We start from the raw sequence: 56,948 nt of genomic DNA on the forward strand, positions 1-56,948 counted from the left end.
TCGTATGATACGTTTCCCAAATTGCTGCTGCGAAACACGGCACAATTTGGCACGCGGCCAGCGTTCCGGCACAAGGATCTTGGCATCTGGCAGAGCTGGACCTGGGCTGAGGTTGCCGAGATCATACGTAGCTACGCTGCCGGCTTGCATCGCCTCGGCTTGCGGCCTGGCGAGACAATCGCGGTCGTCGGCTCCAATCGGCCCAAGCTTTACTGGACCATGATGGCAGCGCAGACGCTGCGCGCAATCCCCGTTCCGGTCTACTCCGATGCAGTGGCTGATGAGCTTGCTTTTGTTCTCGCTCACGCCGAGGTGACGCTGGTCGCGGCGCAGGACCAGGAGCAGGTCGACAAGGTCCTGTCGGTGTCCGACCGACTGCCGCAACTCAACAGGATTATCTACGACGAACCGCGCGGAATCGACGGCTACGACCACGGTCGACTGATCGCAATCGGCGATATCATCAATGACGGCCGCGCCGCGCTTGCAGCCGACCCGGCGCTTGGCGAACGGATCGATGAATCCATTCGGGCCGGCAACGGTTCGGACATCGCGATCATCCTCTACACCTCGGGAACGACCGGCGCGCCCAAGGGCGTCATGCTGTCGGCGCGAGGCTGCATCGATGCTGCAACCGACACCACGCGGTTCGACAAGTTGACCGACAAGGACGTGGTGCTGGCCTATCTGCCGCTGGCTTGGGCGGGCGATCATTACGTCAGCTACGCGCAGGGCCTGGTTGCCGGATTCTGCATGGCGTGCCCCGAGAGCAGCAACACAATCGAACAGGATCGGCATGAGATAGGACCAACCTTCTACCTCGCCCCGCCACGCGGTTACGAGGCCATGCTGACGCGGCTGATGGTCCGGATGGAGGACGCGGCGCCGATCAAGCGGCGATTGTTCAGCTACTTTCTGGACGTCGCGCGGCGGTATGGCGAGCAAGTCTTGACGGGACGTCCGGTGCCGCTGTCAGGCCGATTGCTCTATGCGCTCGGACGCTGGCTGGTCTACGAGCCTCTCAAGAACGTTCTTGGCCTGTCTCAGGTGCGCGTCGCATACACCGGAGGCGAAGCTATCGGTCCGGATCTGTTCGCGTTCTACCGCGCGATCGGACTGAACCTGAAACAGCTCTACGGCCAGACCGAGGCGTTCCTCTATGTAACGTGTCAGCCCGATGGCGAGATCTATCCGGATACGGTTGGTCCGCCGGCGCCCAACGTCGACATCCGCATCGCGGACTCGGGCGAAGTGCAGTTTCGCTCGCCCGGCATGTTCCTCGGATATTTCAAGGATCAGGCAAAGACCGCGGAAGCGATGACGTCCAACGGATATGTCAGGACCGGCGATGCGGGCTTTTTCGACGAGAAAACCGGGCATCTGAAGATCATCGATCGTGCGAAGGACGTCGGTCGATTGGCTGACGGCACGATGTTTGCTCCCAAGTACCTTGAGAACAAGCTGAAGTTCTATCCCAATATCAAGGAAGCGATCACGTTCGGTGACTCCAGAGAGTTCGTATGCGCCATGCTCAACATCGACCCGGTCGCGGTCGCGAATTGGGCGGAACGCAACAACGTCGCCTACGGGTCCTATCAGGAGCTTGCCGGGCATCCGCTGGTCTACGACATGGTCGCCAGAGACGTTGCCGCGGTGAACCGCTCCCTGGCAGGGGAAACGGTGCTTGCGGGCGCCCAGATTCGCCGCTTCCTCATTCTGCACAAGGAGCTCGACGCGGATGACGGCGAGCTGACCCGCACGCAGAAAGTGCGCCGCCGCTTCATTGCCGAACGCTATGCGTCGCTGGTCACGGCACTCTACAACGGAGCGCATGACGCCGACATTTCCACGGAAGTGACGTTTGAGGATGGCCGGAAGGGCACGATCGCTGCACGAGTCGAGATTCGCGACATGCAAATCATCGGTCCGGCAGAATCGCTGGGAAGAGCGGCATGAGAGCCCCAAACACCAACGAAATCCTGCTGCAGGTCGAGGGCGTGGCACTGGCCTTCGGCGGCGTCAAGGCGCTGCGGGACGTCTCGTTCACCGTCAAAAAAGGCGAAATTCGCGCCATCATCGGCCCCAATGGCGCCGGCAAAACCTCAATGCTGAACGTCGTCAACGGGTTCTATCACCCCAACCATGGCGCCATCACCTTCAAGGGAAGCACCCGGTCCAAAATGCAGCCGTTCGAGGCGGCGCGCGGCGGCATCGCGCGCACCTTTCAGAATGTCGCCTTGTTCAAGGGCATGAGCGCGCTCGACAACATCATGGCAGGCCGCACCTTGAAGGTGCGCCGGGGGCTGTTGTGGCAGCTGCTGCGTTATGGCCCTGCCCTCGCAGAGGAGATCGAGCATCGGCGCAAGGTCGAGGAGATCATCGACTTCCTGGAGATCGAGACAATCCGCAAGGTACCCGTCGGGCGTCTGCCATACGGCTTGCAGAAGCGTGTCGAACTCGGTCGCGCCCTGGCGATGGAGCCCGACCTTCTGCTCCTGGACGAGCCGATGGCAGGCATGAACCTCGAGGAGAAGGAGGACATGTCGCGGTTCATCATTGATGTGAACAACCATTACGGCACGACCATTGCCCTGATCGAGCACGACATGGCCGTGGTCATGGATCTGTCGGACCGCGTAGCGGTGCTTGATCACGGCGTGAAGATCGCCGACGGCACGCCTGATGAAGTGAAGAGAAGTCAAGCCGTCATCGACGCGTATCTTGGCGTCGCGCATTGAGGTGCGTCCATGATCGCACTGGGTCAGTTTCTCGAGGTCCTGATCGGCGGATTGATGTCCGGCGTGCTCTATTCGCTGGTCGCGCTCGGCTTCGTGCTGATCTTCAAGGCATCCGGCGTATTCAACTATGCGCAGGGAGCAATGGTGTTGCTCGCGGGATTGGCGCTGGTTCGCGCCCTCGACCTCCTGGTCGCCAACGGCCTTCCGCTTTGGGTCGCGGTCATCCTCGCTATCGGCTTTGCCGCCGTGATCATGGCAGCAACCGCCTGGCTCATCGAGCGGTTCGTGATCGGACCTCTCGTCAATCAGGATGGCTTGACGCTGTTCATGTCGACGATCGGCGTGACATTCGTTATCGAGGGCGCCGCGGAGATGATCTTCGGATCGGATGTCTACCCGCTGCGGCTGTTCCCGACCGACGCCTGGTTCTTGTTTGAAGGCCTGTTCCCGGGCGGGATTCTGGTCAACAAGCTGGATGTCTGGGGCGCATTGATCGCGGGCGTCCTGGTCGCCGGCCTCGCGGTCTTCTTTCAGCGCACCAAGACCGGTCGCGCGCTCAGAGCCGTGGCCGACGACCATTTGGCCGCGCACTCGATCGGGATTCCAATCAGTTGGATTTGGTTCGTGGTCTGGCTCGTTGCCGGACTCGTTGCACTCGTCGCGGCGACCGTGTGGGGAACCAAGCTTGGCGTGCAGTTCTCCATCACGTTTCTCGCGCTGAAGGCTTTGCCGGTCCTGATCATCGGCGGCCTCACCTCCATTCCCGGAGCGATCGTCGGCGGGCTGATTGTCGGGTCCGGTGAGAAGCTCGCAGAGGTATATCTCGGGCCATCCATCGGCGGCGGCATCGAATATTGGTTTGCCTATGTGCTGGCGTTGGCGGTGCTGCTCTTGCGGCCGCAGGGCCTGTTCGGCGAACGCATCATCGAACGTGTCTGAGGCAGGGAGGTCGTTGTGCTCTATCGCGAAGCTGGCCAGTTCAAGGCGACCTATGCGGAGGATATGGCGATCTTCCCGATCCGGCAGGATCGTATCGCCCTCGCCGTCTTGCTCGCGATTGCTTTCATTGGCGTGCCGCTGTTGGCCACCTTCCGGATCTGGCCGTTCGGCACCGACTATCTGTTGTGGGCCATCCTGCTGCCCTTCCTCATCCTGGCGCTCGCCGCCATCGGGACGAACATTCTCGTCGGCTATTGCGGCCAGATTTCGCTCGGCAGCGGCGCGTTCATGGCCATCGGCGCCTATTCCGCCTACAAGCTGGCGACCGGCGTTCATATCCCGCTTGCCTGGCTTGGCTTCGCGATCGCGATCCCACCGTTGCCCGTGCTGGCATCCATTCTGCTTGGCGGGCTCATGGCGGCGGGTGCCGGAATCCTGTTCGGCATTCCCAGTCTCCGGATCAAGGGTCTCTACCTGGCGGTCGCAACGCTCGCCGCGCAGTTCTTCTTCGATTGGGCGTTCCTGCGGCTCCCGTGGTTCACCAACTACGCCCCGTCGGGATCAGTGAATGCGCCGGAACTGGATTTCTTCGGTATGGTCGTTCGCTCGCCGGTCGAGCGTTACCTGCTGTGCCTGCTCTTCGTGACCGTGATGGCGGTGTTGGCGAAAAATCTCGTGCGCGGCAATCTCGGCAGGCAGTGGATGGCGATCCGCGACATGGATATCGCCGCCGAGCTGATCGGCATCAGGCCGCTTTATGCAAAACTGACGGCTTTCGCGGTCTCTTCGTTCATCATCGGGGTGGCGGGTGCGCTCTGGGCGTTCGTCTACCTCGGTTCATGGGAGCCGCTCGCGTTCTCGATCGACCGCTCGCTTGAGCTTCTGTTCATGGTCATCATCGGCGGGCTCGGCTCGATCATGGGTTCGTTCATCGGAGCAGCGTTCATCCTCATCGTGCCGATCACGCTGAATGTGATTCCGACCAAGCTCGGCCTGCCACTGTCGACGCAAACGATCACTCACCTCCAGTTCATCATCTTCGGATCCTTGATCTGCTATCTGCTCATCAAGGAACCCCATGGCTTCGCCCGGCTGATCTCGATCGGCAAGGAGAAGCTCAGGCTTTGGCCGTTTCCCTATTGAGGCAGTGATCGTGCCTTGATCGCAATCGGGTGACGGCCGCCGACAACGGAGAGGAAGGAAGTACCGCAAGGAGGATATCAATATGGCAAGTATTGCACGCAGGTTACTGATACTCGCGATCGCCTTGGCCGGCGCGGCGCTTAGCGCACCGGCCGCAGCGCAAAACGAACAGTTCATCCCAATTCTGTCCTACCGGACCGGACCGTACGCTGTGAACGGCGCGCCCTACGCAAACGGCGTGGTAGACTACTACAACCTGATCAATGAACGTGACGGCGGCATCAACGGCGTCAGGATTCTGATCGAGGAATGCGAGACGGGCTACGCGACCGACAAGGGAGTGGAGTGTTACGAGCGTCTCAAGAGCAAAGGACCAACCGGCGCGGCCTTCATCAATCCGCTGTCGACCGGGATCACCTTCGCACTCACCGAAAAGACCGCGGCTGACAAGATCCCGATCATTACGATGGGGTATGGCCGTGCCGATTCCAAGAACGGCGCGGTGTTCGCATATAATTTTCCATTGCTCGGCACGTATTGGTCCGCGGCCGACATCGCGATCCAGCACGTCGCTAAGGAACTCGGCGGCTTCGACAAGCTGAAAGGCAGGAAGATTTCGCTGCTGTACCATGACAGCCCCTATGGCAAAGAGCCAATCCCGATGCTGCAAGTGCTGGCGCAGAAGTACGGCTTTGAGTTCACGCCGATTCCCGTCACGCATCCCGGCGTCGAGCAGAAGTCGCAATGGCTGGCGATCCGCCAGCACCGGCCGGACTATGTCCTGGTCTGGGGCTGGGGCGTCATGAACAGCACGGCAATCAAGGAAGCGGCCGCCGTCGCCTATCCGCGTGACAAGATGATCGGTGTTTGGTGGTCAGGCGCAGAGCCGGATGTGACGCCGGCGGGCGATCAGGCCAGCGGCTACAAATCGTTGATGCTTCAGCATGGCGCAGGAAAATTCCCCGCGCACGCCGACATAGAGAAGTACGTCTACGCCAAGGGAAAGGGTTCGACAGAACCCGGCAAGATCGGCGAAGTTCTCTACAACCGCGGCATCACGAATGCCATGCTCGGCGTAGAGGCGATCCGCAAGGCGCAAGAAAAATTCGGCAAGCAACCGCTGACGGGCGAGCAGGTCCGTTGGGGGCTTGAGAACCTCATACTCACCGATGCACGAATCAAGGAGCTCGGCTTTGAGGGTATGTTGAAGCCGGTCAGCATTTCCTGCTCCGACCACGAAGGCGCGCGCTACGGGCGCGTCCAGCAATGGGATGGCAAGGGTTGGAAAGTGATCTCCGACTGGTACACGGCTGACGAATCGCTGATCGAACCACTCGTCGCCGATGTGTCCGCGAAGTATGCCGCGGAGAAGAAGATCAAGCCGCGCGACTGCGCGAAGGAAACCTGACCCGTGCGAGTGATCCGGGAGGCAGGATTGCCTGCTCCCGGATCCCAGCCCCTGCTCAGTTTGGAGGTCTGCGCATGTCAATCGCCAAGGTCGTCACCGCTGCGACGGAAGCGGCAGCGCTGATTTTATCGGTCAACAATATCGAGGTTGTCTACGATCACGTCATTCTCGTGTTGAAGGGCGTCTCGCTGGAGGTCCCGCGAGGCGGCATTGTTGCGCTTCTCGGCGCCAACGGCGCCGGCAAGACGACGACGCTGAAGGCGGTCTCCAATCTGCTGCACGCAGAGCGCGGCGAGGTCACCAAGGGCTCGATCCTGTTCAACGGCGTCGAGGTGAAGTCCCTGTCGCCAAACGAGGTGGTGCGACGCGGCTGCATCCAGGTGATGGAGGGGCGGCGCGCCTTCCCTCATCTGACGGTCGAGGAGAACATCCTGACCGGCGCCTTTACACGGACGGACGGCAAGCTCGCGATCGCGCAGGACCTTGAACGTGTCTACGCTTATTTCCCCCGCCTCAAAGAGCGACGCAGTTCCACCGCCGGCTATACGTCGGGCGGCGAACAGCAGATGTGCGTGATTGGCCGCGCGCTGATGTCACGCCCGAAGATGATCCTGCTCGACGAACCATCGATGGGCCTCGCGCCGCAGATCGTCGAAGAGATCTTCGAGATCGTGAAGGATCTCAACGCCAGGGAAGGTGTGTCGTTTCTTCTCGCCGAGCAGAACACCAATATGGCGCTCAGATATGCAAGCCACGGCTACATCCTCGAAAACGGCCGCGTGGTGATGGACGGCGAAGCGCACGCCCTTGCCGCGAACGAGGACGTCAAGGAGTTCTATCTTGGCGTCGCCGGAGAGAAGCGAAAATCATACCGCGATGTGAAGCACTACAAGCGACGCAAGCGCTGGCTCGCCTAGCGGATGACGGCATCCCGGGCTCCCGGGACTCCGGGTTCGGCCCTTCGGACCGCCCCGGAATGACGGTGCTTGGGCTTACACCCCGCCCGGATAGTTCGGGGCTTCGCGCGTGATGGTGACGTCATGGACGTGGCTCTCGCGCAGGCCGGCGCCGGTGATGCGGACGAATTCGGCCTTGTCGTGGAAATCCCTGATGTCCTTGGCGCCGACATAGCCCATCGCCGCCCTGAGACCGCCGGCGAGCTGGTGCATCACATTGCCGACCGGGCCCTTGTAGGGCACCTGGCCCTCGATGCCTTCGGGGACGAGCTTCAGCGTGTCCTTGATGTCCTGCTGGAAGTAGCGGTCGGCCGAGCCGCGCGCCATCGCGCCGACCGAGCCCATGCCGCGATAGGCCTTGTAGGAGCGGCCCTGCCACAGGAAGACTTCGCCCGGCGTCTCGTCGGTGCCGGCGAGCAGCGAGCCGACCATGGCGATGTCGGCACCGGCGGCGAGCGCCTTGGCGAGGTCGCCGGAATATTTGATGCCGCCGTCGGCGATCACAGGCACGTCGGCCTTCTTCGCCGCCGCCACCGCGTCCATGATCGCGGTGAGCTGCGGCACGCCGACGCCGGCGACGATGCGCGTGGTGCAGATCGAGCCCGGGCCGATGCCGACCTTGATGCAGTCCGCGCCGGCATCGATCAGCGCCTGCGCGCCGCCCTCGGTCGCGACGTTGCCGGCCACCACCTGCACCGCGTTGGAGAGCCGCTTGATGCGGTTGACGGCATTGAGCACGTGGCGCGAATGGCCGTGCGCGGTGTCGACCACGACGACGTCGACGCCGGCATCGATCAGCCGCTCGGTGCGTTCATAGCCGGTCTCGCCGACCGTGGTGGCAGCGGCGACGCGCAGGCGGCCGTGCTCGTCCTTGCAGGCGAGCGGATGGGCGACCGCCTTCTCGATGTCCTTGACGGTGATCAGGCCGACGCAGCGATACTGGTCGTCGACGACGAGCAGCTTCTCGATGCGATGCTTGTGCAGCATCCGCTTCGCCTCGTCCTGGCCGACGCCCTCGCGCACCGTGACGAGGTTCTCGTGCGTCATCAGCTCCGAGACCTTCTGCCGGGGATCGCTGGCGAAACGCACATCGCGGTTGGTCAGGATGCCGACCAGCTTGCCCGGCACGTTCTTGGCGGCACCGGTGACGACCGGAATGCCCGAGATGCCGTTCTCCTTCATCAGGGTCAGCGCATCGGCCAGCGTGGCGTCGGGGCCGATGGTCAGCGGATTGACCACCATGCCGGACTCAAACTTCTTGACCTGCCGCACCTGCGCGGCCTGCCCTTCCGGATCGAAGTTGCGGTGGATGACGCCGAGACCGCCGGCCTGCGCCATCGCGATCGCCATGCGCGCCTCGGTGACGGTGTCCATCGCGGACGCCATGATCGGGATGTTGAGCGAGATCGCGCGGGTGACGCGCGAGCGAATATCGACTTCCGAGGGAAGCACGTCGGACAAACCGGGCTTCAGCAGCACATCGTCGAACGTGAAGGCTTCGCGGATAGCCGGAAATCCCGTGGCCATTGCCAACTCCTTTATCTGCGGCCCAGCCGCGATGGTCTTACGGATGAACGCTACCTGCGGCGACGCTCGCTGCGTCACCGTCGAATCGGCGCCCATCGGTGGGGTTGACGCTGGTCGATAGCATGGCCGCATGACGAATCAAAGTGTTTGCCAGCCATGCACAGGCCTTTTTAGGGTCCGGTTCAGGGCGCCCGGTAACCCGGCGGCGGCCCATGGCGGCGGATCGCCTCGACCATTTCGCGATGGCGCCGGTCCTCGCGCTTCATGTGGACCGCGATCACGGCATGGGCCGACGGCACCAGCAGCAACACGTGGAAAAACAGCCCGAAAACCGCGCAAAACACGATCAGGACCAGATTAAAGATGGCCGAAAACGGCTGTCCGTTCAGGAGCAGTCCGATCGGCGGCAAGAGGGCGGCAAGGACGTAGATCACGGCGAACCTTTGGACACGGGCGGATGCATACCAGCGTCACGCAGGATTTAGGGCGTTTGGCCGGTTCCGCAATAGCGTGGCCGAGGGCAGGATGATATGGCCCGCTCGCCCGCCTTTTCAGCACAGCTGTCCTGTTTTGATGAACAAGCAACGCCTGATCCCGCTCATCGTGGCCACCGCCCTGTTCATGGAGAACATGGACTCCACGGTGATCGCGACCTCGCTGCCGGCGATCGCCGCCGATATCGGCACCAGCCCGCTGACGCTGAAACTGGCGATCACCTCCTACCTGCTGTCGCTCGCGGTGTTCATCCCGGCGAGCGGCTGGACCGCGGACCGCTTCGGCGCCCGCATCGTGTTTGCCGGCGCCGTCGGCGTGTTCATGCTGGGCTCGATCGGCTGCGCACTGTCGTCCTCGGTGACCGATTTCGTGTTCGCCCGCATCCTGCAGGGCCTCGGCGGGGCGATGATGACCCCGGTCGGTAGGCTGGTGCTGCTGCGCTCGGTCGACAAGAGTGCGCTGGTCAACGCGATGGCCTGGGTGACGGTCCCTGCGCTGATCGGCCCGGTGATCGGGCCGCCGCTCGGCGGCTTCATCACCACCTATTTCTCCTGGCACTGGATCTTCCTGATCAACATCCCGATCGGGCTGCTCGGCATCTTTCTGGCGCTGAAATACATCGACCCGATCAAGAGCGAGGATCCCGAGCGCTTCGACCTGATAGGACTGGTGCTGGCTGGCATTGGCCTCGCCGGCATCGCCTTCGGACTGTCGGTGGCCGGGCTCAATCTGCTGCCGTGGCCGATCGTCGCCGCGCTGGTCGGGGTCGGCACGGTCTCGATGACGCTTTACGTCATCCACGCGCGGCGGACCGGTTCGCCGGTGCTCGATTTCGGCTTGCTGCGGCTGCCGACCATGCGCGCGTCGATCGTCGGCGGCTTCATGTTCCGGCTCGGCATCGGCGCGCTGCCGTTCCTGCTGCCGCTCTTGATGCAGGTCGGCTTCGGCCTGTCGCCGTTCCGGTCCGGTCTCGTCACCTTTGCGTCGGCGGTCGGCGCCATGGGGATGAAAACGCTGGCGGCGCGCATCATCCGCGCCTTCGGCTTCCGCAACATGATGACCGTCAACGCGGTGGTCAGTTCGGCCTTCCTCGCCGCCTGCGCCTTGTTCACAATCTCGACGCCGCTGATGCTGATCTTCACCATCCTGGTGGTCGGCGGCTTCTTCCGCTCGCTGCAGTTCACCGCAATCAACACGGTGGCCTATGCCGAGGTCGAAGCGCCGCAGATGAGCCGGGCCACCACCCTCGTCAGCGTCAACCAGCAGCTCGCGGTGTCCGCCGGCGTCGCGGTCGGCGCGTTCTCGGTTGAAACCACGCTGGCGCTGCATCACCAGACCGAGCTCTCCGCCGACGTGTTCGCGCCCGCCTTCATCGTGGTATCGCTGATCTCGGCGGCCTCGGCCTGGTTCTTCTGGCAGATGCCGGCTGAGGCCGGCAACGAGATCGCCGGCCGCAAGGCGATCGACATCTCGAGCCGCAAGGGCGCCGAGAAGCGCGCCGCGACCGAAGCCGTCAAGGTCGCGACCGAGGACACCCAGAACGCGCGCGATCAACGCCTCGGCTAGTCGATCGAACGAGCCGTTCCCGAGGCACGGACACCGCGAGTCGCCGTCAGGGTCACGACCAGACCATCAGGGGTGGCCGGTCATTCCGCCTGGCTGTTTTCGATCCGGACGTTCGATTAGTTCGTATGTGGGAACGTGGGTCGCTTCCAGCCACGATTCCAACGCAGCTCCGCAGACCGTGCAGATCGCATCACCCGTATGCGGCACCAAGAACTTCTCTTCGGTGCGTCTGTACTCGGCGCCGCAATTGCATTGAACAATGGTCGCCATCTGGCAAATATGCGCTTGCGTCGGCCGATTTTCTAGTCCGGCGCGAAACGGCCCCGGTGCGCGAAACTGACGCTGCATCAAGGCCGCCAACCCGTGGGGGGTTTTCTCCCGGTGGGCTTGGGGGGCATTGGCCGGGAGCAAAGGAGTCGACTCCAGCCGCGCGCCAAGGTTCCCGCCCGTCACTATGAAATGTATTTCTATGTGCTCGGTCTATCACCGTCATCCTGCGGTGGCCGCTTCTTCGGCGGCCCTCGAAGGATCGACGGGCACCAGCCGGGCCGCGCACCCTTCGAGGGCTCGCCCAGCGGCGCAAAGCGCCGCGATTTATCGCTCGTTCACCTGTCCGCGAAATCCCGTCGCCAGCACATAGCGCTCCGACGAATCCTGCCGGCTGGCGGCCGGCTTGACGTGGCGGACGGTGGCGAAATCGCGCTTCAGCTGCGCCACCAGCTCGGCGTCGGCCCCGCTCTGGAACACTTTTGCCAGGAACGTGCCGCCGGGATTGAGCACTTCGCCGGCGAAATGCGCGGCGGTCTCGACCAGGCCGATGATGCGGAGCTGATCGGTCTTGCGATGGCCGGTGGTGTTGGCGGCCATGTCGGACATCACGATGTCGGCGCGGCCGCCCATCATCGCGATCAGCTTCTCCGGCGCGTCGTGGTCGAGGAAGTCGAGCTGCGCGAAGGTGACGCCGGGAATCTCGCCCATCTCCAAGAGATCGATCGCGACCACCTTGCCCTTGCCGTCGGCTGCTCCTGTCCGCTTGGCCGCGATCTGGCTCCAGCCGCCGGGCGCCGCGCCGAGGTCGACCACGGTCATGCCCGGCTTGAGCAGACGGTATTTGTCGTCGATCTCGAGCAGCTTGAAAGCTGCGCGGGAGCGGTAGCCCATCGCCTTGGCCTTGGCGACATAGGGATCGTTGAGCTGGCGCTCGAGCCAGAGTTTTGACGACAGCTTGCGCTTGCCGCCGCTCTTGACCGTGACGTGCAGCCGCCCGGTAGTGTCTTTCGCCATACTGCTTCTCTACTCCCTCGCCCCGCTCTTGCGGGGAGAGGGTTGGGGTGAGGGAATGTTTCCGCAATGAAGATGAGAGATGCGCTCGTGGAAAGTCCCCCTCACCCGGATTGCACTGACATGCAATCCGGCCTCTCCCCGCAAGCGGGGCGAGGCAAGAGAAACTCTAGCACGCCCGCAGCGCGCCGTCCTCGCGCATCATCTCGACCAGCATGCCCTCGCGCAGGCCGCGATCGGCAACGCGGAGCCGCGGCATCGGGAACGCGTTGCGGATCGCATCGAGGATCGCGCAGCCGGCGAGCACCAGATCGGCGCGCTCGACGCTGATGCAGTTGTTGTTGACGCGAGCCTCATAGCTCATGCCGAGCAGCTTCTGGATCGTCGCGGTGACGTCGCAATCGTTCATCCAGATGCCGTCGATGCGGCGGCGGTCGTAGCGCGACAGGTTGAGGAACACGCCGGCGAGCGTGGTCACGGTGCCGGAGGTGCCGAGCATGTGCATGTCGCGCAGATCCTTGCCGTGCTCGGCCGCGAACGGCGCGACGTGCCGCGCAACCTCATCGATCATTCGCGCATACATATCCCTGGTGACGTTCTTGCCGCCGAAATGTTCGGCCAGCGTGACGACGCCGAGCGGGATCGACATCCACGCCTTGATGCGTGGCGCCGCGTCGGGCGCGTTGGGGTCGCGCTCGATCCGCACCAGTTCGGTCGAGCCGCCGCCGATATCGAACAGGATGGCGCCCCGCCCCTTCGGATCGAGCAGCGGCGAGCAGCCGATCACGGCGAGCGTCGCCTCGGTCTCACGATCGATCACCTCGAGCTTGATGCCGGTCTCGGCCGCCACCCGCGCGCGGAAGCTCTCGGCATTGCCGGCGGCGCGGCAGGCCTCGGTGGCGATCAGGCGGAGCCGGCGCGCCTTGCGATAGCGAATCTTGTCGCTGCAGATGGCCAGTGCGGCAATAGCCCGCTCAATCGCGGCCTCGCTGATCGAGCCCGTGGCGGCGATGCCCTCGCCGAGCCTGATGATCCGCGAGAATGAATCGACCACGCGGAACCCGTCGCCGGTGGGACAGGCGATCAACAGCCGGCAATTGTTGGTGCCAAGGTCCAGCGCGGCGTAGACGCCACTTTCCGCCGCCGCCGCAACCAACCCTGGCGGGGCTTCGCTGGCCGGAGGGCCGTCGCAAAGCCGCACATGGTCGTTCATCAAAACTGTCTTTCCACGGGACCCCAGGGGATCCGTAGGATCCTTTAGGCCCGCCGAATAATTATCGTTCACGGAAACTTTAGCAGCGTCAAAGCCCTACGCAAACTCCGTTCACATTGGGTCCATGCCCAATCGGGCGTTGTCGTTAAGGGGGGTGTGCGTTATCTCCTCAGCGCCCCCAAACTCCAGCAAATCCGGGCATTTCAGGTCATTTTCGATGCAAGATCACACGCCGCCTGCCTCCCTCGAAAACGCTATCGCACTGCAAAAATACGGCGTCGGACAGCCTGTTCGACGAAAGGAGGACGACACCCTGGTGCGCGGCAAGGGCAAATACACCGACGATTTCTCGCTGCCCGGCCAGGCCTATTGCTGGATGGTTCGCTCCTCGCATGCCCATGGAATCATCAAGGGGGTCGATACGGCGGCCGCCAAGGCGATGCCCGGCGTGCTCGGGGTCTGGACCGGCGCCGACCTTGCGGCCGCCGGCTACAACCCCTTCACCTGCGGCCTGCCGCTGAAGAACCGCGACGGCTCGCCGCTCAAGCAGACCAACCGCCCCGCGCTGGTGACCGACAAGGTGCGCTTCGTCGGCGATCCCGTCGCCTTCGTGGTGGCGGAGACCGCGGCGCAGGCGCGCGATGCCGCCGAGGCCGTCGAGGTCGATATCGAGCCGCTGCCCGCGGTGACCGACGCAGCTGAAGCCGCCAGGCCCGGCGCGCCGCAGCTCTACGACGACATCCCCGATAACGTCGCGCTCGACTATCACTATGGCGACGCCGCCAAGATCGAGGCGGCGTTCGCCGGCGCGGCGCACATCACCAAGCTCGACATCGTCAACACCCGCGTCGCCGTGGTCTCGATGGAGCCGCGCGTCGCCCTCGCGCATTACGACAAGAAAACCGAACGCTTCACGCTGCAGGTGCCGACCCAGGGCGTCTCCGGCAACAAGGCGATCCTAGCGCGCCTGCTCAACGTGCCCGCCGACAAGGTCCGCATCCTCACCGGCAATGTCGGCGGCTCGTTCGGGATGAAGAATCTCAACTATCCCGAATACACCTGCATCGCGCATGCGGCGCGTGAGCTCGGCCGCCCGGTGAAGTGGCTGGATGAGCGTTCGACCAGCTTCCTCTCCGACAGCCAGGGCCGTGCGCAGCTGATCCACGCCGAGCTCGCGCTCGATGCCGACGGCAAGTTCCTCGCGGTGCGGCTGTCCGGCTACGGCAATCTCGGCGCCTATATCACCGGCGTCGCTCCGGGCCCGCTGTCGCTCAACACCGGCAAGAACCTCGCCAGCGTCTATCGCACGCCGCTGCTCGGCGTCGACATCAAGACGGTCCTGACCAACACCACGCTGATGGGCGCCTATCGCGGCGCCGGCCGGCCCGAGGCCAATTACTACATGGAGCGGCTGATCGATGCGGCCGCCGACGAGATGGGCATCAACCGCTTCACGCTGCGCAAGCGCAACTTCATCAAGCCGTCGCAGCTGCCGTTCCCGGCGGCGTCCGGCGTCACCTATGACAGCGGCGATTTCGCCGGTGTGTTCCAGAAGGCGCTGGAGATCTCCGACTATGAGAACTTCGCCAAGCGCAAGAAGGAGAGCAAGAAGAGCGGCAAGCTGCGCGGTATCGCCGTCGGCTCCTATCTCGAGGTCACCGCGCCGCCGAGCGGCGAGCTCGGCAAGATCAGCTTCGAGCCCGATGGCTCGGTGAAGCTCACCACCGGCACGCTGGATTACGGCCAGGGCCACGCCACGCCGTTCGCGCAGGTGCTGTCCGACCAGCTCGGCGTCCCCTTCGAGAAGATCACGCTCGAACAGGGCGACAGCGATCTCGTCCGCTTCGGCAACGGCACCGGTGGCTCGCGCTCGATCACCGCGACTGGACAGGCGATCGTCGAGGCTTCCGCGCTCGTCGTCGAGAAGGGCAAGAAGGCCGCCGCGCACATGCTGGAGGCCTCCGAGGCCGACATCGAATTCGGCGCCGGCCGCTTCACCATCGCCGGCACCGACCGCTCGATCGGCATCATGGAGCTCGCCGAGCGGATGCGCGCCGGCAAGATGCCGGAAGGCACGCCGGAGACGCTCGACGTCGATCACGCCACCAAGGAGACGGCGTCGACCTTCCCGAACGGCTGCCACGTCGCCGAGGTCGAGATCGATCCGGACACCGGCGTGACGCGGATCGTGCGCTACTCCGCGGTCAACGATTTCGGCGTCGTGGTCAATCCGATGATCGTCGCGGGCCAGCTGCACGGCGGCGTCGCGCAGGGCATCGGCCAGGCGCTGATGGAGGAAATCAGCTACGACGCCTCCGGCCAGCCGATCACCGGCTCGTTCATGGACTACGCGCTGCCGCGCGCCGGCGACGTGCCGTCGATGCTGGTCGGCGATCATCCCTCGCCGGCGAAATCCAACCCGCTCGGCACCAAGGGCTGCGGCGAGGCCGGCTGCGCCGGCAGCCTCGTCTGCATCGTCAACGCCGTGGTCGACGCGCTGTCGGAGTACGGCATCAAGCACATCAACATGCCGCTGACGCCCGAACGCGTCTGGCGCGCGATCCAGGACGCCAAGGCGAGCGCGGCATAAGGGCTCTCCTGCTCCCTCGCCCCGCTCTTGCGGGGAGAGGGCTGGGGTGAGGGACTCCATCCGGCGAGCAAGGTCGTTGTAACTGGAATTGTGCCTTGCCCCTCACCCGGATCGCATCTGCGATGCGATCCGACCTCTCCCCGTGAAGAACGGGGAGAGGTGGAAAGTTACGCCGCGGCCTGCTCGCGCGGCTGGGTGATCGCGATGTGCCAGCAATGCGCGAGCGGCACACCGTTGCCGAGCACCAGCGCGTCGAGCTCGACGAAGCGGTGGCCCTTCTTGTCGTAATTGCCCGTCACCTTGGCGCGCGCGGTCAGCTCGTCGCCGATCTTGCCCGCCGACAGCAGCTGCATGCGGGTGCCGACATGGATCCAGGGCCCGAGGATCGCATTGTCGACCAGGACCTTGTTCATCACCCGCGGCAGCAGGCCGGGATGGCCGAGACCTTCGCGCAGGTAGATCGGGTCGGTCTCCCGGATATCGGCGAGATATTCCTTCGCGGCATCACCCGACCAGTCGCGCGGGATGGTGCCGAGCCACTTGCCCTCTTCATAGGACGACGCGCTGACCGGCTTGCGCTCGGCGACAGCTGCGACCTGCTTGTAGTCGTCGAGCACGAACTTCGGCGCCGATGCCGGCAGCGACGCGGTGCCGGTCGCGCAGAGCTCGCCTCGGCTGTGGAGCTCGATCGTGAGCCCATTGCCGGTCTCCTGGCCCGTCAATTCCGCGATCTCGCCGTCATAGACCGGCTTGACGAAGCGCGCCTCGATCAGGCCGCGCGCGAGGAAATCGCGGCCCCATTTCTCAACCGGCAGGTGCATCATGTAGGCCATCACGTCGACGCCGGGCACCAGCCCGCCGGAAAAGCCGAACTTCCGCGCCACCGTGTCGTCATGGATCTTGTTCTCCGACAGTTTCGAGGTGTTGTACGCCGAGACGCGGTAGGTCAGCGAAGCCGTCTTCGAATCCATGGGGTTTCCCCTTATTTCCGTTGTTTTTCTCAGGCAATCGTAGTCGAACCGGGCAGCGTGACAAGCCTCTCGTTTTGCTCGCAATTTTCCGCCCGATGGAGTACACGCAGGCCGCGCCTGCCAACCCTGGAATCGATGACTGAAACCCCTGCTCCCACCCGCATCTATGTCGACGCCGACGCCTGCCCGGTGAAGGACGAGATCTATCGCGTCGCGATCCGGCTCGGCGTGCCCGTCAGCGTGGTCGCGGTCAATTTCATCCGCGTGCCGCAGGATCCGCTGATCGAGCGCATTGCCGCCGGTTCCGGCATGGATGCCGCCGACGACTGGATCGCGGAACGCGCGCATGAAGGCGACGTGGTGGTCACGGCGGACATTCCGCTGGCGAGCCGCTGCGTCAAGGCCGGCGCCGATGTGATCGCGCCGAACGGCAAGCCGTTCACCGAACAGTCGATCGGCATGACACTTGCGGTGCGCAATCTGATGACCGATCTGCGCTCGTCGGGCGAGATCACCGGCGGGCCGAAATCATATTCGCCGCGCGACCGCTCGACCTTCCTGTCGACGCTCGACCAGACCATCCGCCGTATCCAGCGCCGCCGCGCCGAGCAGGCGCAGGCGAGCGAGCCGGGTTAGCGCAATGGCTCCGCCTCCTCTCATCCAGCTCAAGGACATCAGCCTGACCTTCGGCGGTACGCCGCTGCTGACGGGCGTCGAGCTCTCGGTCTCCGCCGGCGAGCGCGTCTGCCTGATCGGCCGCAACGGCTCCGGCAAGTCGACCCTGCTGCGGATCGCGGCCGGCCTGGTCGAGCCTGACGCCGGCAGCCGCTTCGTACAGCCCGGCGCCACCATCCGCTATCTGCCGCAAGAGCCGGATTTCGGCGAGCACAACACGACGCTCGCCTATGTCGAGGCCGGCCTCGGCCCCGGCGACGACCACTACCAGGCCCGCTATCTGCTTGAGCAGCTCGGCCTCAGCGGCGAGGAAGATCCCGCGCTTGTCTCCGGCGGCGAGGCGCGCCGCGCGGCGCTGGCGCGCGTGCTGGCGCCCTCGCCCGATATCCTGCTGCTCGACGAGCCGACCAACCATCTCGACCTGCCGACCATCGAATGGCTCGAGGCCGAACTGGAAAGCCGGCGCTGCGCGCTGGTGCTGATCAGCCACGACCGCCGCTTCCTCACCAATCTGTCGCGCACCACGGCCTGGCTCGACCGCGGCCAGATCCGGCAGATCGAGCGCGGCTTCGGCGCCTTCGAGGCGTGGCGCGACGAGGTGCTGGCCGAGGAAGAGCGCGAGCAGCACAAGCTCGACCGCAAGATCGTCAACGAGGAGCACTGGCTGCGCTACGGCGTCTCCGGCCGCCGCAAGCGCAACGTCAAGCGGCTCGGCAATCTGCATGCGCTGCGCGACCAGCGCCGCAACTATCGCGGCGCCACCGGCAATGCCACGCTCGCCGCCGCCGAAGCCGAGAAGTCCGGCCGCCTGGTGATCGAGGCCAAGAACATCGCGAAGGCGTTCGGCGAGCGCAAGATCGTCGACGGCTTCTCGACCCGGATCCAGCGCGGCGACCGGCTCGGTATCGTCGGCCCGAACGGCGCCGGCAAGACCACATTGGTGCATCTGTTGATCGGCAACGATCCGCCCGACTCCGGTTCGGTGCGACTCGGGGCCAATATCGAGATGGCAACCCTCGACCAGCACCGCGAGAGCCTCGACCCGAAGCTGACGCTGGCTGAAGCCTTGACCGGCGGCCGCGGCGACCACGTCATGGTCGGCGACAAGTCGAAGCACGTCATCGGCTACATGAAGGATTTCCTGTTCGCGCAGGAGCAGCGCGGCACGCCGCTGGAAGCGCTCTCCGGCGGCGAGCGCGGCCGCCTGATGCTGGCGCGCGCGCTGGCCAAGCCGTCGAACCTCTTGATCCTGGACGAGCCGACCAACGACCTCGATCTCGAAACCCTCGACGTGCTCGAGGACATGCTCGGCGATTACGAAGGCACGGTGATCCTGATCAGCCACGACCGCGACTTCCTCGACCGCGTCGTGACGTCGGTGATCGTGCCCGAGGGCCAGGGCCGCTGGATCGAATATGCCGGCGGCTATTCCGACATGCTGACGCAGCGCGGCGCCGACGTGAAGCGCGAGACGGTGAAGGCGGATACCGCGACCGAAGAGAAGAAGGAAGCCAGGGCGGCAGCGCCCGAGGCAGCACCGCGGCGCCGGCTGAGCTTCAACGAGAAACACGCGCTGGAAACCTTGCCGAAGACCATCGACAAGCTGCACAACGAGATCGCCAAGCAGCAGAAGCTGCTCGACGATCCCGATCTCTATACGAAGGATCGCAAGAAATTCGACGCCGCCTCGGCCGCGATCGCAAAGGCGCAGCAAGAGCTCGCTGCCGCCGAGGACCGCTGGCTCGAGTTAGAGGTGCTGCGCGAAGAGATCGAGCAGGCATGAACACAATGATTCTTGCCGTCATTGCGAGGAGCGGAGCGACGAAGCAATCCATGCATCTGCAAACGCGGACAGATGGATTGCTTCGCTCCGCTCGCAATGACGGAAACTCTGCAATGGAGCCACCCCGATGACGACGCCCCTCGCCGCCAAGATCGCCAAGGAATACGGCACGCCCTGCGCCGTGATCGACATGGACCGGGTCGAGCGCAACATCGCACGCATCCAGAAGGCCTGCGACGAGGCCGGCGTCGCCAACCGTCCGCACATCAAGACGCACAAGAACCCGATGCTGGCGCAGCTGCAGATCAAGGCCGGCGCCAAAGGCATCACCTGCCAGAAGCTCGGCGAGGCCGAGATCATGGCGGACGCCGGCATCGACAACATCCTGATCAGCTACAATCTGCTCGGCGACGAGAAGATGGCGCGGCTCGGCGCGCTGCAAGCAAAGGCCAACGTCACCGTCGCAGCCGACAATTCCGTCGTCGTCGGCGACCTGCCGAAGGCCGCCGCCGCCTCCGGCCGCCCGCTCTCGGTCGTGGTCGAATGCGACACCGGCCGCAAGCGCGCCGGCGTCGAGACCCCGGCCGAGGCGATCGCGCTGGCGCGCGAGATCGCAGCCTCCAAGGGCCTCAGCTTCGCGGGCTTCATGCTGTATCCGACCGAGACCGGCTGGGCCGATGCGCAGAAATTCTATGACGAGGCGCTAGCCGGCGTGCGCGCCCATGGCCTCGACGCGACCATCGTCTCCACCGGCGGCACGCCGAACCTGAAGAATCTCGGCAAGCTGAAGGGCGGCACCGAGCATCGCTTCGGTACCTACATCTACAACGACCGCATGCAGGTCGCGGCCGGCGTCGCGACCTGGGACGATTGCGCGCTGCATATTTATTCCACCGTCGTCAGCCGCGCCGGCCCCGAGCGCGGCATCCTCGATGCCGGCTCCAAGACGCTGACCTCGGACACCGGCGGCCTCGAAGGCCACGGCCTGATCCTCGAACATCCGGAGGCCAGGATCGCGCGCTTCGCCGAGGAGCACGGCTTCCTCGATCTCTCCCGCAGCAACACCCGCCCCAATGTCGGCGACGTGGTGCGGATCGTGCCCAATCACGTCTGCGTCGTCGTCAACATGATGGACGAGGTCGTGATGGTGCGCGGTGACGAGATCATCGGTGCGCTGCCGGTGACGGCGCGGGGCAAGCTGCGGTAGCCGCATACACAGACCTTGTAGGATGGGTAGAGCGTAGCGAAACCCATCATGTCACTGCGGATCGAAGTTGATGGGTTTCGCTTCGCTCTACCCATCCTACGAACTCCGCATTTACTCCCGCATCAGCGCCTGCAGCTCGCGGTCCAGCGCCGCGCGAAACACCTCGATCGGCCGCGCCAGGCGGCCGGCCGGCGGGCGATGCACGATCCAGGCGCGGACTGCGGGATTGAAATCCGCGATCTTCACGGCCTTGAGCCGGCTACGGATCGGGCTTCGTTTCAGCGCCACCGGCGTCACGAGGCCGATGCCGAGCCCGCGCGCCACCAGCGACAGCCGCAGCTCGCTGTCGAGCGCCTCGACCGCGATGTTGAACGGCAGATGCGCCGCATCGAATTGACGCTTCAGCGTCTGGCGAAAGCCGCAGCCGTCCTGGTTGATCACCCATCCGGTCCGCGACAGCCATTCGAGATCGACCGACTTCGGCGTCTTCATGTCGCGCGCGACGACGAACACCACCGGCTGCGCGCCGAGATCGTCGGCCACGAGATCGTCGGGCGGCGCGGTGCCGTCAGGCAAACAGATTGCAGCGGCATCGAGCTCGTTGCGGCTGACCCGCTCCATGTGGTTGGGCGACCAGCCGGAGACGACGCGCACCGCCAGCGCCGGAAATTCGCCGCGCACCGCATCGAGCGGTCCGGTCAGCCCGGCCTCCGACAAAAACGGCGTCAGGCCGAGCCTGAACTCGCCGCGCACCACGCCGTCATTGGCGACGCCTGACTTGAGGTCGTCGAGCATGCGCAGCAGCCGGCGGCCCTGCTCATAGGCTTCGATTCCCGCCGCCGTCGGCTTCAGCGGCTTCGATAGCCGGTCGAGCAGCTGCGCGCCGAGCATCTCCTCGAGATTCTGGATCCGCCGCGTCACGCCGGGCTGGGTCAGGTTCAGCCGCGCCGAGGCCGCGACGATCGATCCGGTCTCGACCACGGCGACGAACGCCACGAGGTCATGGGTGTTCATAATAATCTCGCATATTCTTCATCATCTTATTTGAATTGTAGCATATTATCCCGATCCCCTAAAGGGGGCCTCGCCACTCCATCGCGAGGTCCCATGACCATCTCCGAAGCCACCAAACTCTCCCCGGCGCGCACCGTCGCCGTGCGTCCGCTGATCTGGATCGGCGCCATCACGACCGGCACCGTCGTCACCAATCTCTTTGCGCCGCAGATTCTCGTCGGTCTGATGGGCCGCTCGCTCGGCATGACCGCGCTAGAGGCCGGCCTGATCTCGACGTTGACCCTGCTCGGCTACGCGCTCGGGCTGCTACTGCTGGTGCCGCTGGTCGACCTCGTCGAGAACAAGCGGCTGATCCTGCGCACGCTGGCCTGCGCTATCGTCGCGGCGATCGGCACCGCGATGGCGCCGACGCCGTTGATCCTGCTGGCCGCCACCTTCATCCTCGGCGCGTCGTGCGCGGCGATCCAGATGGTGGTGCCGCTGGTTGCGTCGATGGTGCCGCCGGAGCGCCGGGGACAGGCGATCGGCGATGTGATGAGCGGCCTGATGATCGGCATCCTGCTGTCGCGGCCGATGGCGAGCCTGATCGCGGACAGCTGGAACTGGCGCGGCTACTATGTCACCTCGGCCGTGCTGATGACGGTGCTCGCCGCAGCACTGGCGCGCACCCTGCCGACGCTGCAGCCGGCGGCGAAGGTCAGCTACGGCGCGCTGCTGCGTTCGTTCCCGACACTGCTGCGCGAGGAGCCGGTGCTGCGCGTCCGGTCCTGGACCGCGGCGCTGGTGATGGCCTCGTTCACCGCGTTCTGGGCCGCCGTGGCGCTACGCCTGCCGGACGCGCCGTTCAAGCTCGACGCCAGGGGCATCGCACTGTTCGCACTGATCGGCGTTGCCGGCGCCGTCGCGACGCCGCTGGCCGGCCGCTCGGGCGACCGTGGCCTGGCACGGCCGATGCTGATCGGCTCGCACCTGCTGATATCCGCATCGCTCGCGCTGTGCGCTTGGGCCGGCGTACTGGAGTCGCGGATTGCAGCACTCGTCGCGCTGAGCCTCGGCACCATCCTGCTCGATCTCGGCATCACCACCGACCAGACGCTCGGCCGCCGCGCCGTCAACCTGCTGCGCGCCGAGGCGCGCGGCCGGATCAACGGCCTGTTCGTGGCGCTGTTCTTCATCGGCGGCGCGGTGGGCGCGGCAGCGGCGTCCGCGGCGTGGAGCTTTGGTGGTTGGACCGCGGTGTGTGCGGTGGCTGCGGCGTTCGGTGTGCTTGGATTCATCACCGACCTCGCCACGAAGACCGGCTCGGAATGAGCCTATCCCGTAGGATGGGTAGAGCGCAGCGAAACCCATCATGCTTCCGCTGGGAAAAAAGTTGATGGGTTTCGCTTCGCTCTACCCATCCTACAGAGCTACGATTTCTGCACGAGCCATCGTAACACGCCCTTCCCAGCGGCGACGCCCGTTGCAAACGACGCCTGCAACAGATAGCCGCCGGTCGGCGCCTCCCAATCGAGCATCTCGCCGGCCGCGAAAACGCCGGGCAGCCGCCGCAGCATGAAATGCGCGTCGAGTTCGTCGAACCTGATGCCGCCAGCGCTCGAGATCGCGCGTGCGATCGGTGCCACGCCGGTGATCCGGATCGGCACCGCATTGATCAGTTCGGCCAATTCGGCCGGCGGCAGCGCGGCCAGCGAACGGCCGACGGCGACGGCCGCCTCCTGCAACAGCCCGATGCCGACCGGCGAGAGCTGCGCGGCCTTGCGCAGGAAATTGGAAAGGGATTGCTTGCCCTTCGGCGCCGACAGACGCGCGACCAGTTCGTGGCGCGCGGCATCGGGCCGCAACGCCACCGTCAGTGTCGCCGTTCCCTTCGCGAGCACCGCCTCGCGCAATTCCGCCGACAGCGCATAGATGGCGCCGCCCTCGATGCCGGCGCGGGTGACGATCGCTTCGCCGCGCACCGTATGCGGACCAATCGTGAGCGCGACGCCCTTGAGCGGCTGGCCCTCGAACCGGTCGCGGAAGATATTCGACCAGGCAACCGTGAAGCCGGAATTGGCTGGCTTGATCGGCGCCATGGCAACGCCCTTTGCGGCGAGGATCTCCGCCCAAGCGCCGTCCGAGCCGAGTCGCGGCCAGCTCGCGCCGCCGAGTGCCAGCACGGTTGCATCGGCATTGACCACGCGCGGACCGCCTGAAGTCTCAAACAGCAGTCCCCCTCGCGCGTCCCATCCGGTCCAGCGATGCCGGAATGCGAATGCAACGCCCGCGGCATCGAGCCGCCGCAGCCAGGCGCGCAAGAGAGGCGATGCCTTGAACGCCTCGGGGAACACGCGGCCGCTGCTGCCGACGAAGGTCGGCTGCCCCAGCGCCTCGCTCCAGACGCGCAGTGCTTCAGGCGGAAAAGCCTCGACCGCAGCCTTCAGATGCGGCATCGCCTCGCGATAGCGCGCAAGGAAATCCGGCAGCGGTTCGGAGTGGGTGAGATTGAGCCCGCCACGGCCGGCCATCAGGAATTTGCGGCCAGCCGACGGCATCGCGTCGTAGACAGTGACTTGTGCGCCACCTTGCGCGAGCACCTCCGCCGCCATCAGGCCGGCAGGTCCGGCTCCGATGACGGCGACGCTCATGCTCAGAGCTTGATCCCGGCCCGCGCGGCGGCCTGGGCGACATACTTCTGTGTCTGCTCGAACGCGCCCTGCAGCGCCTTCGCGGTCGACATGTCGCTGATCGCGTTGAAGTGCGCGGCGACGCCGTCCGGCGTCCATTCGGACTGCGGCAGGTTGACGCCTTCGGTCTCCAGCACGCGGATCACGGCAAACGAGCCGGCGCCGGCGCCCATGATGGTGCGGGTCGGTGCGTCCTCCGAGAGCAGGAATTCGACCGCGGGCGTGATCGCTTCCGGCTTCATCAGCGCCAGCGCCTGCGGCGGCAGCAGTTCCTCGGTCATGCGGGTCGCAGCGGTCGGCGAGATGGTGTTGACCTTGATGTTGTTCTTGCGGCCCTCTTCGGCGAGCACGTTCATCAGGCCGACCATGCCGGCCTTCGCCGCGCCGTAATTGGCCTGGCCGAAATTGCCGAACAGGCCGGACGACGACGTCGTCAGCACGATGCGGCCGTAATTGCGCTCGCGCATGCCGGCCCACACCGCCTTGCAGCAGAAGAAGGTGCCGGTGAGATGCACGTCGAGCACCTTGGCCCAGTCGGCGACCTCGAGCTTGGTGAACGACTTGTCGCGCAGGATGCCGGCATTGGCGCACAGGAGATCGACGCTGCCCCACTCCTTGGTGGCGCGCTCGACCATCGCGGTGACCTGCTCGAAGTTCGAGACGTCGGCGCCGTCGGCCATCGCGGTGCCGCCGGCTTTCCGGATCTCCTCGACCACGGTCTCGGCCGGCGACAGCGACCCACCGGTGCCGTCGCGCGCGCCGCCGAAATCGTTGACCACCACCTTGGCGCCGCGGCTGGCGAGCCCCAGCGCATGCGCCCGTCCGAGACCATTGCCCGCGCCGGTGACGATAGCGACGCGTCCGTCAAACCTGATTGCCATGCCGTAAATTCCTGTTCTTCCCTTCTCCCCTTGTGGGAGAAGGTGGCGCGCGCCAGCGCGCCGGATGAGGGGTCTGTCTCCGCGAGCTCAAGCGAGAGTCTTTGCGTGGAGACAGACCCCTCACCCGGCTTCGCGTGCCGCGAAGCCACCCTCTCCCACAGGGGGAGAGGGTGGAGACGCTCGCGATTGGCAGCTTTTGAGCAGCGATGGATGGCCGGGTCAAGCCCGGCCGAGACTGGCCAGGCGGCCACCGGGCGCGCTAGACCGAAGGGGTCATCGACCCGCAGGGTTTCAGGCTTTTGAGCACATGCCCGCTCCAGCACTCGTGATGCTCTTGAGCGTAGCTAATCGCACCGATCACAATCAAAGCGACTACGACAATTCCGGCGACGATGTTTTGCACCATGGCTGCCACTCCCGGGACCGCACCGCCTAAAGCGGGCATCATGGACACCGGGGAACACAGCCGTCAATGCGCTACATGGGCCAGAGCAGCGCACCGCCTGAAAAACAGATTGAGGTGGCTCGCTGCACCTCCCCGCTTGCGGGAGAGGTGCACAACCCTTCGCGGTTGCAACACAACCGTGTCTTGTGATCCTCAGCTGAAATAGATCAGGCCGAGCCAGTCGGCGACCAGCGCGGGCTTTTCCTCGCCCTCGATCTCGACCGTGACGTTGGTGCGCGACAACAACTCCTTCGGCTTGCGCAGCGTGGCTTCGGCCAGCACGAAGCGGCCGCGGACGCGTTTTCCGGAGCGCACCGGCGAGATGAAGCGCAGCTTGTCGAAGCCGTAATTGACGCCCATCGCGGTGCCCTCGAGCACCGGCATCACCTCGTAGGACATGATCGACATCAGCGACATCGTCAGGAAGCCATGCGCGATCGTGGTGCCGAAGGCGGTCTCCTTCCTGGCGCGCTCGGGATCGACATGGATGAACTGGTGATCCTCGATCACGTCGGCATAGGTGTCGATGCGGCCCTGATCGAGCAGGTGCCACGAGGACACGCCGATCTCCTTGCCGACCATGCCCTGGTAGGTTTCCAGCGACACCGGCGGCTTCTTCCAGACTTCGTTCATTGGCTAACCTCTGCTAACCGGAGGTCCGCACCTTCTGCAGCTCCGGAAATTCTTCCTCGCGGAACTCGATCCCGCGCAACGCATCGCTTCTGACATCGTCGTGTTCGAGCCGGCGCAACTGCACGCGACGGATTTTTCCAGAAATCGTCTTCGGCAGTTCGGTGACCAGCTCGATCTTGCGAATGCGTTTAAACGGTGCGAGCCGCGTGTGCAAATGTTTGAAGATCGACAGCGCGGTCTCCGGCGTTCGTTCGACGCCTGATACCAGCAGCACATAGGCCTTCGGGACCGCCAGCCGGATCGGGTCCGGGCTCGGCACCACGGCGGCTTCGGCCACCGCGTCATGCTCCAGCAGCACGCTCTCCAGCTCGAACGGCGAGATCCGGTAGTCGGAGGATTTGAACACGTCGTCGGTGCGGCCGACGAAGGTGAGATAACCCTCGTCATCGGTGAACACGACGTCGCCGCTGCGATAGATCTCGCCGTCGGTGCCGATCAGCTTGCCGTCGTCGCCCTGATAGCCCTGCATCAGGCCCGCCGGCCGGTCTGCGCCGAGCAGCAAGGTCACCTCGCCTTCCTTCGCGGCGTGGCCGTCATTGTCGGTGACCTGCACGCGATAGCCCGGTAGCGGCCGGCCCATTGAGCCGACCTTGACCTCCTGTCCCGGCGAGTTGCCGGCCAGCGCGGTGGTTTCGGTCTGGCCGTAGCCGTCGCGGATGGTCAGCCCCCAGGCCGATTTGACCTGGTCGATGATCTCCGGATTGAGCGGTTCGCCGGCGCCGCACACCTCGCGCAGCGAGACCTTGAAGCTTGCGAGCTCTTCCTGGATGAACAACCGCCACACCGTGGGCGGCGCGCACAGCGTGGTCACCCCGCAGCGGCCGATGATCGAGAGCAGTCCCTTCGCCTCGAAGCGTGGCTGATTCGCGATAAAGATCGTTGCGCCGGCATTCCACGGCGCGAAGAAGCAGCTCCAGGCATGCTTGGCCCAGCCGGGCGAGGAGATGTTGAGATGGATGTCGCCGGGCTGCAGGCCGATCCAGTACATGGTCGAGAGATGGCCGACCGGATAGCTGCGCTGGCTGTGCCGCACCAGCTTCGGCTTTGCCGTGGTGCCCGAGGTGAAATAGAGCAGCATCGGATCGTCGGCCTTGGTCGGGCCATCGGGCGTGAACGCCTCGGGCGCCTTCGCCGCATCCTCGAACGGCAGCCAGCCGTCCTGCGGCTGCGTCGCGCCGACCACGATACGGGCGAGCTTGTCGCTGCCGAGGCCGACGAACTTCGCGACCTGATCCTGCGTGGCGACCACCGCCCTCGCCTTGCCGCGGTCGAGCCGGTCGCGCAATTCATCCGCGGTCAAGAGCGTGGTGGCGGGGATCACGACGACGCCGAGCTTCATCGCCGCCAGCATGGTCTCCCACAGCGGCACGACATTGCCGAGCAGCAGCAACAGATGATCGCCGCGCTTCAGCCCCTGCGCGCGCAGGAAATTTGCAACCTGGCTTGAGCGGCGCGACAGCTCAGCGAAGGAAAGCTTGGTCTCGTTGCCGCTGGCGGCATCGACGATCCACAGCGCCGGCCGGTCGCGGCTGTCAAGATTTCGCGCCAGTTCGGCATCGAACCAATCGAGCGCCCAGTTGAACGGCACCGGATCGGGCCAGCGAAATCCCTTCACCGCGGCGTCGTAGTCGGTGCGGTGCTTGAGCAGAAAGGCGCGTGCGCCCTGAAATGTGGTCATCCGGCTTCACCACGTATTCTGTCGTCATCCTGAGGAGCCGCGCATTGCGCGGCGTCTCGAAGGATGGCCACGGACACCATCTTTCCATCCTTCGAGGCTCGCTCCGCTCGCATCTCAGGATGACGGCGATTTACTTCGGGGCAAGGGCCCTAACGTGCTGGATAATTCCGGAAAAGTCGACCCCGCCGTGGCCCGACGCGTCGAAGGTCTTATAGATCTCCTGCGCGTGCTTGCCGAGCGGCGTGACCGCGCCGGCGGCATTGGCGGCGTCCTGCGCCAGGGTCAGGTCCTTGACCATCAGGTTCGAAGCAAAACCCGGCTTGTAATCGTTGTTGGCCGGCGAGGTCGGCACCGGGCCGGGAACCGGGCAATAGGTCGTCAGCGACCAGCACTGTCCCGACGAGGTCGAGGCGACGTCGAACAGCGCCTGGTGCGACAGGCCGAGCTTTTCGGCGAGCACGAAAGCCTCGCCGACCGCGATCATGGAAATACCGAGGATCATATTATTGCAGATCTTGGCTGCCTGCCCTGCACCGCCCGCGCCGCAATGCACGATCTTCTTGCCCATGTTTGCCAACATCGGCTGGGCCGCCGCGAATGCCTTCGGCTCGCCGCCGCACATGAAGGTCAGCGTCGCGCCCTTGGCGCCACCGGTGCCGCCGGAGACCGGCGCGTCGACCGAGGCCATGCCGTGCTTGGCAGCCAGCACATGCGCCTGCTTTGCGCTTTCGACGTCGATGGTCGAGCAGTCGATGATCAGCGCGCCGTTGGCCATCGCGGGCAGCACCTCGTTCCAGACGCCGAGCACGTGCTTGCCGGCCGGCAGCATGGTGATGACGACATCGGCGCCCTTCACCGCAGCAACGCTGCTCTCGGCGATCGCGGCGCCGTCACTCCTGGCCTGATCGCGAGACGCTGCGACCAGATCGAACGCGGTCACCTTGTGGCCGGCCTTGACCAGATTGGCGGCCATCGGCCCGCCCATATTGCCGAGCCCGATGAATGCGACGTTTGCCATGGGAAGTCCTCCGCTTGCGACGTTTCTATTTGCTGTCGGGAAATTTCAATTCGTCAGCGCCGATCTCGGCGAAGTAAGGCGTGAGCATCTCCGGCGTCACCTGTTCGATCCGGGCCGGCGACCATGTCGGATTGCGATCCTTGTCGATGACGGCTGCGCGCACGCCCTCGCGGAAATCGTCGCTGGCGAACACCTCGAGCGCGGCGCGATATTCGCGCTTCAGGCACTCTTCCAGCGTCGCGGTCGCGCGCGCCAGCCGCAGCAGTTTCAGCGTCACCACCATGCCGCGCGGCGACTTCTCACCGAGCGTCTTCAGCGTGGCCTGCGCCAGGTCGGAGCCGTCGGCCCTCAGCGCGGCGACGACGTCCTCCATCCGGCCGTGTGCGAACCAGCCGTCGATTTTGGCCTGCATCGCGGCGACAGGGCCAGCCGTCTCGCTAGTGGCGAAGCCTCCGATCAGCCGGTCGATCTCGGCCGAACTCGTACCCGGCGTAACCTTGGTCAGCGCATCGCGCAGCGCCGGCAGCTTTGCGCTCGGCACCACGGCGTCGGCGAATTTGGCGTAGATCGCATCGGGTCCGTTCATGGTGGTGCCGGTGAGCCCGAAATAGGTGCCGATCTCACCCGGCGAGCGCGACAGCAGATAGGTGCCGCCGACATCGGGGAAGAAACCGAGGCCGACCTCGGGCATCGCGAGCTTGGTCCGCTCCGTCACCACGCGGTGGCGGCTATGCGCCGACAGCCCGACGCCGCCGCCCATCACGATGCCGTCCATGAAGGCGACATAGGGCTTTGGGAACTTCTTGATCCGCGCGTTGAGGATGTATTCGTCGCGCCACAGGATCTTGCCGAGATCGCCCTTGACCTTCGAGCTCTCCCAGAGCGCGCGGATGTCGCCGCCGGCGCACAGGCCACGCTCGCCCGCGCCCTCCAGCACGATGACAGCGACATCGGGATCGGCCTCGAACGCATCGAGCGCCCTGTCGATGTCGTGGAACATCTCCAGCGTCACGGCATTGATCGCCTTCGGCCGGTTGAGCCGGATAATGCCGGCAGAACCTTCCTTGCGCGCGATCAGGTCGCCCTCGGCTGCTGCCGCATCATTCATCGCGCGCCCTCGATCAACTTGCGCGACACGATCAGCCGCATGATTTCATTGGTGCCTTCGAGGATCTGGTGCACGCGCAGATCGCGCACGATCTTCTCGACGCCGTATTCGCTGAGGTAGCCGTAGCCACCATGCAGCTGCAGCGCCTGGTTGGCGACCTCGAAGCCGACATCGGTGCCAAACCGTTTTGCCATCGCGCACAGCATGGAAGCGTCCGGATCCTTGCGGTCGAGCGCGGCGGCCGCCCGCCACAGGAAGGTGCGTGCGGCTTCCAGCTCGGTCGCCATGTCGGCGATCTTGAATTGCAGCGCCTGGAATTCGTCGAGGCGTTTGCCGAATGCCTTGCGGTCCTTCATGTAGGCCAACGCCTTGTCGAGCGCCGCCTGCGCGCCGCCGAGCGAGCACGCCGCGATGTTGAGGCGGCCGCCGTCGAGGCCGGCCATCGCGATCTTGAAGCCGATGCCCTCCTCCCCGAGCCGGTTCGCGACCGGCACGCGCGCGTTCTCGAACATCACAGCGCGGGTCGGCTGCGCATTCCAGCCCATCTTGCGCTCGTTAGCGCCGAACGACACGCCCGGCGTCTTGCCGTCGATCACCAGCGTCGAGACGCCGCCCGGACCGTCGCCGCCGGTGCGCACCATCGCCACCAGCAGGTCGGTGCTGCCGGCGCCGGAGATGAACTGCTTCTGGCCGTTGAGCACGTAATGATCGCCGTCGCGCACCGCGCGGGTGCGCAGCGCGGCCGCGTCGGAGCCGGCGCCCGGCTCGGTCAGGCAGTAGCTCGCGATCAGCTCCATGGTGCAGAGCTTCGGCAGCCATGTGTGGCGCTGGATGTCGTTGCCGTAGGCATCGATCATCCAGGACGCCATGTTGTGGATCGAGATGAAGGCCGACGTGGTCGGGCACCCCGTCGCCAGCGCCTCGAAGATCAGCGCCGCGTCGAACCGCGTCATCGCCGAGCCGCCGACATCGTCCTTGATATAGATGCCGCCGATGCCGAGGCCTGCCGCCTCGCGCATCACGTCGACTGGAAAGTGCTTTGTCTCGTCCCATTCGAGCGCGTGCGGCGCGATCTTCTCCGCCGCAAACGCCCGCGCCATGTCGCGAACCGCGATCTGGTCCTCGTTGAGAGCGAACTGCATCTCGCCGCCTAGCCCTGAAGGTTACCCCACCGTCATTGCGAGGAGCGAAGCGACGAAGCAATCCATTCTTCCACGCGGGGGATAGATGGATTGCTTCGCTGCGCTCGCAATGACGTTCCCGGAAATCACTTCATCGTCGGGATCGAGAACTCCGCGCCTTCCTTGACGCCGGACGGCCAGCGCGAGGTCACCGTCTTGGTCTTGGTGTAGAAGCGGATCGAGTCCGGACCGTGCTGGTTGAGGTCGCCGAAGCCGGACTTCTTCCAGCCGCCGAAGGTGTAATAGGCGATCGGCACCGGGATCGGCACGTTGATGCCGACCATGCCGACATTGACCTTGGCGGCGAAGTCGCGCGCGGCGTCGCCGTCGCGGGTGAAGATCGCGACACCGTTGCCGTAGTCATGGTCGGACGGCAGCGCCAGCGCCTCGTGATAGTCGTGGGCGCGCACCACCGAGAGCACCGGGCCGAAGATCTCTTCCTTGTAGATCCGCATGTCCTTGGTGACGTTGTCGAACAGCGAACCGCCGAGATAGAAGCCCTTCTCGTAGCCCTGCATCTTGAAGCCGCGGCCGTCGACCGCGAGCGTCGCGCCTTCCTTGATGCCGATGTCGATGTAGCTCTTGACCTTCTCGACCGCCTCGCGGGTCACCAGCGGGCCGTAATCGGCCGACGGATCGACCGAGGTGCCGATCTTGAGCGACTCGACGCGCGGGATCAGCTTCTCCATCAGGCGGTCGGCGGTGGTCTTGCCGACCGGCACCGCGACCGAGACGGCCATGCAGCGCTCACCGGCGGAGCCGTAGCCGGCGCCGATCAGCGCATCGACCGTCTGGTCCATGTCGGCATCCGGCATCACGATGGCGTGGTTCTTGGCGCCGCCGAAGCACTGGCAGCGCTTGCCGGTCTGCGCGGCGCGCTCGTAGATGTACTGCGCGATCGGGGTCGAGCCGACGAAGCCGATCGCCTTGATATCGGGATCGTCCAGGATGGCGTCGACTGCCTCCTTGTCGCCGTTGACGACGTTGAGGATGCCGGCCGGCAGGCCCGCCTCGATCATCAATTCGGCGAGCATCATCGGCACGCCGGGATCGCGCTCCGACGGCTTGAGGATGAAGGCGTTGCCGCAGGCGATCGCCGGCGCGAACTTCCACATCGGGATCATCGCCGGGAAGTTGAACGGCGTGATGCCGGCGACCACGCCAAGCGGTTGGCGCATCGAATAGATGTCGATGCCGGGGCCGGCGCCCTCGGTGTACTCGCCCTTCATCAGATGCGGGATGCCGCAGGCAAACTCGGCGACCTCGAGGCCGCGCTGGATGTCGCCCTTGGCGTCGGGAACGGTCTTGCCGTGCTCGCGCGCCAGCAGCTCGGCGAGCTTGTCGTAGTCGCGCTGCACCAGCTCGAGGAACCGCATCATGACGCGGGCGCGGCGCTGCGGGTTGGTGGCGGCCCATTCCGGCTGCGCAGCCTTGGCGTTCTCGACCGCGGCGCGGAGCTCGGCCTTGGAGGCCAGCGCCACCTTGGCCTGGACCTCGCCGGTCATCGGCTCGAAGACGTCAGCCGTGCGGCCCGACGTGCCCTTGACCTCCTTGCCACCGATGAAATGTCCGATTGAGCGCATGGAAAAACCTCCCTGAAGCACCTGAATCGCCGCTCCTCGCGGCGGGATCGCTTTACAAACCCTATTGACCCTGCATTTTATGGGATTCAAGTCCGATAAATTGCACCATAGATGTGCGGAAATGCTGGATCAAGGCGGCGGCACAATTGACTGGGACGACTTCCGTTTCGTGCTTGCCATCGTGCGCGGCGGGTCGGTTTCGGCTGCCGCCAAGCAGCTCGGCGTCGATCATGCCACAGTGATCCGCCGTGTCGACCGGCTGGAGCGCCACCTCTCCGCAAAACTGTTTGATCGGCGCAAGACCGGCTATCTGCTGACCGAGGCCGGCCAGCGCGTCGCCGACAGCGCGGAGGCGATGGAATCCACCATCGTCGCCAACCAGGAGGCGATCGGCGGCTCGCGCGCCCACCTCACCGGCACGGTGCGGATCGGCGCGCCCGACGGCTTCGGCAGCCACTTTTTGGCCTCGCGGCTGGTCAAGTTCACCGAGCGGTATCCCGATCTCGATCTGCAGCTCGTCGCCACCGCGCGGCTGTTCTCGCTCTCCAAGCGCGAGGCCGACATCGCGATCAGCCTGACCATGCCGAAGGAAGGCCGCATCGTCGGCCGCAAGCTCCTGGACTACACGCTCGGGCTTTATGCCGCACCCGCCTATCTCGCCCAGGCGCCGGCAATTGCTGCGCGCGCCGACCTGCCGCGGCATCGGTTCGTCGGCTATATCGAGGAGCTCTTGTTCACGCCGGAGCTCGACTATCTGCCGCAGGTCTCGCCAAAGATCTCGGCGAAATTCCGCAGCGCCAATCTGATCGCGCAGCTCAACGCCACCATCGCCGGCTTCGGCATCGCCGTGCTGCCGCACTTCATGGCAACGGCCCACCCCGAGTTGCAGCCGGTGCTGCCGGACGAGGTGCGGATCTCCCGCACCTTCTGGCTGCTGATGCACGCCGACAGCAAGGACCTCGCCCGCATCCGCGCGGTGGCGGACTACATCTACGAGACCGTGGAAGCCGAGCGCGCGCTTTTTGGCGGGGTGTGAGGCGGACACCGTGTTATTCCCGTCATCCTGAGGAGCGCGTAGCGCGTCTCGAAGGATGCACGGCCCGGCTGGTGGCCGTCGACCCTCCGAGACGCGCGCGATGCGCGCTCCTCAGGGTGACGGATCGAGTATTAGGCGCGCTGCACCAGTTGGCGCTCTAAGCGCTAATTCACCTTCTTCTTCGCCGGTGCCTTGGCCGCGGCGGCGCGCCCCAGCACCGCCTCGCGGCCCGCGCTCAGGATCTCGTCGGACATTTCGCCGCTGCCGGCGATGCGCGACATTACTATGGTGCCCATCATGGTCGCCAGCGTCGCCATCGCCTGCTTGCGGGCGGTCTTGCGCGGCACGTCGATGATCTGGTCGGCCATCATGTCGATCATCTGGTCGAGCTTGAGGGCAAACGCCTTGCGGGTCTTCGGGCTCTCGCGGGCGATCTCGGCGCCGAGCGCCGGGATCGCGCAGCCCTGGCCGGGATCGTCGCGGTGCACCGCCGAAAGATAGCCGTCGATGATGGTCGAAAGTCGCTTCTCCGGCGGCGTGTCCGCGGCGACCTTGCGCCAGCGCTCGATGGCGCGGTCCATCGCGTAGCTGAAGGCCTCGATCACCAGCGCCTCGCGCGAGTCGAAATGCGCGTAGAAGCCGCCATGGGTCAGGCCGGCGTCCTTCATCAGGTCGGCGACGCCGATACCGTGGGCGCCCCGCTCGCGCAGCCGCGTCGCGGCCTTCTTGACGATCCGCGCGTGGGTCTCCTGCTTGTGTTCTTTCGAATAGCGCATACCGGTCTCATGGAATGTTTCTAATCATATAATAGCAGATTTGCGGCCGGAGTGCTGCAGTTATTTCGCCTTGTCGGCCACTTTCGGTTCCCCGCCGAGCATCGAAAACATCGCGGTCGCGTGCACCGCAAGATTGCCCTTGCCGTCGCGGACGAAGCCCTCAGTGTAACTGGTTTGGCGCCCGAGCTTGATCACCTTGCCTTCGGCGCTGATGGTGCCCGACCGTGCCGACAGCGGCCGCAGATAGGTCAGCTTGAGGTCGAGCGTCACCGAAGTCTGCCCCGCCGGCAGCATGGTCGAGATCGCACAGCCCATCGCGGTATCGAGCAGCGCCGCGGCGGTGGCGCCGTGCAGCAGGCCGATGGTGTTTTCCAGGCTCTCATGCGGCTCGAGTTCCATCACGATGCGCCCCTGCTCGACCACGGCCATGCGGAAGCCGATCAGCTTGGCCATCGGCGGCGGCGGCAACCGGCCGTCGCGGATCGCGCGCATCGCCTCGATCCCGGACATCGGCAGCGCCGCTTTCGCCACCGGTCCGGGCGCCTGCCATTCCACCACGCGGGTGCGCGTTAGATCGGGCGAACGAAGATCGATGCTTTCGGCGGCGGTCATGACGGCTCCATTTATATGACGCATATAATTCTATAGATCCGCATCCCTCGGCGCAACCGCCGCACCCGGTCCCTTGACAGAGCCATGCTTTGTCCGGGACATGGCGCAAGTCATTCCGGGGCGACGCAAGCACCAGACCCGGAATCTCGAGATTCCGGGTCTGGTGCTTGCGCACCATCCCGAAATGACTTGTCGATCCATTCCTGCGCCGGGGCTTTTCCATGGACATGCTCAATCCCCACTGCGGCATCGCCCGCGACGACAGAGGCGTCGTCCGCCTCACCATCTGCAACGCCGGCAAGCTGAACATCGTGAGTTCCGCGGTCACCAACGGCGTGCGCGAGGGTTTTGAGCATCTGGCCGCCGATCCGAGCATCCGCGCGGTGATCCTGGCCGGCGAAAGCGAGCGCAGCATGATCGGCGGCGCCGACATCAAGGAAATGGCGACGCTCGACCAGACATCCGCCGAAGCATTCATCAGCCGGCTGCGCGACCTCTGCGAGGCCGTGCGCAAATTCCCGGCGCCGGTGATCGCCCGCCTGCCCGGCTGGTGCCTCGGCGGCGGCCTCGAGGTCGCGGCCGCCTGCGACGTCCGCGTTGCCGCACATGACGCGATGTTCGGCATGCCCGAGGTGCGCGTCGGCATCCCCTCGGTGATCCACGCCGCGCTGCTGCCGCGCCTGATCGGCTGGGGCCGCGCCCGCTGGCTGATGATGACCGCGGAGAACCTCGACGCCCAAACCGCGCTCGCCTGGGGCCTGGTCGACACCGTGGCAAAGCCCGGCGGCCTCGACGACGCCGTCGAGCACACCGTCAAGGCGCTGCTGGAATGCGGCCCCGAGGCGCTACGCATCCAGAAGGACCTGCTGCGGCAATGGGAAGAGCTGCCGCTGACCGAGTCGGTGAACCTCAGCGTCGGCGTGTTCGGAAAGTCGTTTCAGACCGGCGAGCCGCAGCGCCTGCTGCAGGGATTTTTAGATCGCAAGCGGTAGCGGTTCAGCACCTGTGGCCCGCGTGAGCGCCGCAACATGTCATCTGTAGCCCGCATGAGCGAAGCGACATGCGGGGCCGGATGCCCCGGATATCGTTTCGCTCATCCGGGCGACGCTTGCTGCGTCCTCGCCACACATTCGCCGATGCGTCGATCGGCCAGAGGCCGGGCTACCACCAGCGGCTAGCTCGAGACCGGGATCTCGATCAGCACCAGCGTGCCGCGGCCTGGTTCGCTTTCCAGCGCGATCCGGCCGCTGAGCGACGACACCACGGTATTGAAGGCGATGTGCAACCCGAGCCCGATATTGCCCCGCTCCCGCCCGGTGGTGAAAAACGGATCGAACACGCGGGCCTGCAAATCCTCGCGGATGCCGACGCCTTGGTCGGCGCAGGCGATCCGGGCCAGCGCCTGATCCGGCTGCGTCACCGTCATGGTGAAGCGTCCGCCGCGGCCGTCGGGATAAGCGTGCGCCGCCGCGTTGAACGCCAGGTTGCTGATCACCTGCGCCAGCGCGCCGGGATAGCTGTTCAGAACGATGCCTTGCGGGCAGTCGAGTTCGACGATCAATCCCTGACGGGACAGCAGCGGCCCGAGCTTTGCGATCAGCTCGGACAGCCATCCGCCCAGCTCGAACGTGTGACGCTCTTCGTCGGCCTGATGGATGGCGACTTGCTTGAAGCTGTGCACCATCTCGGATGCCCGATGCAGGTTTTCCGAGGTCAGTCGAAGGCCGTTCTCGATCCGTGCAATGCCCCTTGTCAGGTCGGAGCGCCGGACAGCGGTGCCGTTCAGCGCCTCGCCCATCGCGCGAAGGTCCGCCTCCATCGTCGTCGACGTGGTCAGCGCCAGGCCAAGCGGTGTGCTGACCTCGTGTGCGACACCGGCGACGAGCTGCCCGAGCGAGGCCAGCTTCTCGGCCTGCACGAGGTGCGATTGCGTCGCGTGCAAATCGCGCAACGAGGCTTCCGAGCGCTCCTTTTCCTGCTTGAGCGCCTGCGCCGTTCGAAACTGCTGGCGCGCGCGGAACTCGCGGGCGGCGACGGCGTAAAGCGACAACGCATAGGCATTGATGACGAGGGAATGATTGATGAAGCGCAAGCCCGGCGGCAGCGCAGGCCCGAGCGATTCAGCGATGCACAGGGCAATCCATGTCGTGAGACAGAACACCGCCAGTGGCCCGATCCGCAGCGGCAGCATGGTCGAGACGAACAGGATCACCATCATCACGCCGGGTGCCGCATAGGTGAATCCCGAGGGCAGCACGAGGTAGACGCTCGGCAGCACGCAGCCTGGAACGACGCAATAGACGAGGAAGATCGTCTCGGCCCACGGCTTCATCGCCGGCACCGAGAGCAAGGCGGTGAGCGGCAGCAGGACCAGCACGGCGACCCCGCCGCGGATCGCCAGCGTGGTCGCCACGACGTCGGGATAGAGCACCCAATCCCAGAACGCATATCCGGCATAGGTGAAGGCGCCGAGCAGCATCGCGACCTGCGTCCAGCCGATATTGCCCCGCACGTACTGGTCTACAAATCGGCGCTCCTCGACGATGTCGTCGAAGCGCAGTCCAAGGCGGGTCAAAAGACGGAGCATTACAATATCAAACGAAAAAGGCCTGGCACTGGAACTTGGCACTGGAAATGGGAGCGTCGAAAATGATCTACGACAGCTTGCCCGCGCTGTCGCGTCCTTTTGGCGCATCGGCGACCGCGGCGCGGCATCGCGCCGCGCCCCTCACCGGGCGTTGGCCGGGGCGTGGGTCGGCCAGAGATCGGCGCGCCAGTGCAGCGCGATTGCCAGCATGGCGATGAAGCCGGCGGCGGCGAGCAGCGTGCCGGTCGCGGTGTAGCCGATCAGGTCGATCAGGCTGCCGGCGGCGAGCAGCCCGAGCGGCAGGCCGTAGATCACCATCATGCGCACGCCCATGACGCGGCCGCGCAGATGCGCGCTGGCGTTGCGCATCAGCATCACGGCGGCCGAGATCATCGACATGCTCTGCGCGATGCCGGCGAGCAGCAGGCAGGCCATCGCGACCGGCATGGTCCGGAGCTCGACGAACACCAGCAGCATGGCGTACCAGGCGAGCGTCGCGCCGATCAGGAGCCGCGCGATGCGTACCCCGCCGGCCATGCTGAGCGTGATCGAGCCGATCAGCGAACCCACCGCAAAGCTTGCCGAGAGATAGCCGAGCCCGGTCTGGTCGGTATGGAAGATGTCGCGCGCGACATAGGGCAACAGGCCGTTGGTGAGCGGGAACGCCGTGAGGTTGGCGAGGAACGCGACGCAGAGCGCGGCGCGCATGCCCGGACCGCTCCAGGCATAGACGATGCCCTCCTTGAGGTCGCGCAGCAGCTTTGAACCCGGCGCGTCGCCGGAGGCGAGATCGGTCGTGCCATGCGACTTGGGGCGGCTCATGCAGAGCATCAGGATGGCGGCGACGAAATAGAAGCCGGCGATCCCGACATAGACATAGCCGATGCCGAGCGCCGCGAACAATCCGGCCCCGGTCAGGGCTCCTGCGATGCGCGCGGAGTCCTGCGTGGTGCGCGCCAGGCTGATGGCGCCGACCAGCTGCTCCGGCGGCATGATGTCGGCGAGCAGCGCGCCGCGCACGCCGAGATCCGACGGGCGGATCACGCCCATGATCGCGACGATGATCATGACGTTCAGCGGGGCGAGATGCCCGGTCAGCGCCAGCGTCATGATGGTGCCGGCGAGCGCCGTATAGGCAAAGCGCATCACGGCGAGGAGATCGCGGTGCCCCATGCGGTCGCCGATCATGCCGACGACCGGCGCGACCAGCGTGCCGACATATTGCAGCGACGCCAGCACGGTGAGCAGCAGCACCGAGCCGGTCTCGACCATGATGTACCAGCCGAGCACCAGCGTCTCGACCTCGAACGCCCAGGAGGTGAGCAGATCGGACGGCCATTGAAAGCGATAGCTGCGGATGCGAAATGGCGCGAGCGCGGAGGTCCGCGTGGTCCCGCTCAAGACGCGATGACGCGTGTCACGGCGTGTCCTGCCCTTTTTCCTTGTTCTTCTGGGTCTTGCTTCTTGGTCGTGCTTGCGGCGCTTTGAATTCGTCTCGAGTCGCTTGGGAGAACGCTCTGTTCCGTCAGCGTAGCGCCGAGTCGATTGGTGTCAATCGAGGCCGCCGCATGCGGCCATGCACGATGGTATCCGCAGCGACGTGATGGCGTAGCCTCGCGAATCGCAGGCCCTACATCGGCGGCGCGGCGCGCCGCAGCATGAAATGGGTGGGTATGAAGGCGAGCAGTGGCAGGCCGATCATCAGGCCGGCCAGCCACACCAGCGGCGGCACGAAGCCTTGCGCCGCCCTGTCGCTGGTGCCGAAGACGTAGTTGATGTTGACCGGGGTCATGCCCGGGTCCGACCGCGGTCCCGGCATCACAAAGTAGCAGATCAGCAGCAGCGCCCATGCCAGCACGCCCCAGGCGATCAGCGCGCGCTGGTCATAGCCGAGCCGCCAGACCAGGAACAGCAGCAGGAACGGCAGCCAGCCGTGGAAGCCCGACAGGAACCGCAGGAACAGCGACAGGTTCTGGTCGAACATGTAGTCGGTCATTCCGGTGAGCGAGCAGCCGGCGACATGGGCGAGAAAGTCGATTACCCAAAATGTTTGCGGCACAAGGAGTCCGACGGCGCACATCGAAATCAACAGCGCGCTCTCGGTCCAGACCCCGATCAAGGTGAGGATCAGGCAGACATCGCAGAAATACAGAAAGTTGGTCGGCCCGTAGCAGTAGGTGTACACCGGCACCAGGACAGCCATGAAGGCGCTGAAGCCGATCTTGACGGAGAGCGGAATGCGGGCGGACGGCTGCTCGACGGCGATCACGGACATTGCGGTGGGACCTTCCATTGCACAATCCACCAGCCCTAGCGCCGGATCGGTAAACAGACCCGTATTCCGCAACCTTGAATTGATCGGCGTCCGGGAATTCGGTTAACGCCAGCTCAGCGGCGCCGGTACAGTTTTAGCCGCCCGCGCGCGCGATGATCGTACTAGCATGTCTGTTCCGAAGCCGCGGAGGACGACATGAACGCCTTCGAAGTTTTCGCGATCTACCTGGCGCCCTTTGTAATCATCGCGATCGCAATCCGCCTGCTGATGCAGCGCCATGCCGTCGACCTGCCGGACGTGCAGAAACAAGCGGGCTCCGCGCCGAAGCGACGATTTCTGCTCGGCGCCTGGCGGTCGGATTAGGTCAGGTCGCAGACAAGCTCGGATGCGCCGCCGCCCAGCGAAAATTCTCAATCACTGATTTGCCCGACGGCGCAAGCGACGACCAAGCGAGTGTATGGTTTGTCTGTCTCACCCGATCGAGGGACGAATCGCGATCGTCACGAACGGTCGATATGCGGACACCTATTCGGTGTCGTCCCTGCCTAGTGCGCAATTGCGCACGGGAGCAGGGACCCATAACCACAGGCCGTCATTGTTGAGCGGCGCCCGAACGACGAGTCCCATTCACAATATCCGCTGCGGAGTATGGGTCCTGGCTTTCGCAGAGACGACGCCTGGGAAGCAACCGTGCGCTCTCATTCTCCCCGGCATCATCATGAATCGAGGACCATCCTCGTCGTCCTGGCGAAGGCCAGGACCCATTATCCCGAATGCGAATTGCCTCGCTATGCTGGGGCCGCTACCCTCCAACAGCACAAGTCGGTGGTTATTGGTCCTGGCTTTCGCCAGGACGACATTGGTGATGGCGGAACGATCCCATCCCCGACTCATGCGAACACGACATTTTGTCATGAGAGCCGCAGTTGCATTTTTTGCATTGCATCATATGATGACAATAATTCAATCAAATCCCCGGCCTTGAAGGGACTCCTGCCATGGCAACCAGCACCGATCCCGTCGTCATCCTCTCCGCCGCCCGCACCCCGCTCGGCCGCTTCATGGGCGAGCTCGCGCCGCTGCCGGCGCACAAGCTCGGCTCGCATGTGATCGGGGCGGCGCTCGAACGCGCGAAACTCGCGCCCGAGCGCATCGACGAGGTGTTCATGGGCAACGTGCTGCCCGCCGGTCAGGGGCAGGCCCCTGCCCGCCAGGCCGCGCGCGGCGCCAAACTGCCGGATGCCACCGGCGCCACCACCGTCAACAAGGTCTGCGGCTCCGGCATGAAGGCGACCATGCTGGCCCACGACATCATCAAGGCCGGCTCGGCCGAGATCGTGCTGTCCGGCGGCATGGAGAGCATGAGCAATGCGCCGTATCTGTTGCAGAAGGCGCGCGGCGGGTATCGCGCCGGCCACGACCGCATCATCGATCACATGATGATGGACGGGCTCGAGGACGCCTATGAGACCGGCCGCTCGATGGGCGATTTCGGCGAGGCGACCGCGGAGGCCTATCAGTTCACCCGCGCCGACCAGGACGCGTTCGCGATGGAGACGCTGAACCGTGCCCGCAAGGCGGTCGAGGGCGGCGCCTTCAAGGCCGAGATCGCGCCGATCACGCTCGCCGAGAAGGCCGGCCCGCGCATCGTTGCCAATGACGAGCACCCGCTGAAGGTCGATCCGGCAAAAATCCCCGGCCTGAAGCCGGCGTTCCGCGCGGGCGGCACCATCACGCCGGCCGCCTCCTCCGCCAATGCCGACGGCGCCGCAGCGCTGATCCTCAGCCGCCGCTCGCTCGCCGATCGCGATGGACTGCCTGTGCTGGCCGAGATCAAGGGCCACGCCACCCACAGCCAGGAGCCACAGTGGTTCACGACAGCGCCGATCCCGGCGATCAGAAAACTGCTCGACAAGGTCGGCTGGAGCGTCGGCGATGTCGACCTGTTCGAGATCAACGAGGCGTTTGCGGTGGTCGCGATGGCGGCGCAGCGCGATCTCGGCATTCCCAGGGACAGGCTGAACATCAACGGCGGCGCCTGCGCGCTCGGCCATCCGATCGGCGCCACCGGCGCGCGGCTGATCGTGACGCTGCTGCACGCGCTGGAGGCGCAGAACCTGAAGCGCGGCGTTGCCGCGCTGTGCATCGGCGGCGGCGAAGCCACCGCGATCGCCGTCGAGCGGGTCGCGCACTGATCCGGTATGTCGTCATTGCGAGCGAAGCGAAGCAATCCATCTCTTTTCACAAACCGAACGATGGATTGCTTCGTCGCTTCGCTCCTCGCAATGACAGTTAGTTATGAAAGGCGTCCGTGAGGCAGTACGACGGCCTGGCGCCTGAGTCCGAAAATGAGGGAACTATGGCATTTTAGCCATGGCTCCCCTGTGCCATATTGCGCATCACGCAAAGCTTTCACCGCAATCGATCCGGAACACAATGATCTCGAACTGGCTTGCTTCCGCCCTCGCCCGCCGCAACATCCACTACGGCTGGGTGATGGTGGCCGTGACTTTCCTTGCCGCCCTGATCTCCGCCGGCACCGTCGGCGCGCCCGGCGTGTTCATCGTGCCCCTGCAGAAGGAGTTCGGCTGGTCCACCGCCGAGATTTCCTCCGCGCTGTCGATCCGCTTCATCCTGTTCGGGCTGATGGCGCCGTTCGCCGCCGCGCTGATGAACCGCTACGGCCTGCGCAACGTGACGCTGGCGGCGCAGCTGATCGTGGTCTCCGGTCTATTGGCCTCGCTCGCCATGACCCAGGTCTGGCAGCTCATCCTGCTGTGGGGTGTCGTGATCGGAATTGGCACCGGGATGACAGCGCTGGTGCTCGGCGCGACCATCGCTGCGCGCTGGTTCGTGGCGCGGCGCGGCCTCGTGGTCGGCATCCTCACCGCAAGCGTCGCGACGGGACAGCTCGCCTTCCTGCCCCTCCTCGCGACACTGACCGAGCGCTACGGCTGGCGCGTCGCGCTTGGGCTGGTCTGCGTCATGCTCGGCGTCGCCGCCTTCGCCGTGCTGATGGTGATGCGCGACCGGCCGAGCGACGTCGGCCTGCGTCCGTTCGGCGACGAGGGCACCGCGCCGCTACCCGCGCCGCCGCCGGCCAATGCGCCGATCGTGGCCGCCGCGCTCGGCACGCTGCGCGACTCCGCGAAATCCTCGGTGTTCTGGATCCTGTTCGCGACCTTCTTCGTCTGCGGCGCCTCGACCAACGGCCTGGTCCAGGTTCATTTGATCCCGATGTGCCTCGACTACGGTATCCCGCAGGTGCAGGCGGCGAGCCTGCTCGCCGCGATGGGGATCTTCGATTTCTTCGGCACCATCGTCTCGGGCTGGCTGTCGGACCGCTACGACAACCGCTATCTGTTGTTCTGGTATTACGGCCTGCGCGGGCTGTCGCTGCTGTTCCTGCCGTTCTCCGACTTCACGTTCTACGGGCTGTCGCTGTTCGCGATGTTCTATGGCCTCGACTGGATCGCGACGGTGCCGCCGACCGTGCGCCTCACCGCGCAGCGCTTCGGCGCCGAGCGTGCCAACCTGGTGTTCGGCTGGATCTTCGCCGGCCATCAGCTCGGCGCTGGCGCCGCCGCGTTCGGCGCCGGACTGTCGCGCACGATCTATCAGAGCTACCTGCCGGCGTTCTTCATTGCCGGCGCGCTGTGCATCTTTGCCGCGCTGATCGCTCTGGCGATCGCGCGGCCGCAGCCGAAATCGGTGGCAGAGCCGAAGCCGGTCGCGGCCTGAGGCCGCTTCCCGCGCGACGTGCGCCGGTCAGTACGACAGAATGGTGCGCATCCCGAACACCACGCTGTCCTTGATCCGATGCGTTTGCGTCGGATCGTTGGGATCGACGGCGCCGCCGCCGGGATGGGCGATGTATTGAAACATCGGCTGCATGGTGAAATTCGGGTTCACCACGTGCTGGTAGGTGATCTCGAGAATCGCCTCGTAGTCGCGGATCGGATACGGCGTGCCCGTGAAGATCTGGGTGTCGCGGTCGAGCGCACGCGCGGCGTCCGAAATCCTGGCATAGATCGCGGCGATGCCGAACCGATCGTCCGGATATGTCTCGCTGAAGCCGGTGAACAGGAAGCCGCCGTCGACATAGGTGCTGATCAGATTGCGGTCCGATGGGCTGACCGAGGCGCGCATGAAGAACGCCACGCCCTTGTCAGCGTCCGGCCTGGCGCGCGCAAGCAGCTGCTCGTAGACCATGAAGATGCCGTTGTCCCGCCGCAGCCATCGCGTGTCGCCGGAGCTGTCGGGATCAGCGAGCGACAGCCCGTCGGCCGAGAAGCGCTGGTCAGCAAACGAGCCCATGTGATACCAGGCGCCGCCGGTGATGGTCGCCGGCAGCCTGCTCTCGCCGATCTCGAACTTGTATTTGAGCTGGCCGATCCACCATGGCGGATCGTTGACCCGGAAATTCAGCCCGTGGGCGTTCAAGATCTGTGGATCGTCGGCCCCCTGCGGCGGCGAAGCCGAGCCGTCGAACAGTGCCAGATAGGCGGTGATGCGGTCGGACAGATTGGCCTTGAACCGGATGCCGGGCACCGCAAGTGGCGGCGACGGTCCGCCGGCCGGCAGGATGGTGCCGACAATGCCGGGCCAGCCCAGCGCCGAATTGATGAAGATGTCGTCGTACTGGCTGTCAATGAACTCGACGTCCGAGCCCTGCTGGCCGACGCGAACCGAGAGTTTGCCGCCGAGCAGCTTCTGCTCGATCCAGAATTCAAAGAGCCGCGTCGCCGGCAGCGACTCGACACCGGACACCAGGAACAGGTTGCCGACATAGCTCCGCGACAGCCCGTCGCCGTGAATCTGGTACATGTTGGCGTGGAAGGTCGCGCCGGTCCAGCCCGCCACCTTTTCGAGGTCGATGGTGGTGCCGAGATCGAGACGGCCGGTATAGGCCGCGCCGTTGCTGACGCCGCCGGAGACGTTGGAAAACCCCTCACCGATATAGGTCAGGCTGAACTGGTAGCCGGCTTCCTCGAGCGCAGCCCGCGTATCCGCAATCCGGTCGGCGAAGGGCTGGTCCTCCGCATGCGCCGGCGCGCCGAGTGCGAGGCCCGCGGCCACCAACATCGCGGGGGAGAGAACTCTGCACATCGGGAATGCCGCGGTGCGCTCGCGCTATTTGACGATGCCGAGCCGCCGCATCAGCAGATAAGCCAGCAGCGCCGACCCGATCAGAAGGCCGGCCGCAACCAGGAACCCGCTGTCGACGTCGGTCAACGGCAATCCCTTGGTGTTCATGCCGAAGATGCCGGTGACGAGCGTCGGCGGCAGCAGCATCATGGTGACGACGGACAAGGCATGGAGGTGCTTGTTGCTCTCCTCCTCGAGCTTGAAGCGCAGCTCCTCCTCGAGCAGGCGGCTGCGCTCGTGCAGTTCGACGATGTCGTGGTCGAGACCGTCGAGCCGCTGCGCGAGCTTGCCGGCCTGCAGCCGCAGCGCCGGGCTGAGATTGTCGGTGTTCTTCTGCTCGAGCCGGTGAAACAGCACGCGCAGGCCGGCGAGCTGGCGATGCAGTCGCACACAGGTGCGGCGCATCCGGCTCAGATTCTTGCGCAGCTCCGATCCGGTATCCTCGGCGAGCACCCGCTCCTCGATCGCATCGATATCGGTGCCGATCTTGTCCGCCATGCGGTCCAGGGTATCGGCGATCTCGTCGACGATCTTCTCCAGCAGCGCCGCGACGCTGCCGACGCGATGGCCACCCTCGAGCACGCGGCGCGTCGCATCGGCGGAGCACAGCGCCTGATGGCGGCCGCTGACCAGGAGGCGTTCGGTCATCGCAAAGCGGAGAAAGCCGGTCTCCCGGGTCGCGGCGTCGATATCCCGCACCAGATCGGAAAACACGCCGTAGACGCAATTGTCGGCGACGTGGATCTGCTGGAAATTGTCATTCGACAGGAAGAGGTCCCGCGCGAGCTGCGGGATGTGCATGTTGGCGAGCCATGCCCGGGTGCGGACGTCGGTCAGGTTGAAGTGCAGCCACAGCCTTCCGTCATGGCTCGGCTCGATCGGCGCATCGATCGGAAGCGCCTCGGCACGGCCGTCGTGATGCAGGCGGAACGCCCAGACCAGACCGGGGACCGCCTCGCGGGTCAGCAGCGACCCGACCGGAGCGGGAGGTGGATCAGCCAGCATGGCCGCCCTCCAAGGCAATCGACAACGCAACCGCGCGAAATGACATGTTCAAAGCCTCGGCCACGCGCAACGCTGAGCAAGCGCGTCCCCTCGACGCAACATAGGAGGACGCGCCTGTTACAGTTTTATGTCAGCGACCGCCCTACTCCGCCGCAAGACCGGTCGGCGCCGCCGCCTCCGCGGCCTCCTTGTTGTAGTCGTGCACGACGCGGCCGAACGGCAGCGTCAGATCGGCGAGGAAGTGATGCGCGCCGACGACACGCTTGACCGGGAAATCGGCGACCGGTGCATTGACATGCGGCACCAAATGCAGCCGGCCGGGTCCGATCCAGGAGCCCTTGACGACGATGTCGGTCAGGTTGATCGCGACCAGCTGGCAGACCTCGAGATGCCCGTCGACGCCGGGGATCATCTTCAGATTAACTTGCGTCTTCGACAGCGTGGCGCAGGTGACGTCGCCATTGCCCGCCATGCTCTCGTGCTTGTAGCCCATCGTGCCCATCGCAACGAGCTGGCCGGCATATTCCAGCGTGCCGGTCAGCGTGTCCTTGACGATCTCGAGCTTGGGATGAGCGTACTTCTTTGGAAAGCCCCAGATCTCGCGGCCGGCCGCGATTGGCGGATCATCGTCGAGGTACATCTGGCAGACGAAGTTGACCTCTTCGCCATGCAGGCGCGCGGGGATCACGAGGCCGGACTCGGTGTAGCTGCCGAAGCCGGAGCTGTCGGGCATCTTGATCCATTCGTAATGCACGAACGCCTGCTCGATCGGCTCCAGCGGCTCGGGCAGGCCGGCGCGGATCAACTCCGGATCGGTCTCATAGGTGATGACGAGGAATTCGCGATCGATGAAGCGATACGGACCGGCGGGATAGCTCGGGCCGGCGGCCGGCATCGACGGAAGCTTGAGCAGATCTTCCCTGCGCATCGCAATACCCCCCTGTTTGAAAAGTTTGCCCGAAAGCTAGCGGCCGAGATTGACAGCGATGCGAGGAATTTCCGTCAGGCGCATGACCTGCGTTTCGTGGTGGAGCCCAATGCTAACCATGCAGGCGGGCATGCCGGATGCGCCGTGCGCGGGCGCCGCAATTGTCATCACGGCGTCATCGGCGCGCTGAATTCTCGCCGCGAATTTTTGGAGTGTCTGATATGGACGCGCGAACCCCGCATTTCGACGATATCGATCACGCGACGCCGGGCTGGCGTCCGGAAGGCTGCGATCGCGTGGCCCTGGTCCTGCAGGGCGGCGGCGCACTCGGCGCCTATCAGGCTGGCGTCTATCAGGCGCTGCATGAATCCAACATCGAGCCCGACTGGGTCTGCGGCGTCTCGATCGGCGCGATCAACTCCGCGATCATCGCCGGCAATCCGCCCGAAAAGCGGCTGGAACGGCTGCACACGTTCTGGGATCGCATCACCAGCCGCAAGATCTGGCACTACACCCCGGACGGCGACATCTTCCGCAAGGCGCGCAATTTCACCAGCTCATGGCTGACGACGACGCTCGGACAACCCGGCTTCTTCACCCCGCACCAGGCCAATCCGTGGTTCAGCCCGGCCGGCGCGCGCACCGCCACCAGCTACTACGACACCACGCCGCTGCGCGAGTCCTTGCTCGAGCTGGTCGATTTCGACCGCATCAATTCCAAGAAGATGCGCTTCGCGGTCGGCGCAGTGAACGTGCTCTCGGGCAACTTCATCCATTTCGACAATGCCCATGACGAGATCATCCCCGAGCACATCATGGCGAGCGGCGCGCTGCCGCCGGCGCTGCCGATGGTGAAGGTCGGCACCGATCATTTCTGGGACGGCGGCATCGTGTCCAACACGCCGCTGCAGCATCTGCTCGACCAGGAAGACAACATGAATTCGCTGGTGTTCCAGGTCGACCTGTTCTCGGCGCGCGGCGCGCTGCCGCGGGACATCCAGGACGTGATGGCCCGGCACAAGGACATCATGTATTCGTCGCGTACCCGCTACAACACCGACGTCTATCGCAAGACCTACAATCTGCGCACCGCCCTGCACAATGCGCTGGGAAAAATCCCGGCGATCAGCTCTCGGACGAGGAGCGCCAGCTCAAGAAGGCAAACGCCCGGCTGCCGGGCATCACGCTATTGCAGCTGATCTATCAGCAGAAGGCCTATGAGGGCGACGCCAAGGATCACGAATTTTCCGGCACCTCGATGCGCGAGCACTGGGTGAGCGGGCACGAGGACACCAAGCGCTCGCTGAAGCGGCGCGAATGGATCAAGATGCCCGAGAACGGCATGGGCATCGTGATCCACGACGTGCATCGGGAGGCGGAGTAAATAAGGCCGTCATTGCCGGGCTTGACCCGGCAATCCATCCCGCTTCGGATGACTCATTCGATGGATGCGCGGGTCAAGCCCGCGCATGACGGGTTGAGTCTGAGGGCCCTTACGGCCGCGTCGACATGTTGCTCGGCGGACCAGCCTTGCGGATCGGTTCGGCGAGGCGCGCGAACTCGCAGAGCAGCGAGCGCGTCTTGCGCGGATCGATCACCTCCTCGACCCAGAACTTCTCGGCCGAGCGGAACGGCGAGCGCAGCTTGTTGAGGCGATCCTCGATCTCGCGCAGCTTAGCGGCGGGATCGGCGGCCGCATCGATCTCGGCGCGATAGGCCGCCTCGATACCGCCTTCCAGCGGCAGCGAGCCCCAATAGGCCGACGGCCACGCATAGCGCATCGAGAAGCGGTTGGCCGGCTGATGCACCACGCCGGCGACGCCGAAGGCGTTGCGGATGATGATGGTGCACCAGGGCACCGTGCTCTGGTTGACCGCCGCCATCGCCCGCACGCCGTGGCGGATGGTCGCCGTCTTCTCCGCCTCGAGCCCGATCATGAAGCCCGGGCAATCCATGAGATAGACCACCGGCAGATGGAAGGTCTCGGCGAAGTCGACCCAGCGCACCACCTTCTGGCAGGCGTCCGCGGTCCACGAGCCGCCATAGTGGAACGGATCGCTGGCGAGCAGCAGCACCGCCCTGCCCTCGATCCGTGCCAATCCGGTGATGATCGGGCGGCCGAAATTGGTGCCGACCTCGAAGAACGAGCCCTTGTCGACGACGGCATCGATGATCGGCCGCATCTTGTAGACCTGCCGGCGGTTGCGCGGCACGGCGGTGAGCAGCGATTCCTCTGCACGTTCCGGATCGTCGGTGCAGGGAATGGTCGGCGGCAGGTCGTAGACCGACGACGGCAGATAGGACAGGAAACGCCGCGCGTAGTCGAACGCCTCCTCTTCGGTCTCGACGGCCTGATCGATCGCGCCGGCGCGGGTCTGGATGTCGGCGCCGCCGAGCTCCTGCTTGGTCAGATCCTGACCCAGGCGCTTCACCACCGGCGGGCCGGCGACGAACATCGCGGAGCTCTTGGTCATGACCGAGTAGTGCGTGGCGGCAAGCCGTGCGGCACCGAGGCCCGCGACCGAGCCGAGCCCGAGACCGACCACCGGCACGCGGGCCAAATTGGCGGTCGTGTACCAGTACCAGCGCGTACCGCCGACGCCGCCGGGCAGATTGGCGGCGCCCCTGGTCTCGATCGTCTTCACCGAGCCGCCGCCGCCGGAGCCCTCGATCACGCGAACGATCGGCAGGCGAAAGTCGTGCGCCATCTCCTCCGCCATCAACGGCTTGGCGGAAATCGATGCATCCGCCGAGCCGCCGCGCACGGTGAAGTCGTCGCCGACCACGACGACGGTGCGGCCGTCGACCCTGGCGCGGCCGAACACGCAGTTCGCCGGCGTCAGGTGCTTGAGCTCGTTGCTCTCGTCATATTCGGCGATGCCGGAGATGGCACCGACCTCGTGAAAGCTGCTCTGGTCGACGAGCTTGTCGATGCGCTCACGAACCGTGAGCCGGCCCTGGTCGCGTTGCCGCTTGACCTTGTCAACGCCTCCCATCTCCCGCGCGAACGCTTCGCGGCGGGCGAGGTCGTCGAGTTCCGGCTTCCAGTTCATTCACTGCTCCCGTCTTGATGATTTTGTTGTTGTTATGGGCGGTCACCGGAAGCGTCTTGCGCTCGATCCGATTGCTGAAGATGTCGCCGTCGGCGCCTTCGAGCAGGCTGCCGAGCGCGGCGGCGAGCTCGACCATTTGCGGCGCGACCTCGCGATGCAGCCGCGCCTCGTCATACATCGCCGAGAGCAGGCCGATCGTGGTGACCACATAGGTCTGATACTGCGGCGACCACAGCGGCACCGCGACGCCGTTGATATGCGGGCTCCACAGGCCGCAGGCGACGACGTAGCCGTGCTCCTGCAAATGCCGGCGGTTGGCCTCGATGCGCGGCGTCAGCATCTTGGCGCTGTCGGGCAGCTCGCCCTCCATCTCGGCGATCAGCGCGTCGCCGACCGCGGGATCGAGTGCGGCCGTATAGGCGTGGCCGGCCGCGGTGGTCGCCATCGAGATCCGGCTGCCGGTGGCCTCATGCAGGCCGAGCGCGTTGGCCGCGCGGGCGAACTCCAGATAGACCAGATGAAAGCGGTCGGGGATGACGAAGCCCACCGTGCCGGGCAACTGATCGGCGACATCCTGCAGGCGCAGCCGGATCAGATTGCGCAGCTGCAGCCCCTTCATCATCGTGGTGCTCATCGCGACCGCGCTCGGGCCGATGCGATATTTCTGGTCGCGCGGCAGATAGACGAGCTGTCCCATCCGCGTCAGCGTGTGCGTCAGCCGCGACACCGTCGAACGCGGCAGACCGCAGCGGTTCGAGATCTCGAGATTGCCGAGCCGGGCCTCGTGTCCCTCGAAGCACCGCAACACATCGAAGGCGCGCGACACCACCTGGATGACATCGCCATCGCCTGTCTCGCTGGCGAGCATTCCCTGCCTGCTAAGCCGTTCCGAGCGCCTTCCCATCTGTTTGGCTCCATTCCGTCCTGCGGAATAAAATTCCACTTGCAGAAGAAGCTACCTCAGGCAATCTGCCGCCACAACAAAAAGCCGTTCGCCGGATGAAATTTCCGCAAGACGGTATCGGAGAGTGGAATGCCAGAGATCAAGGTTGTGACCGAAGTTGCCGGGCGCGTTTGCGCGCTTCCTGTCGAGACCGGCAGCAGCATCGGCAATGGCGACGAGATTGCGTTCGTCGAAGCGATGAAGATGGAAATACCGGTCACGTCGACGACAGCAGGCAAAATCAAGTCGATTCTGGTCAAGATCGACGATGTCATCGCCGAAGGCCAGGCGGTCGCGATCGTCGAGACCTGAGATCCCACCCTGCCATCCGGCCGCGACAATCTGTCCGGTGATGCAGCGGCCGAAATCGCCGGCTTACGCCGGAGGTAGCGTTGCCATCGCCGGATCACGATGCAATCATCCCGCCCGGAAAAGTTTCGCACAGCGAAACAAAGGGAGGAATTATGATCCATCGGCTGATGGCGCTCGCGCCTGCCGCTCTTGCCGGCATTTCGATCTTCGCTGCCCTGCCCGCCTCCGCCGAGGACATCAAGCTGCCGCCGACCATGGCGGTGACCGCCTACGACACCGGCACCGCCGGCTTCAACATCGCGGTCGGCGTCGGCAAGATGATGAAGGACAAATACGGCACCGACGTCCGCGTGCTGCCGGCCGGCAACGACGTCGCGCGGCTCGCGCCGCTGCGCGCCAAACGCGCGGTCTCCTCGGCGATGGGATCGGGGACCTATTTCGCGCAGGAAGGCGTGTTCGAGTTCGGCGCCAAGGAGTGGGGCCCGCAGCCGCTGCAGCTCATGCTGTCGTCGGTCGACTGCAATTGCGGCGCGCTCGGCGTGGCAGCCGATGCCGGCGTCAAGGAAATGAAAGACCTTCGCGGCAAGCGCGTCGGCTTCGTGGTCGGCTCGCCGGCGCTGAACCAGAATTCGCTCGCGATGCTCGCGTTCGGCGGCCTCACCCAGAAGGACGTCAAGATCGTCGAGTTCGCAAGCTATGGGGCGATGTGGAAAGGCCTGATCAACAACGACACCGATGCCGCCTTCGGCACCACGATCACCGGCCCCGCCAAGGAAGCCGAGACCTCGCCGCGCGGCCTGATGTGGCCGCCGCTGCCCGCCGACGACAAGGAAGGCTGGGCACGGGTGAAAAAGGTCGGCTCGTTCTTCTTCCCGCAAACCGCAACCTGCGGCGCCGGCATCTCGCCGGACAAGCCGATCCAGCTCGGCAATTACCCCTACCCGATCTTCGTCGCCTATGCGGCGCAGCCGGTCGACCAGATCTACGCGATCACCAAGGCGATGATCGTCAACTACGACGCCTACAAGGATTCGGCGCCCGGCGCCGCCGGGCTCGGCGCCGACCGGCAGACCAAGAACTGGGTCGTTCCCGTGCATCCCGGCGCGGTGAAGGCGCTCAAGGAAACCGGCCACTGGAGCGACGAGCAGGACGCGCACAACAACACGCTTTACAAGCGCCAGGAGGTGCTCGCCGCCGCCTGGACGGATTACGGCAAGTCGAACCCGCCGTCGGACGACAAGGCCTTTCTCGATGGCTGGATGAAGGCGCGTGCGGCCGCGCTTGCGAAAGCCAATATGCCCAACGGCTTTGAGTGAGGCCCGCCAACGCGCGATGAGATCGGGTTAGTCGTCATCGCGCTTCCGCCCGTTTGAGCATGGTGCTTCCGGAAAACCGCTTCGCACTTTTCCGGATCATGCTCTAGGCTACGGGCAAAACGGACAACATTGGGGGATGCGTAATGCCCGAGAACGCCGCGGCTGCGCCTGCGAAAAGAATCGAGTTTGAAGATCCGCATGCTGGTCTCGACAATCTGCAGGAGGCCGAGGTCACGCGCGTGCGCACCCTGCGCGGGGTGTGGCGTTGGGCGCTGGTGGTCGCAACCGCCGCAACCATCCTGCTCTGCATCAACCAGCAGTTCTCGCTGCGCTTCTTCATCGACTACACCCAGCTCAACACCGAATATTTCTATCTCTTGATCGCGCTGATGCTGCCCTTCACGTTCCTGATCTTCCCCGGATCGGAGCGCGCGCCGCTGAACCGCATTCCCTGGTATGACCTCGCGCTTGCCGTCGCGACCTTCGCCGCCTCGATCTGGCTGATGCTGAACGTGCGCAAGGCGGCGCAATATGGCTGGGAGTCCGACGGCGCCCCGAGGAATGTCATCATCGCCGGCCTCGTGATGTGGGTGATGCTGATGGAGGCGCTGCGCCGGACCGGCGGCTGGAGCCTCCTGCTCAGCGTGCTGCCCTTCACCGTCTATCCACTGTTCGCCGAGGCCAGCTGGCTCGGCCCGTTCCGCGGCTCGCAGCTGACGCTCGACCAGACCACGGCCTATCACGTGCTGTCCGGCGAGAGCCTGCTCGGCATTCCGATCCAGGCCTTCGCCGACACCGTAATCGGCTTTTTGGTGTTCGGCACCGCGCTGATGATGACCGGCGCCGGAAAATTCTTCATCAACCTCGCCTTCGCGCTGTGCGGCACGTTCCGCGGCGGCGCCGCCAAGGTCTGCATCTTCGCCTCCGGCCTGCTCGGCATGATGTCGGGCTCGATCGTCTCCAACGTGCTGACCGCCGGCACGATGACGATCCCGGTCATGAAGAAGAGCGGCTTCCGCGCCTCCTATGCCGGCGCGATCGAGGCCTGCGCCTCCACCGGCGCCGTGCTGGCGCCGCCGGTGATGGGCGCCACCGCGTTCGTGATCGCGCAGTTCCTCAATATCAGCTACGCGGAGGTCGCGGTGGCCGCGATCATCCCTGCGGCGCTCTACTATGTCGGCCTGTTCATGCAGGTCGATTCCTACGCCGCGCGCCACGGGCTGAAGGGCATTCCGCGCGCCGAGCTGCCGCGCGTGATGGATACGATCAAGGACGGCTGGTACTACGTCTTCGTGATCGCGCTCCTGATCGTGATGCTGCTGTATTTCAAGCGCGAAAGCCACGCGCCGTTCTACGCCACCGCGCTGCTGCTGGTGCTGAACCAGATCTTCTCCAAGGAGAGCCGCTGGACGCTCGGGACGATCGCAAAATTCCTCGAGGTCAATGGCCGCACCTTCGTCGAGCTGGTCGGCATCCTCGCCGGTTGCGGTCTGCTGATCGGCGCGTTCTCGATGACCGGCGTGGTGTCGAGCCTCGCCAACGATCTGTTGACGCTTGCGGGCGACAACGCGTTCCTGCTGCTCGTGATGTGCGCCTTCACCAGCCTGATCCTCGGCCTCGGGCTGACCACCACCGCCTGCTACATCTTCCTCGCCATCCTGGTTGCGCCCGCGCTGGAGAAGCTCGGGCTGAACCGGATGGCGGTGCACATGTTCATCTTCTATTGGGGCATGCTGTCGTCGATCACGCCGCCGGTGGCGATCGCCTCCTTCGCCGCGGCCGGCATCGCCGGCTCGCCCGCGATGAGGACCGGATGGGAATCGATGTGGGTCGGCAGCATCATCTATTTCATCCCGTTCTTCTTCGTGCTGAACCCGGCGCTGGTGATGCAGGGACCGAGCCCCTATCTCGCCGGCCTCGGCCTGATGGCGCTCGCGGCCTGCGGCACGCTGTTCATCTGCGGCGGCATCCAGGGCTATCAGGCCTTCGTCGGCGACCTCCGCGGCGCCGGTGCCCTGGAATGGCCGCTCCGGGTGCTGCTGGTGATCGGCGGCTTCGTGCTCGCGACGCCCGGCGGCGGCATCAACCCGCTGTCGCAGCTGCAGGTGTCGCTGCTGGGGGTCGCGATCCTCGCCCCGACGGTGTTGATCGCCTTGATGCTGGTCCGCCGTCAGGCGCTGGTTCCGAACCAGTTGCGCGCGCCCTGATTGCGATGCACAACAGGAGGCGATGAAACGATCGCCTCCTCCCGTCACCGCCACCACCACGGCCTGGTCCAGCTCGAAGCCGCCGCTGCTGCGGTTTCTGCACACTTGTTACGCAGACTTCCTGCCGGAGGCCGCGGGCGCGGTTGCCGACTACATCCCCGAGCTCGGCAAGGCCGACCCTGCCCATTTCGGCATCAGCCTGGCGACGCTCGACGGCCACGTCTACGAGGTCGGCGACACCAGGGTGCCGTTCACCATCCAGTCGATGTCGAAGCCGTTCGTGTTCGCGCTGGCGCTGGACACGCTGGGCGCCGAACGAGTGGAAAGCGTGATCGGCGTCGAGCCGTCCGGCGACCCCTTCAACTCGATCCGGCTCAATGCCGAGAACCATCCGTTCAATGCGATGGTCAATGCCGGCGCGATCGCCTGCTCCGGCCTGCTCCACGCCGACAAGGGCGACGGCGCGTTCGACTACATCCGCCAGGCGCTCGGCCGCTTCGCCGGACGTGAGCTCGATATCGACGAGGCGGTCTATGCCTCCGAGAGCGCCACCGGCGACCGCAACCGGGCGATCGGTTATCTGCTGCGCACCAACAGCGTGATCACCGAGAACGTGCCTGCGGTGCTCGACGTCTATTTCCGGCAATGCTCCATCCTGGTCACCGCACGCGACACCGCCGTGATGGCGGCGACGCTCGCCAATCGCGGCATCAACCCGCTGACAGAGGAGCAGGTGGTGACGCCCTACGCCATCGCGCGCACGCTATCGGTGATGACCTCGTCGGGCATGTACGACTATGCCGGCGAATGGATCTACCGCGTCGGCATTCCCGCCAAGAGCGGCGTCGGCGGCGGCATTCTGGCGGCACTGCCGGCGCGGCTCGGGCTCGGCAGCTATTCGCCAAAACTCGACAAGCACGGCAACAGCGTGCGCGGCATCAAGGTGTGCGAGACGCTGTCGGCGCATTACGACCTGCATATGCTCAACCGCAGCGACGACGCACGCCACAGCATCATCGCCGACTACAATATCGGCAAGAACCCGTCGCGGCGGGTGCGCCGGCCGCAGGAGCAGGAGATCCTGGCAAGGCACTTCCAGGAGGTCCGAGTGATCGAGCTGGTCGGCACCCTGTCGCTCTCCAATGTCGACTATGTCTCGCGCCGCCTCGCCGGCAGCCCGCGGCCCGAATTCGTGATCTTCGATCTGCGCCGCGTCACCGCGACGACCCGCGCCGGCGCAAGGCTGGTGGCCGAAGCTTTCCAGGAGCTCGCCGAGCTCGGCGTCACCGTGATCCTGTCCGGCATCAAGCGGACCTCGCGCGAATGGGCCACGATCAGCGAGTGGACCAGGCGGCTCGGCAATATCAGGGATTTCTATCTGCTCGACACCGCGATCGAGTGGGCCGAGGACCAGATCGTCTACCGCTATGGCGGCTCGATCGACTTCCTCGAGACCACGGAGCTTTCCGAGCAGCCGCTGCTCGCCGGATTGAGCGAAGCCGAGATCGCCGATCTCACCTCGCTTTGCACGGTCCGGACCTACCAGCAGAATGAAAAGGTCATCGCCGCGGGCAGCGAGGCCAACTCGCTGTTCTTCCTGCGCAGCGGCGTGGTCCACGTCACCCTGCCGGACGGCATCCGGCTCGCGACGCTGACTGCCGGCATGGCCTTCGGCGAGATGGCGCTGCTGGAGCCGACGCGCTCCGCGGATGTGCTCGCCGACATGTCGGCGACCGCCTATGAGGTCACGATCAAGGATTTCGAACGCTTCCGCGAGCAGCACCCGCGCGCCGGCGAGCGGATCATGCGCAACCTCGCGCAGATCCTCGCCGATCGGCTGATCGTGGCGAATGCCAAGGTGGATCTGCTGACGTCGGGGTAGGTCTCTCTGTTCTCCCTCTCCCCGCCCTTCGCAGGGGTGTCCGGGGAAATTCAGGCATAGCGGAGCTCCATCTGGTCAGGTGAGATGGTTGATTTCCGACGGCTGG

46 protein-coding genes and 1 pseudogene (1 of these 47 only partly in view) are annotated in these 56,948 nt (G+C 65.1%); 22 read left to right on the forward strand and 25 right to left on the reverse strand.

Translation table 11 applies throughout. The features are described from left to right. The 6 genes from Q2M23_RS21630 to Q2M23_RS21655 all read left to right on the forward strand — a co-directional run. Positions 1-1,956 carry the 3' portion of an AMP-binding protein gene (locus Q2M23_RS21630; protein WP_316396966.1) on the forward strand. The gene continues 15 nt to the left of window position 1, outside the view, so only the last 1,956 of its 1,971 coding nucleotides appear in the window; the start codon falls outside the window, past its left edge; its stop codon occupies positions 1,954-1,956. Then, positions 1,953-2,738, forward strand: coding sequence for an ABC transporter ATP-binding protein (locus Q2M23_RS21635; protein ID WP_316396967.1), 786 nt, complete (start codon positions 1,953-1,955; stop codon positions 2,736-2,738). Before Q2M23_RS21630 ends, Q2M23_RS21635 begins: the two co-directional genes overlap by 4 nt. Positions 2,739-2,747: 9 nt before the next feature. Continuing rightward, a complete protein-coding gene (locus tag Q2M23_RS21640) occupies positions 2,748-3,677 on the forward strand; it encodes a branched-chain amino acid ABC transporter permease (protein WP_082653982.1) in 930 nt (309 codons plus the stop codon). 15 nt (positions 3,678-3,692) lie between these two features. Continuing rightward, positions 3,693-4,820 (forward strand): branched-chain amino acid ABC transporter permease, encoded by a 1,128-nt coding sequence (locus Q2M23_RS21645; protein WP_316396968.1) that lies wholly within the window; start codon positions 3,693-3,695, stop codon positions 4,818-4,820. Between the two features lie 82 nt (positions 4,821-4,902). Next, entirely contained in the window at positions 4,903-6,228 is a 1,326-nt protein-coding gene (locus tag Q2M23_RS21650) for an ABC transporter substrate-binding protein (protein WP_057019777.1), read from the forward strand. 74 nt (positions 6,229-6,302) lie between these two features. Next, positions 6,303-7,145 carry an ABC transporter ATP-binding protein gene (locus Q2M23_RS21655; RefSeq protein WP_057019776.1) on the forward strand — a complete coding sequence of 281 codons (843 nt, stop codon included), beginning with the start codon at positions 6,303-6,305 and terminating at the stop codon, positions 7,143-7,145. A gap of 75 nt (positions 7,146-7,220) precedes the next feature. Here Q2M23_RS21655 and guaB read toward each other — a convergent pair whose 3' ends face one another. Both guaB and Q2M23_RS21665 read right to left on the reverse strand, forming a co-directional pair. After that, positions 7,221-8,711, reverse strand: a complete 1,491-nt coding sequence (gene guaB, locus Q2M23_RS21660) for an IMP dehydrogenase (RefSeq protein WP_028335041.1) — start codon at positions 8,709-8,711, stop codon at positions 7,221-7,223. 182 nt (positions 8,712-8,893) lie between these two features. Further along, on the reverse strand, positions 8,894-9,145 hold the full coding sequence (locus Q2M23_RS21665) for a hypothetical protein (protein WP_018271177.1): 252 nt from the start codon (positions 9,143-9,145) through the stop codon (positions 8,894-8,896). A 139-nt stretch (positions 9,146-9,284) separates the two neighbouring features. On the opposite strand from Q2M23_RS21665, the gene Q2M23_RS21670 reads away from it, so the two are divergent. Continuing rightward, positions 9,285-10,772, forward strand: a complete 1,488-nt coding sequence (locus Q2M23_RS21670; RefSeq protein WP_316396969.1) for an MFS transporter — start codon at positions 9,285-9,287, stop codon at positions 10,770-10,772. A 594-nt stretch (positions 10,773-11,366) separates the two neighbouring features. On the opposite strand, the gene Q2M23_RS21675 is transcribed toward Q2M23_RS21670, so the two are convergent. Further along, positions 11,367-12,056, reverse strand: coding sequence for an RlmE family RNA methyltransferase (locus tag Q2M23_RS21675; RefSeq protein ID WP_316396970.1), 690 nt, complete (start codon positions 12,054-12,056; stop codon positions 11,367-11,369). Between the two features lie 166 nt (positions 12,057-12,222). Continuing rightward, the gene (locus Q2M23_RS21680) at positions 12,223-13,266 is read right to left on the reverse strand and encodes a Ppx/GppA phosphatase family protein (protein WP_082653981.1); all 1,044 of its coding nucleotides are present in this window, start codon (positions 13,264-13,266) and stop codon (positions 12,223-12,225) included. A gap of 217 nt (positions 13,267-13,483) precedes the next feature. Here Q2M23_RS21680 and Q2M23_RS21685 point away from each other — a divergent pair, with 217 nt between their 5' ends. After that, positions 13,484-15,856, forward strand: coding sequence for a xanthine dehydrogenase family protein molybdopterin-binding subunit (locus Q2M23_RS21685; protein WP_316396971.1), 2,373 nt, complete (start codon positions 13,484-13,486; stop codon positions 15,854-15,856). Between the two features lie 167 nt (positions 15,857-16,023). Here the strand turns inward: Q2M23_RS21685 and Q2M23_RS21690 are convergent, their stop codons facing one another. Beyond that, a complete protein-coding gene (locus Q2M23_RS21690; protein ID WP_137479678.1) occupies positions 16,024-16,827 on the reverse strand; it encodes a hypothetical protein in 804 nt (267 codons plus the stop codon). A 135-nt stretch (positions 16,828-16,962) separates the two neighbouring features. Between Q2M23_RS21690 and Q2M23_RS21695 the strand changes: the two genes are divergently transcribed. The 3 genes from Q2M23_RS21695 (at position 16,963) to Q2M23_RS21705 (ending at position 20,492) form a co-directional block, all read left to right on the forward strand. Further along, the gene (locus tag Q2M23_RS21695) at positions 16,963-17,463 is read left to right on the forward strand and encodes a YaiI/YqxD family protein (protein WP_253587102.1); all 501 of its coding nucleotides are present in this window, start codon (positions 16,963-16,965) and stop codon (positions 17,461-17,463) included. 4 nt (positions 17,464-17,467) lie between these two features. Beyond that, positions 17,468-19,285 (forward strand): ABC-F family ATP-binding cassette domain-containing protein, encoded by a 1,818-nt coding sequence (locus tag Q2M23_RS21700; RefSeq protein ID WP_316396972.1) that lies wholly within the window; start codon positions 17,468-17,470, stop codon positions 19,283-19,285. A 127-nt stretch (positions 19,286-19,412) separates the two neighbouring features. After that, positions 19,413-20,492: a D-TA family PLP-dependent enzyme gene (locus Q2M23_RS21705; RefSeq protein ID WP_076826591.1), complete on the forward strand. Its 1,080-nt coding sequence runs from the start codon at positions 19,413-19,415 to the stop codon at positions 20,490-20,492. Positions 20,493-20,603: 111 nt separating this feature from the next. Here the strand turns inward: Q2M23_RS21705 and Q2M23_RS21710 are convergent, their stop codons facing one another. Continuing rightward, the gene (locus Q2M23_RS21710; RefSeq protein WP_057019769.1) at positions 20,604-21,506 is read right to left on the reverse strand and encodes a LysR family transcriptional regulator; all 903 of its coding nucleotides are present in this window, start codon (positions 21,504-21,506) and stop codon (positions 20,604-20,606) included. Positions 21,507-21,599: 93 nt separating this feature from the next. Here Q2M23_RS21710 and Q2M23_RS21715 point away from each other — a divergent pair, with 93 nt between their 5' ends. After that, entirely contained in the window at positions 21,600-22,817 is a 1,218-nt protein-coding gene (locus tag Q2M23_RS21715) for an MFS transporter (protein WP_316396973.1), read from the forward strand. 98 nt (positions 22,818-22,915) lie between these two features. Here the strand turns inward: Q2M23_RS21715 and Q2M23_RS21720 are convergent, their stop codons facing one another. The 9 genes from Q2M23_RS21720 to Q2M23_RS21760 form a co-directional block, all read right to left on the reverse strand. After that, positions 22,916-24,136, reverse strand: coding sequence for a TIGR03862 family flavoprotein (locus Q2M23_RS21720; protein ID WP_316396974.1), 1,221 nt, complete (start codon positions 24,134-24,136; stop codon positions 22,916-22,918). 2 nt (positions 24,137-24,138) lie between these two features. Continuing rightward, a complete protein-coding gene (locus Q2M23_RS21725; RefSeq protein ID WP_057019767.1) occupies positions 24,139-25,056 on the reverse strand; it encodes an SDR family NAD(P)-dependent oxidoreductase in 918 nt (305 codons plus the stop codon). Positions 25,057-25,315: 259 nt separating this feature from the next. Next, the gene (locus tag Q2M23_RS21730; RefSeq protein WP_229191194.1) at positions 25,316-25,462 is read right to left on the reverse strand and encodes a hypothetical protein; all 147 of its coding nucleotides are present in this window, start codon (positions 25,460-25,462) and stop codon (positions 25,316-25,318) included. A 192-nt stretch (positions 25,463-25,654) separates the two neighbouring features. Beyond that, the gene (locus Q2M23_RS21735) at positions 25,655-26,134 is read right to left on the reverse strand and encodes a MaoC family dehydratase (RefSeq protein ID WP_016846543.1); all 480 of its coding nucleotides are present in this window, start codon (positions 26,132-26,134) and stop codon (positions 25,655-25,657) included. 13 nt (positions 26,135-26,147) lie between these two features. Then, positions 26,148-27,872, reverse strand: a complete 1,725-nt coding sequence (locus Q2M23_RS21740) for an AMP-binding protein (RefSeq protein ID WP_316396975.1) — start codon at positions 27,870-27,872, stop codon at positions 26,148-26,150. 130 nt (positions 27,873-28,002) lie between these two features. Continuing rightward, positions 28,003-28,890 carry a 3-hydroxyisobutyrate dehydrogenase gene (gene mmsB / locus Q2M23_RS21745; protein WP_076826580.1) on the reverse strand — a complete coding sequence of 296 codons (888 nt, stop codon included), beginning with the start codon at positions 28,888-28,890 and terminating at the stop codon, positions 28,003-28,005. A gap of 25 nt (positions 28,891-28,915) precedes the next feature. After that, a complete protein-coding gene (locus Q2M23_RS21750; protein ID WP_316396976.1) occupies positions 28,916-29,998 on the reverse strand; it encodes an enoyl-CoA hydratase/isomerase family protein in 1,083 nt (360 codons plus the stop codon). Beyond that, the gene (locus Q2M23_RS21755; protein WP_229191190.1) at positions 29,995-31,140 is read right to left on the reverse strand and encodes an isobutyryl-CoA dehydrogenase; all 1,146 of its coding nucleotides are present in this window, start codon (positions 31,138-31,140) and stop codon (positions 29,995-29,997) included. The genes Q2M23_RS21750 and Q2M23_RS21755 overlap by 4 nt, the downstream gene beginning before the upstream one ends. A 125-nt stretch (positions 31,141-31,265) precedes the next feature. After that, on the reverse strand, positions 31,266-32,762 hold the full coding sequence (locus Q2M23_RS21760; protein ID WP_057020030.1) for a CoA-acylating methylmalonate-semialdehyde dehydrogenase: 1,497 nt from the start codon (positions 32,760-32,762) through the stop codon (positions 31,266-31,268). A 121-nt stretch (positions 32,763-32,883) separates the two neighbouring features. Here Q2M23_RS21760 and Q2M23_RS21765 point away from each other — a divergent pair, with 121 nt between their 5' ends. After that, positions 32,884-33,798, forward strand: a complete 915-nt coding sequence (locus tag Q2M23_RS21765) for a LysR family transcriptional regulator (protein ID WP_316396977.1) — start codon at positions 32,884-32,886, stop codon at positions 33,796-33,798. Between the two features lie 164 nt (positions 33,799-33,962). On the opposite strand, the gene Q2M23_RS21770 is transcribed toward Q2M23_RS21765, so the two are convergent. After that, positions 33,963-34,574 (reverse strand): TetR/AcrR family transcriptional regulator, encoded by a 612-nt coding sequence (locus Q2M23_RS21770; RefSeq protein WP_057019760.1) that lies wholly within the window; start codon positions 34,572-34,574, stop codon positions 33,963-33,965. A 60-nt stretch (positions 34,575-34,634) separates the two neighbouring features. Beyond that, positions 34,635-35,186 (reverse strand): PaaI family thioesterase, encoded by a 552-nt coding sequence (locus Q2M23_RS21775; RefSeq protein ID WP_168855686.1) that lies wholly within the window; start codon positions 35,184-35,186, stop codon positions 34,635-34,637. 221 nt (positions 35,187-35,407) lie between these two features. Here Q2M23_RS21775 and Q2M23_RS21780 point away from each other — a divergent pair, with 221 nt between their 5' ends. Then, positions 35,408-36,178, forward strand: a complete 771-nt coding sequence (locus Q2M23_RS21780) for an enoyl-CoA hydratase (protein ID WP_316396978.1) — start codon at positions 35,408-35,410, stop codon at positions 36,176-36,178. A gap of 182 nt (positions 36,179-36,360) precedes the next feature. On the opposite strand, the gene Q2M23_RS21785 is transcribed toward Q2M23_RS21780, so the two are convergent. From Q2M23_RS21785 to Q2M23_RS21795, 3 genes are all read right to left on the reverse strand, one after another. After that, positions 36,361-37,773 carry a sensor histidine kinase gene (locus tag Q2M23_RS21785; RefSeq protein ID WP_253587112.1) on the reverse strand — a complete coding sequence of 471 codons (1,413 nt, stop codon included), beginning with the start codon at positions 37,771-37,773 and terminating at the stop codon, positions 36,361-36,363. 141 nt (positions 37,774-37,914) lie between these two features. Beyond that, complete coding sequence (locus Q2M23_RS21790) at positions 37,915-39,174, reverse strand: MFS transporter (protein ID WP_057019756.1); 1,260 nt, start codon at positions 39,172-39,174, stop codon at positions 37,915-37,917. 229 nt (positions 39,175-39,403) lie between these two features. Next, entirely contained in the window at positions 39,404-40,066 is a 663-nt protein-coding gene (locus tag Q2M23_RS21795) for a hypothetical protein (RefSeq protein ID WP_316396979.1), read from the reverse strand. Positions 40,067-40,243: 177 nt separating this feature from the next. On the opposite strand from Q2M23_RS21795, the gene Q2M23_RS21800 reads away from it, so the two are divergent. The 3 genes from Q2M23_RS21800 (at position 40,244) to Q2M23_RS21810 (ending at position 43,789) form a co-directional block, all read left to right on the forward strand. Further along, complete coding sequence (locus tag Q2M23_RS21800; RefSeq protein ID WP_168855689.1) at positions 40,244-40,411, forward strand: hypothetical protein; 168 nt, start codon at positions 40,244-40,246, stop codon at positions 40,409-40,411. Positions 40,412-41,046: 635 nt separating this feature from the next. Continuing rightward, positions 41,047-42,243: an acetyl-CoA C-acyltransferase gene (locus Q2M23_RS21805; RefSeq protein ID WP_253587115.1), complete on the forward strand. Its 1,197-nt coding sequence runs from the start codon at positions 41,047-41,049 to the stop codon at positions 42,241-42,243. 241 nt (positions 42,244-42,484) lie between these two features. Then, entirely contained in the window at positions 42,485-43,789 is a 1,305-nt protein-coding gene (locus Q2M23_RS21810) for an MFS transporter (protein WP_168855690.1), read from the forward strand. A gap of 27 nt (positions 43,790-43,816) precedes the next feature. Here the strand turns inward: Q2M23_RS21810 and Q2M23_RS21815 are convergent, their stop codons facing one another. The 3 genes from Q2M23_RS21815 to Q2M23_RS21825 all read right to left on the reverse strand — a co-directional run bounded on the left by Q2M23_RS21815 (position 43,817) and on the right by Q2M23_RS21825 (position 47,129). Then, positions 43,817-45,133: a carbohydrate porin gene (locus Q2M23_RS21815; protein ID WP_316396980.1), complete on the reverse strand. Its 1,317-nt coding sequence runs from the start codon at positions 45,131-45,133 to the stop codon at positions 43,817-43,819. Between the two features lie 48 nt (positions 45,134-45,181). Beyond that, positions 45,182-46,201 (reverse strand): transporter, encoded by a 1,020-nt coding sequence (locus Q2M23_RS21820; RefSeq protein WP_316396981.1) that lies wholly within the window; start codon positions 46,199-46,201, stop codon positions 45,182-45,184. Positions 46,202-46,343: 142 nt separating this feature from the next. Beyond that, positions 46,344-47,129, reverse strand: a complete 786-nt coding sequence (locus Q2M23_RS21825; RefSeq protein ID WP_316396982.1) for an acetoacetate decarboxylase — start codon at positions 47,127-47,129, stop codon at positions 46,344-46,346. 221 nt (positions 47,130-47,350) lie between these two features. On the opposite strand from Q2M23_RS21825, the pseudogene Q2M23_RS21830 reads away from it, so the two are divergent. Next, positions 47,351-48,513: pseudogene (locus tag Q2M23_RS21830) on the forward strand (patatin-like phospholipase family protein). A gap of 109 nt (positions 48,514-48,622) precedes the next feature. Here Q2M23_RS21830 and Q2M23_RS21835 read toward each other — a convergent pair. Together Q2M23_RS21835 and Q2M23_RS21840 are read right to left on the reverse strand one after the other, a co-directional pair. Beyond that, the gene (locus Q2M23_RS21835; protein ID WP_057019749.1) at positions 48,623-50,182 is read right to left on the reverse strand and encodes an acyl-CoA carboxylase subunit beta; all 1,560 of its coding nucleotides are present in this window, start codon (positions 50,180-50,182) and stop codon (positions 48,623-48,625) included. After that, entirely contained in the window at positions 50,112-51,086 is a 975-nt protein-coding gene (locus Q2M23_RS21840) for an IclR family transcriptional regulator (protein WP_310880451.1), read from the reverse strand. Before Q2M23_RS21840 ends, Q2M23_RS21835 begins: the two co-directional genes overlap by 71 nt. 129 nt (positions 51,087-51,215) lie before the next feature. Here Q2M23_RS21840 and Q2M23_RS21845 point away from each other — a divergent pair, with 129 nt between their 5' ends. From Q2M23_RS21845 to glsA, 4 genes are all read left to right on the forward strand, one after another. Beyond that, a complete protein-coding gene (locus Q2M23_RS21845) occupies positions 51,216-51,437 on the forward strand; it encodes an acetyl-CoA carboxylase biotin carboxyl carrier protein subunit (RefSeq protein WP_076826552.1) in 222 nt (73 codons plus the stop codon). Between the two features lie 152 nt (positions 51,438-51,589). Continuing rightward, positions 51,590-52,753: a TAXI family TRAP transporter solute-binding subunit gene (locus Q2M23_RS21850; protein WP_316396983.1), complete on the forward strand. Its 1,164-nt coding sequence runs from the start codon at positions 51,590-51,592 to the stop codon at positions 52,751-52,753. Positions 52,754-52,896: 143 nt separating this feature from the next. Beyond that, on the forward strand, positions 52,897-54,960 hold the full coding sequence (locus Q2M23_RS21855; RefSeq protein ID WP_253587120.1) for a TRAP transporter permease: 2,064 nt from the start codon (positions 52,897-52,899) through the stop codon (positions 54,958-54,960). Between the two features lie 22 nt (positions 54,961-54,982). After that, a complete protein-coding gene (glsA, locus tag Q2M23_RS21860) occupies positions 54,983-56,842 on the forward strand; it encodes a glutaminase A (protein WP_316396984.1) in 1,860 nt (619 codons plus the stop codon). Positions 56,843-56,948: the final 106 nt, after the last annotated feature.

It is taken from the genome of Bradyrhizobium sp. 33ap4 (genome assembly GCF_032654765.1).
GTDB classification, from domain to species: domain Bacteria; phylum Pseudomonadota; class Alphaproteobacteria; order Rhizobiales; family Xanthobacteraceae; genus Bradyrhizobium; species Bradyrhizobium australafricanum.

Bases quoted from the DNA above. Each gene is read 5' to 3' on its own strand.
- Q2M23_RS21635 (WP_316396967.1), top strand. From the start codon at position 1,953: ATGAGAGCCCCAAACACCAACGAAATCCTGCTGCAGGTCGAGGGCGTG.
- Q2M23_RS21640 (WP_082653982.1), top strand. From the start codon at position 2,748: ATGATCGCACTGGGTCAGTTTCTCGAGGTCCTGATCGGCGGATTGATG.
- Q2M23_RS21650 (WP_057019777.1), top strand. From the start codon at position 4,903: ATGGCAAGTATTGCACGCAGGTTACTGATACTCGCGATCGCCTTGGCC.
- Q2M23_RS21655 (WP_057019776.1), top strand. From the start codon at position 6,303: ATGTCAATCGCCAAGGTCGTCACCGCTGCGACGGAAGCGGCAGCGCTG.
- guaB (WP_028335041.1), bottom strand. From the start codon at position 8,711: ATGGCCACGGGATTTCCGGCTATCCGCGAAGCCTTCACGTTCGACGAT.
- Q2M23_RS21670 (WP_316396969.1), top strand. From the start codon at position 9,285: ATGAACAAGCAACGCCTGATCCCGCTCATCGTGGCCACCGCCCTGTTC.
- Q2M23_RS21675 (WP_316396970.1), bottom strand. From the start codon at position 12,056: ATGGCGAAAGACACTACCGGGCGGCTGCACGTCACGGTCAAGAGCGGC.
- Q2M23_RS21680 (WP_082653981.1), bottom strand. From the start codon at position 13,266: ATGAACGACCATGTGCGGCTTTGCGACGGCCCTCCGGCCAGCGAAGCC.
- Q2M23_RS21685 (WP_316396971.1), top strand. From the start codon at position 13,484: ATGCAAGATCACACGCCGCCTGCCTCCCTCGAAAACGCTATCGCACTG.
- Q2M23_RS21690 (WP_137479678.1), bottom strand. From the start codon at position 16,827: ATGGATTCGAAGACGGCTTCGCTGACCTACCGCGTCTCGGCGTACAAC.
- Q2M23_RS21695 (WP_253587102.1), top strand. From the start codon at position 16,963: ATGACTGAAACCCCTGCTCCCACCCGCATCTATGTCGACGCCGACGCC.
- Q2M23_RS21700 (WP_316396972.1), top strand. From the start codon at position 17,468: ATGGCTCCGCCTCCTCTCATCCAGCTCAAGGACATCAGCCTGACCTTC.
- Q2M23_RS21705 (WP_076826591.1), top strand. From the start codon at position 19,413: ATGACGACGCCCCTCGCCGCCAAGATCGCCAAGGAATACGGCACGCCC.
- Q2M23_RS21710 (WP_057019769.1), bottom strand. From the start codon at position 21,506: ATGAACACCCATGACCTCGTGGCGTTCGTCGCCGTGGTCGAGACCGGA.
- Q2M23_RS21715 (WP_316396973.1), top strand. From the start codon at position 21,600: ATGACCATCTCCGAAGCCACCAAACTCTCCCCGGCGCGCACCGTCGCC.
- Q2M23_RS21720 (WP_316396974.1), bottom strand. From the start codon at position 24,136: ATGAGCGTCGCCGTCATCGGAGCCGGACCTGCCGGCCTGATGGCGGCG.
- Q2M23_RS21725 (WP_057019767.1), bottom strand. From the start codon at position 25,056: ATGGCAATCAGGTTTGACGGACGCGTCGCTATCGTCACCGGCGCGGGC.
- Q2M23_RS21730 (WP_229191194.1), bottom strand. From the start codon at position 25,462: ATGGTGCAAAACATCGTCGCCGGAATTGTCGTAGTCGCTTTGATTGTG.
- Q2M23_RS21735 (WP_016846543.1), bottom strand. From the start codon at position 26,134: ATGAACGAAGTCTGGAAGAAGCCGCCGGTGTCGCTGGAAACCTACCAG.
- Q2M23_RS21740 (WP_316396975.1), bottom strand. From the start codon at position 27,872: ATGACCACATTTCAGGGCGCACGCGCCTTTCTGCTCAAGCACCGCACC.
- mmsB (WP_076826580.1), bottom strand. From the start codon at position 28,890: ATGGCAAACGTCGCATTCATCGGGCTCGGCAATATGGGCGGGCCGATG.
- Q2M23_RS21750 (WP_316396976.1), bottom strand. From the start codon at position 29,998: ATGAATGATGCGGCAGCAGCCGAGGGCGACCTGATCGCGCGCAAGGAA.
- Q2M23_RS21755 (WP_229191190.1), bottom strand. From the start codon at position 31,140: ATGCAGTTCGCTCTCAACGAGGACCAGATCGCGGTTCGCGACATGGCG.
- Q2M23_RS21760 (WP_057020030.1), bottom strand. From the start codon at position 32,762: ATGCGCTCAATCGGACATTTCATCGGTGGCAAGGAGGTCAAGGGCACG.
- Q2M23_RS21765 (WP_316396977.1), top strand. From the start codon at position 32,884: ATGCTGGATCAAGGCGGCGGCACAATTGACTGGGACGACTTCCGTTTC.
- Q2M23_RS21770 (WP_057019760.1), bottom strand. From the start codon at position 34,574: ATGCGCTATTCGAAAGAACACAAGCAGGAGACCCACGCGCGGATCGTC.
- Q2M23_RS21775 (WP_168855686.1), bottom strand. From the start codon at position 35,186: ATGACCGCCGCCGAAAGCATCGATCTTCGTTCGCCCGATCTAACGCGC.
- Q2M23_RS21780 (WP_316396978.1), top strand. From the start codon at position 35,408: ATGGACATGCTCAATCCCCACTGCGGCATCGCCCGCGACGACAGAGGC.
- Q2M23_RS21785 (WP_253587112.1), bottom strand. From the start codon at position 37,773: ATGCTCCGTCTTTTGACCCGCCTTGGACTGCGCTTCGACGACATCGTC.
- Q2M23_RS21795 (WP_316396979.1), bottom strand. From the start codon at position 40,066: ATGGAAGGTCCCACCGCAATGTCCGTGATCGCCGTCGAGCAGCCGTCC.
- Q2M23_RS21800 (WP_168855689.1), top strand. From the start codon at position 40,244: ATGAACGCCTTCGAAGTTTTCGCGATCTACCTGGCGCCCTTTGTAATC.
- Q2M23_RS21805 (WP_253587115.1), top strand. From the start codon at position 41,047: ATGGCAACCAGCACCGATCCCGTCGTCATCCTCTCCGCCGCCCGCACC.
- Q2M23_RS21810 (WP_168855690.1), top strand. From the start codon at position 42,485: ATGATCTCGAACTGGCTTGCTTCCGCCCTCGCCCGCCGCAACATCCAC.
- Q2M23_RS21815 (WP_316396980.1), bottom strand. From the start codon at position 45,133: ATGTTGGTGGCCGCGGGCCTCGCACTCGGCGCGCCGGCGCATGCGGAG.
- Q2M23_RS21820 (WP_316396981.1), bottom strand. From the start codon at position 46,201: ATGCTGGCTGATCCACCTCCCGCTCCGGTCGGGTCGCTGCTGACCCGC.
- Q2M23_RS21825 (WP_316396982.1), bottom strand. From the start codon at position 47,129: ATGCGCAGGGAAGATCTGCTCAAGCTTCCGTCGATGCCGGCCGCCGGC.
- Q2M23_RS21835 (WP_057019749.1), bottom strand. From the start codon at position 50,182: ATGAACTGGAAGCCGGAACTCGACGACCTCGCCCGCCGCGAAGCGTTC.
- Q2M23_RS21840 (WP_310880451.1), bottom strand. From the start codon at position 51,086: ATGGGAAGGCGCTCGGAACGGCTTAGCAGGCAGGGAATGCTCGCCAGC.
- Q2M23_RS21845 (WP_076826552.1), top strand. From the start codon at position 51,216: ATGCCAGAGATCAAGGTTGTGACCGAAGTTGCCGGGCGCGTTTGCGCG.
- Q2M23_RS21850 (WP_316396983.1), top strand. From the start codon at position 51,590: ATGATCCATCGGCTGATGGCGCTCGCGCCTGCCGCTCTTGCCGGCATT.
- Q2M23_RS21855 (WP_253587120.1), top strand. From the start codon at position 52,897: ATGCCCGAGAACGCCGCGGCTGCGCCTGCGAAAAGAATCGAGTTTGAA.
- glsA (WP_316396984.1), top strand. From the start codon at position 54,983: ATGAAACGATCGCCTCCTCCCGTCACCGCCACCACCACGGCCTGGTCC.